Source organism: Flavobacterium lotistagni (assembly GCF_011392125.1).
Taxonomy (GTDB): domain Bacteria; phylum Bacteroidota; class Bacteroidia; order Flavobacteriales; family Flavobacteriaceae; genus Flavobacterium; species Flavobacterium lotistagni.
Map to the genome: position 1 here is coordinate 57,672 of NZ_JAAJBU010000009.1, position 57,671 is coordinate 115,342.

Genomic DNA, 57,671 nt, shown 5'->3' on the forward strand with positions numbered 1-57,671 from the left:
CATAAAGTCAGTAGCAGCAATATATTTTTCATGGTTTTTATTTTTGAATTCCACTACAAACGGTTTTGGTAGTCTATTTATTGGTATGCTATTGAAAAAAATCATAACAAAGCTTGAATAAAAGCGTTGATTGCTTTCTGAAGTGGAATTTACGGCTTGTGCAGTTGTCTGTTGTCAGTTCTCGGTTGTCGGTTTTGAATTCTGGAATTAACGGTGATAATGGCTGTAAGCTGTATGCTTTAAGCTGTTAGCTGGTATTGTGGAATTGACGGATATTACAGTTCTTGGTTGTCGGTTTTGAATTCTGGAATTAACGGTGATAATGGCTGTAAGCTGTATGCTTTAAGCTGTTAGCTGGTATTGTGGAATTGATGGATATTACAGTTCTCGGTTGTCGGTTTTGAATTCTGGAATTAACGTTAATAATGGCTGTAAGCTTTATGTTTTAAGCTGTTAGCGTGAATGGTTGAATTAACGGCCATCAAGTAATTCATTCTAAAAAAGTAAATTCAAAAACTATAGTTCAAATTTCCGTAAATGAACCGATAACCAAGAACCCACAACTCCAAATTCAACTTTCCGTAAGCAATCTTGCAGCGCCAGCGGTCTAGCACAAAGTGCATCTAAAAATTCAACTTTCCGTAAACCATCTTACAGCGAAGCGGTCTCAAATCTTGCAGCGCCAGCGGTCTAGCGAAGCCTCTAAAATTCAACTTTCCGTAAGCAATCTTAGAGCGAAGCGGTCTTGGCTCTAAAAGCGCAGCGGTCTATACTAAGAAGTGCATCTAAATTTAATATAAAGCCGGGTATTGCTTCGGGTTAGCTTCATTCATCATGGCGTAGACTTTCTCGAAGATATCTTCTACTGATGGTTTCGAGAAGTAATCGCCGTCGGTTCCATACGCCGGACGGTGTTCTTTGGCCGTAAGGGTTTGTGGTTTGCTGTCGAGGTAATCGTAAGCGTTCTGCACTTCAAGGATATTTTGCATGATGAAAGCCGAAGCGCCACCGGGAACATCTTCGTCAATAACCAACAAGCGATTGGTTTTCATGACACTTTTTACGATGTCGTGGCTCACGTCGAATGGAAGTAAAGACTGAACATCAATAATTTCGCAGTCGATGCCTTTCTCTAACAGTTCTTTCGCCGCTTGTTCTACCAACCGCAATGTGGAGCCGTAAGAAACTAAAGTGATATCATTTCCTTCTTTGAGGGTTTCCACTACGCCGATTGGAGTTTTGAATTCGCCTAAATTGTTGGGCATTTTTTCTTTGAGTCGGTAACCGTTCAGGCATTCAATCAACAAAGCCGGTTCGTCTGCTTCGAGTAAAGTATTATAGAAACCGGCCGCTTTGGTCATATTTCTCGGTACCAAAACGTGAATGCCGCGCAGTGCATTGAGAATCATTCCCATCGGTGAACCAGAATGCCAGATGCCTTCCAAACGATGGCCGCGTGTTCTAATAATTAGCGGTGCTTTTTGTTGGCCTAAGGTTCTGTATTGCAAAGTGGCCAAATCGTCGCTCATGATTTGAATGGCATAGAGCAAATAATCTAGGTATTGGATTTCGGCAATCGGGCGTAAACCACGCATAGCCATTCCAATGCCTTGCCCAAGAATGGTGGCTTCCCGGATTCCGGCATCGGCTACGCGAAGTTCTCCGTATTTTTCTTGTAAGCCGTCGAGTCCTTGGTTGACATCGCCAATGTTTCCAGCATCTTCACCAAAAACCAATGCTTCCGGATATTTAGCGAAAATGGCGTCGAAGTTATCGCGTAATACCATTCGTGCATCGGTTTCTTCGGCATTGTCGTCATATTGAGGCAATACTTCTTTAACCGAAAAAATATTTTTATCTGAACTAGAGTAGAGATGCGAGCTGAATTTGGGTTGAATCTTTTCTGTATAATTTTGAATCCAATTCGCAAGAGTGCTCTGGCTGCTTTCACCAGAAATCATCCGCAAAACCTTACGCATTGTAACCAGTATGTCTTTTCTACCGGGTTCTTTGATGGCTTTTAAATCGCCGATGAATTTCTCGATAAATATCTTGTTGTCGCTTGTTGCAGCTATCGATTCTAATAATGTACAAGCTTCGTTTTGTTCTTCTTTGATCGGATTTAGGTAAGCGTTCCAAGCGGCTTTCTTGCCTTCTAGGACTTCTTTTTTGGCTTCGGTATCGATTTGATCAAGTTCGGTTTCAGCAGCAATATTGTAGGTTACCATCCAAGATTTCATTTGTTTGATGCAGTCGAAGTCGCTTTCCCATTGCAGGCGTTCTGCGTTTTTGTAGCGTTCGTGCGAACCTGAAGTAGAGTGACCTTGCGGTTGTGTGAGTTCGGTAACGTGAATTAAAACCGGAACATGTTCTTGGCGTGCGATTTTGGAAGCTTTTTCATAGGTTGCTACTAAATCACCGTAATCCCAACCTTTGACCGTTAGAATTTCATAGCCCTTATTTTCCTCATCGCGTTGGAAGCCTTTAAGAATTTCTGAAATATTTTCTTTAGTAGTTTGGTGTCTGGCGTGCACCGAAATTCCGTATTGGTCGTCCCAAATACTGATCACCATCGGCACTTGCAATACGCCCGCAGCATTGATGGTTTCGAAGAACAAACCTTCAGAAGTACTTGCGTTTCCGATGGTTCCCCAAGCGACTTCGTTTCCGTTTACCGAAAATTTCTCGGTATTGATGCCGCTAACTTCGCGATAAATTTTAGAAGCTTGTGCCAACCCTAAAAGACGAGGCATTTGGCCTGCAGTGGGTGAAATATCGGCACTTGAATTTTTTTGCTCAGTCAGATTTCTCCACGAACCGTCAGCGTTTATGCTTTTTGTGGCAAAGTGCCCGCCCATTTGTCTTCCGGCAGACATCGGATCGAAATTGATATCGGTGTGACCGTATAAACCAGCAAAAAACTGCTCAATGTTGAGTGCGCCAATGGCCATCATGAAAGTTTGGTCGCGGTAGTAACCTGAACGGAAATCACCATTGCGGAAAGCTTTAGCCAAAGCCAATTGCGGAACTTCTTTGCCGTCTCCAAAAATCCCGAATTTGGCTTTTCCGGTGAGCACTTCGCGTCGGCCCAACAAACTACATTCGCGGCTGATGACTGCAATTTTATAATCGTTGAGTACTTCTTTTTTGAAATCTTCGAAAGACAATACCGGACTGGTTTCAACTTGTGTCATAAAGAGGTTTTATTGCTTTGGGAAACAAATTTAGTTAAAAATCGCTGCGGTTTTTAGTTTGCTGCGAAAAATAAATAAATCCGATATCGTCAGCAAGTAGCCAATTTTTGATGTGTGAAATGCGGAATGTTTAATATAAATCACAATCAGATATAAAATACCTAACAGATCAACATTAAAACCATTTTCGTGTAAACAAATTGACTAAAACTCTTGGATCTAAGGTCAAGACAATCCGGATTTTCTCGCTGTACTGCGGCTGTGCGATTTCCCAACCATTATTGGAATAGACCGGAAAATAAAATTCAAAATAGTCTGGAACCAAATTCAAACGAACGCCATTGTCATACACAAACTTTTCCTTGATATTGCCGTTTTTCACCAAACCCAAATCGCCATAAATTTCAATCCAATTCCAAACATTGAAACTCAGGTTGGTGGTAACAAGCCATTGGTTCACAAAAGCCGGTAGCACTTTCGATTTAAATCCACCTTCGCCCATGATGAACTGCTGGCTGAAAATACCACTTTTCTCAGAACGCCCGAGCAATTCCTGCTCAAACAAATAATCATTGATGCTGGTCAAACCGAAATCAAAAGTATTGTTGTTGCTTTCTTTGTTATACAGAAAAGCGCCTGCATAAAGCCTGACGTTGATCTGACGGTTGTTGGCAAAAAGTCGTCGGTATTGCATTTCGCCCGAGAGTTTTCCAAAAGTGGTCGAAAGCTGGGTATCGGTCAGGAAAGTCAAATAATTTACCAATTCTTGATGGCTGTTGATATACTTGAAACCAAAAACCGAATAGTTTTGCAATTTGTTGTCAGTAAGATATCGGGTTTCTTGTTTTTGAACCACATTGTATTTAAAAATCAAGGCTTGGCGGTCATTTTTTCGGATGTCGTTGTCTCGGAAATGAAAGGTAATATTCGGATTTACCTTAAAATACGACGCGTCAGGCGCATAGTTAAAATAGGAAGCACTAAGCCCGTAACGTGTGTAATACCAGCGGCTGTTGCGGTCAAATTGGTTGATGGCCAATGAAGTCAATCCGCGCAAAGCTCCGGTGTTGGGCGAATATACCGGGTTTACATCGTAATTGAACGGTTTGGTTAGCATGGTTTTGTTGTGCAAACGAAGTCCGGGCGCTAATCCGTCGTAATAATTGTAAGTCATCGAAGGCACAAAAACAATTTGGTTGTAATCGGGGTTCTCCAAATCCTTGAAGAAGTTGAATTTGTACGGACGATTGTTTCCCCAAAAGTTATCTATAGCTTTCCAGTTGTTGCGGCGGTTGAATTCAGGAACCTCGTTTTCGTAGTTGAGGGCAAGTTTGTTTGCGTTTTGCCGTGAAATCGTATAAGAACTGTCTTTGGCAATATTCTCGAACCATTGTTTGAAAACGACTTGTTTTCCATTGAGCCCGTAAACCGGAATAGGCACGTTGGTACCAGTTTTATTTTTTATTGTAAAAGTGATGCTGTCTTTGGTGGTTTTTGCTTTTCCAAAAGTGTAATCTACAAGGTCGCGTTTGTCGATAATGGATTTGAAAAACCAATCGATATTTTTCGGCGTTTGCGTTTTGAGAAGGTTTTCAAAATCTTGCCCTTTGCGCTGTTGTTGGGCATTCATTTCATAAAACATACGAATGCTTTTGGGCACAATTGAATCGTTCAAATAACGGTCGAGGTATTTCAAACTCAAACCGGCGCGGTATTTTGAAGCGATTTTTTCGTTGAAGCGAATCAGTTTGTCTTTGTCTTCACCTAAAGCTTGGTCCAGATTCTTGCGTGCCATCAACAAATAATAGTAACTGTATTGGTCGTTAAAATCGCGGTTGATGATGTGCCAGCTTTTGAGCAAACGCATTTTAGACAAACCGCCCATCATTTTCATTTCCGGACGAAACTCGTCGATGTATTTCATCATCATATACACTTGTATTCCGTCGTAAATCCATTGGTCTTTTCGCGGATCTAAGTGCAAAGCGTTCTTGAGGTAATTGTTCAGGTAGGTTTTCAGGAATTTCAATTCATACACAAATTCATCCTGAAACACATTAATAAACGAAGGCAACTGATTCAATCCGTAAAACGGGTTCCGCTCATAATCAACTTCGGAAACCAGTAATTTTTCATACGGATATTTGCCGATGTTTTCTTCTGTATAAGTCACGATTCGGTCAATTAGCAAGGCTTTTTGAATATCGTGTAAACCGTTGTCTTTTAGGTTGGTTACTACTTCAATCTGATCTTTTTTGTAATTGTAAAACTGCGACTTGGGTTCGATATACAAGCTAAAATCCGTACGCTGTTTTCCCGATAAAGTAACGGTAGCTTGCTCGCCATTTTTTGTCTGACTAATTTGATTTAAATCAGAATGCAATCGGTAGTTTGCGGGCATCGAAACCGAAAGCTCATAATCGGTCAAACCATTAGCGATATCGTCTAAATCGGCATTGCTGTAGCGCACAAATTGATGGTTTTCATAGCGCGCCGGAGCCAAGAACCATTGCTTGAGCACAAAGCCTTTTTGGTCATCATAACCATAACGTGTAAAGCGGTCACTCGGGATTTTAACGGTATAAGTGAGCTGTAAAGTTCTTTTTTCGTTGGGTAAAATCGGTTGCGCTAACCGGATTTCAATTAAATCAATTTGATTTTCAACTCGCTGCCAATCAATAACTTTGTTTTGATTATCAGCAATAGCGATATTGCTCGTGCTGCCCAGTTCTTTCGCGGTCGCAAAATGAAAACTGCGGATGAACTCATCGGAAAACCGCTGGCCCAAATAAGAGTTCTTGTCTGAATAGGAATGGTTCCAATCGTTGAGCACCAAAACGGCAATGGTGTCTTGCGTCTGATTGAAAAAAGTAAGTTGTTGCGTTACCTGAATGGCGTTGTTCTGAACATCTAGTTGGGCCTGAATCTTACACTGATGCTGCGCCAAAAGCCGGCCCGAAGCCAGCAATAGCATAAAAAACAATAAACTTTTAAAGTAAGATTTCAATTATAACGGTTCAGTTTTGTGAGGTTCATAACGAAATCTAACGAAAAATAGTACTAAAAATTCGGGCTCAAATCGTATTTTTTGTAGAATTTATCCAATACGTCGAGTACTTCGTCTTCGGTATCGACAATTTTGAACAAATCCAGGTCTTTCTCGCTGACGGTTTTCTCGCGCTCGATTAAGACGGTTTTGATCCACTCTACCAAGCCTGCCCAGAATTTAGTTCCTACGAGAATGATCGGGAATTTAGCTATTTTCTTGGTCTGAATTAACGTCAAAGCTTCGAACATTTCATCCAATGTTCCGAAACCGCCCGGCATCACGACGAAACCTTGCGAGTATTTTACGAACATTACCTTGCGCACGAAAAAGTAGTCGAACTGCAAGTTCTTATCGCGGTCGATGTAAGGATTATAATGTTGCTCAAAAGGCAATTCGATATTCAAACCCACCGAAGTACCACCGCCGAAATGCGCGCCTTTATTGCTCGCTTCCATAATTCCCGGGCCGCCGCCGGTAATCACGCCGTAGCCCGCTTTACTGATTTTGAACGCGATTTTCTCGGCCAGCAAATAAAACGGATCGTCAGGTTGGGTGCGCGCCGAACCAAAAATAGAAACACAAGGGCCAATTCTTCCCATGGTTTCATAACCGTTCACAAACTCCGACATGATTTTAAAAATCGCCCAGCTGTCGTTGGTGCGAATCTCATTCCAAGTTTTTTGCTTGAGCTTATCTTGAATTACTTTGTCTTCGTCGTTGTCAAAATCTTGCAATCTCATGTTTTTCAATTAATAATGAATAATTAATAGTTAATAATTATTCGGGGTTGTATATTTTTTAGGAGCTGTTTCCCGCTATCCGCTGTAGTCCTCACTGCGTTCCGGGCTGCCGCTCCTATCGGGGCTAGGGAATTTAGCTGTCAGCGGTTAGCGGTCAGCAGATAGCAGATACCTGATAGCTGATAGCTGATAGCTCAAAATCCGCGGGCTAAATTAACGTTTTTTTCAAAAAAGCCACTATGCCACTTCAGGAAGTTTAAGCTTGCTGCAAGTTCAGGATAAACTTTGCGGTTTCTTCGAGTACAATTTCGGGATTTTCTTTGTGCGGTGTGTGCCCGATTCCGGGAATGATCAGCGATTGGGCTTTTGGCGATTGAGAAATAATCCCATCCACTTGCGCCAGCGTTCCGAATTGATCCATTTCTCCTTGAATGATTAAAGCCGGGCATTGTATTTTGGGCAGAAAATGTTCAATATTCCAGCTACGGAAACTTTCCTTAATCCAGGTTTCAGTCCAAGCGCGGAACATCGTATCGGTTTTATCGCCGTGGTATTTGCTGAGTCTGGTTTTTAAATCGGTGGTTTCGTATTCCATCATTGCTGCCTTGATGCCGTCGAGGGTCAACTCTTCCACAAAAATATGGGCACCTTCGGTGATAATTCCTATAATATTTTCAGGATATTTCGCCGCTGCAATCAGTGCAATCGAACCACCGTCGCTGTGACCGAACAAAATGGCTTGTTCTATATTCCAATGTTGCAGCAAAGCGTTCAGAATGTCCGCTTCGTGTTCCACATAATCATTGTCGCGTTTTTCCGAGGTAAAACCACAAGATTTTCCGTAGCCTTGCCGGTCGTACAATAGCACGTTACAATTCGCAGCCTCGCCAAGTTGTTTCGGGAACTCGCGCCAGAGTTCGATGCAACCTAACGAATCGTGCAAGAATATAATCGTCGGTTTTTCCGCATCGATTTCATAACAAACAAACGCTATTTTATCTATAGGAAAATCGGGCGTCAACTTCATTATTTAGGTTGGTATTGCTGCTGGTTTTCTTTTACGCGGAACGTTACGATTTTTTCAATCAGCTCGTAAGGAATCGGCTCGCCAAATTGGAATTGCACCGAACCTTTTCCTTGTTTGAACGGAGAAAGTTCTTTGGCAAATTCTGCATGTCCGCTGGGTGTGGCGTACAATCCGAGATGGTTTTTGAACGCCGCGAAATACACTAAGGGTTTTCCGTAAGTTTTGTAAGCAGGCATTCCGTAAGCAATACTTTCGGTAGCTTCAGGCGCCACTTGGAGAATGATTTGGCGTACTTTATCCAAAACCTGTCGCACGTTGTCGGGAAAGGTTTGAATGTATTGGTTGACGTTAGCATAATCTATTTTCATGGATGCAGAATTTTAGAAGGGTTTTTTTGCGCAAACGTCTCAATCAGTTGCCTGATATACTGATTGCTTTTGTATGGCGTGACGTGTTCTTTGAGTTCAGAAATTTCAGTAAATCCGATTGAAGCATCTACGTAACCCATGCCGTAAAAATCACCATTTTCTACCCAAATGCAACTGCGTTCTTCGTGTGTTCGGCCTTTATCGACAATGGCAAAGCTTGGTTTGGCCTGATTGAGCGAATTCAGCGCACATTTAACTTGTAAGTTGTGGCGTTTGGCATCCGGAAGTTCGCTCGTGTTGGTAGCCCGCAATTCGCCTTCCGCAACTGATCCGTAGATGCAGAAACGATGGTCGATTTCGAATTCTTCGGCTAGATTTCTGAGCAAATGAACCCCTTCATGCTGGGAATCGAAAGTTAAAATGCACTGCTGGAATTTCGTCACTTTACCCACGGCCAAATATTGGTAACCGTTGCGCGCTTCGTATTGGTATAGCCCGAACTTGGGTTCAAAACGCTTAAGTGCGCGGTTATATGTGGGCCATAATTTTTTGATTTCAGAACATTCGAGCAATAGCGCCATGAGTTCCGTAGCACAAACTTCAAACGAAATCCCGTAGATGTCTCGCAGGAAGTTTTGTCTTTGCGAACTAGTGCTATGACCAGTAAAATGTGAAGCCACACGTTTTTTGATGTTAACCGCTTTCCCTACGTAAATCACTTTTTTTTGCTCATTATAGAAATAATAAACTCCGGGTTTTTCAGGCAATTTCGCAAAATCTTCAGGTGGTAGGTTCGGTGGAAGTCTTTGGTCTTGCGCGTTCTTTTTGATCATCTTGACGATTTCGCCGTTGTCATCCCATTCGATTAATTTTGAAAACAGGATAGCAGTGGCATCAGCGTCACCACCGGCTCTGTGGCGATTTTCTACTGGAATAGCAAGCGATGCACAAAGATTGCCTAAACTATAGGAACTCAATCCCGGCCTTATTTTTCGGGCAGCGCGAACCGTGCAAAGTTTTCTCGCGGTCCATTTGAAGCCGGATTTTTCGAGTTCATGACGCACGAAAGAATAATCAAAATTGACATTGTGCGCGACAAAAATGCGGTCGGTCAAAAGTTCCAAAACTTGTTCTGAAATGTCGTCGAAAGTAGGAGCGTGGCGCACCATTTCGTTGTTGATACCGGTTAAGGCAAAAATCGGAACGGGAATTTCCTGCTGCGGATTCACAAGCGTTTCCCAACGGTGGATGACTTTCTCGCCATCATGAATCAGGATCGCGATTTCGGTAATGCGGCTGCCACTGGCGTTTCCTCCGGTGGTTTCGATATCGACGATAGCGAATTCCTGACTTTTCATTTTAAAAGGTGCTAAGGTACTGAGGTTCTAAGGTGCTCGGGCGTTAATACTTTGGTGTTTGGGCTAACAGCTAATGGCTGAGCGCTGAGAGCTGAACTCCCGAAAGCCCTAGCCCTGATAATTTGATATTAAGAGGAGACCCGAGGCGAAGCCGAATTGTATGTAGCGTAGCGGAATAAATGTCCAGTGGACATTCGGCACACTAAACGTTATTAGAATTATACATTTAATTTTGAAAACGATACTTCGTCTTTCAGGAAAGCCCTAGCCCTGATGGTAGCGGCAGCCCGCAGCTTGCGAGGACTATAGCGAACAGCAGGTTCCCGGCTCCTAATTATTACTTATTACTTATTCATTATCAATTAAAAAAAGTTCCTTTTTTAGAAACTCGGCGGTATAACTTTTTTTGTTTTTCGCGACTTCCTCGGGCGTTCCTTCGGCTACGATCGTGCCACCACCTTTGCCGCCTTCCGGGCCGATGTCGATGATATAATCTGCCAGTTTGATTACGTCCATGTTGTGCTCGATGATCAAGATTGTGTTGCCTTTGTCGACAAGTTTGTTGATGACTTCCATGAGCACTCGGATGTCTTCGAAATGCAGACCGGTCGTGGGTTCGTCTAGGATGTAGAACGTGTTGCCGGTATCTTTTTTCGAGAGTTCGCCCGCGAGTTTAATGCGTTGTGCCTCGCCGCCGGAAAGTGTCGTGCTTTGTTGTCCGAGCGTGATGTAGCCCAAACCGACGTCTTGAATCGTCTTGATTTTCCGGTAAATTTTCGGAATGTTCTCGAAGAACGGCACGGCTTCATCGACGGTCATGTTCAAAACGTCTGAAATCGATTTGCCTTTGTAGCGGATTTCGAGCGTTTCGCGATTGAAGCGTTTGCCCTGGCAGGTTTCACATTCTACGTAAACATCCGGAAGGAAGTTCATTTCGATGGTTCGCACGCCTGATCCTTCGCAGGTTTCGCAGCGACCGCCTTTGACGTTGAAGCTAAATCTACCAGCTTTATAACCGCGGATCATGCTCTCTGAAGTCATGGTGAACAAGGTTCTGATTTCGGAAAATACTTCTGTGTAAGTCGCAGGATTGGATCGCGGCGTCCTACCGATCGGGCTTTGGTCGATGTCGATGACTTTGTCGATATGTTCGAGACCTTCGATTTTCTTGAACGGTTTCGGTTTTTTGACGCCGTTGAAATAATGTTCGTTTAGGATTGGATAGAGCGTTTCGTTGATTAATGTTGATTTCCCGCTACCAGAAACTCCGGTCACGCAGATCATTTTCCCAAGCGGCAAGTTAATCGTGACGTTTTTCAGGTTGTTGCCCGAAGCGCCGGAGAGTTTGAGGAATTTCCCATTGCCTTCACGACGTTTTTTCGGGACTTCGATCTTTTTCTCGCCGTTCAGGTATTGCGCGGTGAGCGTGTGGTGTTTCAGCGTTTCTGCCGGTGTGCCGAGGCTTATGATTTCGCCACCATATTTTCCCGCTCTTGGGCCGATATCCACTACATAATCTGCGCGCTCGATCATGTCTTTGTCGTGTTCGACGACAATCACCGAGTTGCCGATGTCGCGCAGTTGTTCGAGTGAACGGATTAGTTTTTCGTTGTCGCGTTGGTGCAAGCCGATGCTGGGTTCATCTAGAATGTAAAGCACGCCCACCAGTTGTGAACCGATTTGAGTAGCCAGACGAATGCGTTGTGCTTCGCCGCCCGAAAGCGATTTGGAACTGCGGTTGATTGACAAATAATCTAAGCCGACATTGACTAAAAAGTGCAGTCGGTCTTTGATTTCCTTGATGACTTCGCTGGCGATCTGCATTTGTTTTTCCGACAGCGATTTTTCAAGTTGGTCGAACCAATGGGTCAAATCGGAAATGTCCATCGCCGAAAGTTCGTTGATGTTTTTCTCGTTGATGCGGAAATACAGTGCTTCTTTCTTGAGGCGCGAACCATCGCAAACCGGGCAAGTGATTTCGTCCATGAATTCTTTTGCCCAGCGCTTGATGCTGTTGGAGCCGCTTTCGTCGTGCTGGTTCTTGATAAAATGCGAAATACCTTCAAACTCAATTTTGTATTCTTTGGTGATGCCCATCGTTTTAGACTCGACCGCAAATTTTTCTTTGCCGCCGTGCAGGATGATGTTCATAGCTTCCTCGGAAATTTTTTCGATTGGGTCAGTAATCTTAAAACCAAATTTTTCGCCGATGATTTCGAGTTGCTTGAAAATCCAGCTGTTTTTGTATTCGCCGAGCGGAACGAAACCACCGTTCTTAATAGACAATTTCGGATTAGGGATGATTTTCTTGAGGTTGATTTCGTGTACGATGCCCAAACCATTGCAATGATCGCATGCGCCTTTAGGTGAATTAAAGGAAAATAGGTTCGGTTCCGGATTCTGATAAGAAATTCCAGTGGAAGGGCACATTAAATTCCGGCTGAAAAAACGGATTTCTTGTGAATCCTGGTCGAGCACCATGAGAATATTTTCCCCGTGGTACATCGCGGTTTGGATGCTTTCGGACAGGCGTTTTTCGGCTTCGGGCGTTTCTTCGACAAAAATGCGGTCGATCACGATTTCGATGTCGTGAGTTTTGTAGCGGTCGAGTTTCATGCCGGGCGTGATGTCTTTGATCTCGCCGTTGATGCGCACTTTAAGGAAACCTTGCTTGGCAATCTGCTGGAACAATTCGCCGTAATGCCCTTTTCTGGCGCGAATAACCGGAGCCAGAATATTGATGCGTTTGCCGACGAAATTCTGAATGATCAGTTCTTTGATCTGCTCGTCTGAATACGAGACCATTTTCTCGTTGGTGTTATAACTGTAGGCATCGGCTGCACGCGCGTAAAGCAAACGAAGGAAATCGTAAATCTCGGTAATTGTGCCCACTGTGGAACGCGGGCTTTTGCTGGTGGTTTTCTGTTCGATGGAGATGACTGGTGACAAACCGTCGATTTTGTCTACATCAGGGCGTTCTAATCCGCCGAGGAATTGTCTGGCATAAGCAGAGAAAGTTTCTACGTAGCGGCGTTGCCCTTCAGCATAAATGGTATCGAAAGCGAGCGATGATTTTCCGGAGCCCGAAAGCCCGGTAATGACCACTAGTTTCTCGCGTGGAATGGTAAGGTCGATGTTCTTGAGATTGTGGACGCGCGCGCCTAAAACCTCAATTGTATTTTCTGTATCTAGCATGTTTTTTTACTTCGTCAGTTCGCTGTGCTCGGGTGGCAAAGAGCAAAGATAGATGATTCAATTAATAATGAATAGTTAATAATTAATAATGAAAGTGAACTTTGGCAGAAATCCCTAGCCCTGATAGTAGCGGCAGCCCGGAGCTTGCGAGGACTATAGCGGATAGCAGGTTCCCGGCTCCTAGAATCAATTAATAATGAATAATTAATAATGAACAATGGGAGCTCCCTCAATTATTAACTATTAATTATTCATTATTAATTACTCAAACGTCATCGCTTTCAGTTTCTCGCGGTACGCCTCGAGTGCGTTGGCTTTGGAAATGAACCCGTAGTACTTTCCGTTCTTGATGACCGGTAAATAATTCACGTTGGTTTTCTCGAATTTCTGCATCACGGTTTCCATGTTGTCGGTCGGGTACACAATGTCGATGGGCGGAATCATGACTTCTTCGACCGGTGTGTATTTGACTTTGAAATTGCTGAAAATAATCTCGCGGATATCGTTGAAATGGACGATGCCTAGCAGTTTTTTCTCCGAATCAATCACAGCAAAAATGACTTGGTTCGAATGGGAAATCAAATCGACTAGTTTCTCAAGGTTCGTGTCGAGCGTGATGGTCAGATAATCAGTTTGAATGATTTTCTCGGTTTCTAAAGTAGAAAGGATGTTGGTGTCTTTGTTGTGGGTAAAAGCATTTCCTTTGCGGGCGAGTTGCTTTACATCGAGTGAATGGCGTTCAAAACCTCTGGAAATGGCGTAACTGATAGAGGAAACCATCATCAGTGGAATCATCAAATCATAACCGCCTGTGATTTCGGCGATAAGGAAGATTGCCGTTAAAGGTGCATGGAAAATCCCGCTCAGGATTCCGGCCATTCCGACCATCGTGAAATTACTAACGGGCAAATGCGTCAATCCAATTGTATTTAATGTTTTTGAAAAAAAGAAACCCGCGTAAGAACCTAAAAACAAAGAAGGTGCAAAATTACCTCCGTTTCCGCCGCTGCCTAAAGTAATTGCGGTGGCAAACACTTTGAGCATCATGGCTAAGCCGATAAAAGCAATCAGCATCCAAGTGCTGTGGCGGTAATTGCTGAATAAGGTGTTTTCGAGCAATTGGCCCGGATCGCTTTCTGACAAAGTTCGGATACTTTCGTAACCTTCGCCAAACAGCGTCGGAAAAACGAAAATAATGCAAGCCAATAAACCCGCGCCGAGCAAGGCTTTTTTGTACTGATTTATTCTTAAACGCTGGAAGAAATGCTCCACACGCTGGAAATTTCGCGAATAATACACCGCAATAAAACCGGTGAATGTTCCGAGCAAAACATAGTACGGAATGTTGCGGTAATTGAAAGTTTGCTCCTGGCTGAAAGTAAGCAGCACCGTTTCGTCAAGCACGATAGCCGAAGTCAAAGCACCGGTAGCGGCAGCGATCATGATTGGCGTAAAGGCAGAAATGCTCACATCGACCAATAAAACCTCAATGGCAAACAGAACTCCGGCAATCGGAGCGTTAAACGCAGCAGCAACACCAGCGGCCACGCCACAGCCAATTAGTAGCGTTCGGTCTTTATAACTGAGTTTGTAGCGTTGCGCATAATTAGAACCGAAAGCCGCTCCGGTAATCACAATCGGGCTTTCTAGACCAGCCGAACCACCAAGGCCGACCGTTAACGAGCTCGTAGCGATTTGCGCATACATTTGTTTTCTGGGAATGATACTGGCTTTTTTGGCTACGGCATAAAGAATTTGCGACGTGCCTTTTTCAATGGAACCGCCGAGCAATTTTCGCACGACAATAACGGTAAGCAAAATCCCGATGATAGGCAAGATACTGTTGATGTAATTGAGTTTTAAAACGGCATTGACCGAAGTAGCAATCGAGAAAACTTTGTGTGCGAACGACTTCAGGATAATTACCGCAAAAGCCGCTGAAATTCCCACCAATACGCTCGACAAGAAAATAAATTGCTTACTGGTTAGCTTGGTTTGCGACCAGGCAACAATGCTTTCAATACGACGAATGGATTTTCTGAGCATGGTTCTTTTTTGGAATCGGCTAATTTACTACAATATATCGGCGCAGGCAAAAGCGAAAGGTTTAATGTTTTGTGAATTTTTCAGACTAGTTATTAGATCAATAGGTGGTACACTTGAGGTTCTGTTTTAGCTTGAGTTTATGAAGCCTTGATTTTTTGTTTCTTTTGTATCAAGACAAAAGAGAGAAGAAAGATATTTAATAACCCACCGCCTTGTCATCGCCGCGATAGTCGGCACCAGCTTCATAAGTTCCGTCGGGAAGTTTCAGAATCGCATCGACTTTACCGATTACCGGAAGGTTTTTGACATTGATGTTATACTGCTTTTTTCTAAGATTTTCGAGTAATTCAGTTGAAAAACTATTCGGCTCAAAAACCACTTCGTCGGGCAGCCATTGGTGGTGAAAACGCGGTGCATTGACAGCTTGTTGCATATCCATTTTGAATTCGGAAACATTCAAGATGGTTTGTAAAACAGAAGTGATAATGGCCGAACCGCCCGGAGAACCAAGTGCCATGAGAAACTTCCCGTTTTTTTCAACTACAGTCGGCGTCATTGAACTGAGCATTCTTTTTTGTGGCACGATACTGTTGGCTTCGGCGCCAATCAATCCGTAGAAATTAGGCGTTCCGGGTTTCGCGCTGAAATCGTCCATTTCATTGTTGAAGAAAAAACCAAGTTCGTCGCAATAGAGTTTTGAACCGTAAGCGCCGTTTAAAGTTGTTGTGACCGCGACGGAATTTCCTTCAGCGTCAACAATCGAGTAATGCGTGGTTTCGTTGCTTTCTGAAATTTCTATATTGCCGTGCGAAACTACTGCTGATGGTGTTGCCTTTTTCCAATCGAAATTTTTCATCCTTTGTTTGAGGTAGTTTTTATTAACCAATTGATTTTTAGGAATCGAAATAAAATCCGGATCGCCTAGAAAATAGTTTCGATCGGCGTAAGCGCGGCGTTCAGTTTCGGTAAGCAGTTGGATATATTTCTCGCTGTTATGGCCATATTTGTTGATTGGAAATCGCTCAATCATTTTCAAGATTTGCTGCAAAGTGATTCCACCGGAAGACGGCGGCGGCATCGAAATAATAGTCAAATCTTTGTATCGGAAACGAATTGGTTCGCGCCATTTGACTTCGTATTTTGCTAAATCTTCCATCGAAATGATTCCGCCTTTTTGCTCAAGGAAAGCCACCATTTTTTGCGCGGTTTCACCTTTGTAAAATTCGTCCGGGCCGTTTTTTAAAATGCGTTCCAAAGTGGCTGCAAAAGCCGCATATTTGATTGTGTCGCCTGTTTTGAAAGGTTGGGCGTACAGCGTTTGTGCTCCGCTAATGGCGATGATGTCTTGCTGGTTGTCGCGTATTTGTTTTTCCTGTTTGGCCGTGACGATGATTCCTTTTCTGGCTAAGCTGATGACCGGTTGGATGATTTCGGACATCGGTAATTTTCCGAATTTTTGGTGAACCGCATAAATCCCGGCGATGCTGCCCGGAACGCCAACGGCCAAAGCGCCATCAGTGCTCAGTTTCGGAATGACTTCTTTGTTTTGATCGAGGTACATTTCCTTATTCGATTTTAATGGTGCTTTCTCTCGGAAGTCAAGCGTGCCGGTTTCGCCATTGGCTTTCCGATAAACCATGAAACCGCCGCCGCCGATATTGCCCGCATAAGGATAAGCGACCGCCAAAGCCAATTGGGTCGCCACCATTGCATCGAACGCATTGCCGCCTTTTTTCAGGATTTCGACACCGATTGCTGAAGCTTCCTCGCGCGCAGACACGACCATTGCTTCGGACGCGATTAAGCCTTTTTGGGCCATCGAATTCGATTGAAAAACAAGAAAAAGAGTGACAATAAAAGCGAGTTTCAATTTCATAGCTCCAGCATTTTTTGGGCGATGTGTTGTCTTAAATCAACAAAGAAAGTCGTGAACTCAGACTCGAATTCGGTATAAAATTCTTCGAGTTCCGCCACTGAATATTGCATCTTGGAAACATTGTTCGTGCGGCGGTCCATTTGATAGAGAATCTTCGCGATGCCATCAACAGTTCTATAACTCACGAGCCAATTGCGCTCAATCATATATGGCATCAGGCCTTTGGTTTTTTCTGTGAGCAAATCGTAATGGGTGGCTAACGATTGGTAGAAGCGCGCCACAAAATCTTCGAGTTTCTCGTCTGAATAATCGGCCCAATTCTTTGCCAGAAAGTGATCGTAAAATACATCGACGATTACGCCGGCGTAATGATGGTATTTCGCATGGAGCCGTTGTGTGCTTTGCCTGAAAACCGGATGCGCATCGGTGTAAGTATCGATGGCGCGATGCAGAAAAATCCCATTGCGAATAGGCTCAGGCAAATGTTCATAGTGCTTTCCGCGAATACCGTCTGCCATGAAATTTCCGATCTTTACCAAATCGTCGTCGCCCGAAAGATAGATATGTGCTAGAAAGTTCATTTTTTTTGAGGTGCTAAGATGCTAAGGAGCAAAGGTTTTAAGTGGCTAAGTTGCCGAGGCTCTTCGGGTAAAAATAGGAATTATTTCTCAGCTGGGTGGAAAAACAAAGCCCGATTGCTGTTTTAAATTTTATATTTGCACGACATTTAACATTCAACATTCAACATACAACATACAACATTTAAAATAATCTTAGATGACTTTAATCAAATCTATATCAGGAATCCGCGGAACCATTGGCGGAAAAGTAGGCGATAACCTGACGCCGGTAGATGCCGTGAAATTTGCTTCGGCTTATGGCACGTTCATGAAACAAAATTCCAAAAAGGAAAAACTGACAGTAGTTATTGGTCGCGATGCCCGAATTTCAGGGCCAATGATTCACAATTTGGTGGTAAATACTTTGATCGGTTTGGGCATTGATGTGATTGATTTGGGTTTGTCCACAACACCAACAGTCGAAGTAGCCGTGCCGCTTGAGAAAGCCGATGGTGGAATTATCCTAACCGCTTCGCACAATCCGAAACAATGGAATGCCTTGAAATTACTCAACGAAAAAGGTGAATTTTTAAGCGGTGCCGATGGCGCTAAAATCCTTGAAATTGCTGAGGCCGAAGCGTTCGATTTCTCAGAAGTAGACGATTTAGGAACGGTTCATACCAACGACGCATACATGGATATTCACATCGATGAAGTTTTGAATTTACCTTTAGTGGATGCAGAAGCAGTGAAGCAAAGAAAGTTCAAAGTCGTGGTCGATGGCGTGAATTCTTCGGGCGGTATTATTATTCCGAACTTACTAGAGCAAATGGGCGTTGAAGTCGTGAAATTGTATTGCGATCCGAACGGGCATTTTCCGCACAATCCGGAGCCGTTGAAAGAACATTTGGGCGATATCTGCCAATTGGTCGTAAAAGAAAAAGCCGATTTCGGAATCGTTGTCGATCCAGACGTAGACCGTTTGGCGTTTATTTCCAACGACGGCGAAATGTTCGGCGAAGAGTATACTTTGGTAGCTGTAGCCGATTACGTGCTGAGCAAAACGCCAGGCAATACCGTGTCGAATATGTCGTCTTCGAGAGCTTTGCGCGACATTACCCAAAAGCACAACGGAAGTTATCAGGCCAGCGCTGTAGGCGAAGTCAACGTTGTAGAACTGATGAAGAAAACCAATGCTATTATTGGTGGCGAAGGCAACGGCGGAATTATCTACCCAGAATTGCATTACGGACGCGACAGCTTGGTCGGCGTGGCTTTATTCCTGACACATTTGGCCAATATGGATATGACTGTTGCACAATTAAGAGCCAGTTATCCACAATATTATATGAGCAAAAATAAAATCGAGCTTACGCCACAGATTGATGTAGATGCGATTCTAGAAGGCATGGCCGCGAAATACAAGAACGAAGATATTTCGACCATCGATGGAGTAAAGATTGATTTTGCGACCGAGTGGGTGCATTTGAGAAAATCCAACACCGAACCGATTATTAGAATTTATACTGAAGCGCCGACACAAGAAACCGCCGATGCTTTGGCAGTTAGAATTATAGATGAAATCAAAGCGGTTGCTGGGATTTAATTGTAAGTTCAATTTCTTTTAAAATAGAAAAAGCGGTTTCGTAATGGAAGCCGCTTTTTTTGATATGTCTGTCGTGTTTTATGTTTTAGAAAGCAGTTTTGTAGATAAGACCAGCAGTAAACGAACGCGTTAAACCATCAGGCCGAACTTCCCGGACCACAAATGGCGTCGCGATACTCAACTCGATACTGTTTTTTTTGTTGAAGTGATAAATACCAATGAGATTTCCGTTGAGCGTTAACCCATCAGAGCCGTCAATGTTTTCTCGTTTTCCGAAAATGGTTTCGTAGCTGTCTTCGCCCAAATGATAAATCAATAGAACGTTGGGTTTGAACGTCCATTTTTTATTCTGGGTTTGGTACGTGTAAGTGGTACGAAACAAAGCATCGGGCTTTCTTTCAAACAAATTCGTTGAAGGAAAATCATCCGTTCCCGAATATTCCTTGAAGTAAGAATTACGATTCAGATTATAAACCGGCAACTGTAAACCGGTATTGAAGTCCCAGCGTTTGTAATTCAAGTTCAAGCCTGTAATCAAATCGAAAGTTCCTAAGCTAGCTTGATAATCTAGAGGAAGCGAATAGCCATTGATTTTTAGATTCGACCTTGTGAAAGGAAATTTTCCACCTACAAGCAAGCTCCATTTTTTGGGTTTCTCGGTTTTGAAATGGTAGTTTCCAATTAAATAAGCGTCGCCAAATTGCCCGCGCTGGCCAAATTCTCCGCTCGCTTGAGAATAAGTGACTTTGACACTCATCGCAAATTGCGAATTGAATTGATAACTGTAAGTAAGATAGGGCGAAAAATACCGAACATCTGCTTCACCGGCGCCTAGAATGCTTCCGAACTCCAAGCCGTTTTTGTGTTCGTGCTCTTGGGTTTGAAAACTGTTTCCGGCCGAGCAAATTCCGGCATCGCTACAGCCTTGTGCTTGAATGGTGCTGTTCATCGAGAACAACAAAACGCATAAAAGAATTTTTTTCATAATTAGTTCGAGGTTAGTGGCGCAATTGCAAATAAGTGATTGTACTGTTGGCAATGGATTAGTATGTGGGAGTAGTCCATCGGGTTGACGCTTTGCGGAATATCGTAGATTGTTGCCGAAGTCAAGTTACCGAGATTGACGAATTCGCTAGGAGAAGCAGACTTTGAAAGATAAACTTTTAAATCTGGGCCGCTGGAAACACTAAAGCCTTCGAGTTGTACGCGGTATTTTGTGCCTTCGAGGTAAATTTTCGCTTGACCGCTAACATTGATTCCTGAAGTCGGTGAAAAATCTCCGGTGTAAACCAATACCGAGCTCGCTTCAATAGGTGCAATCACTTTGTCGTGAGTGAGTTCGCCTTCTTCCTGACAAGCGCTAACGGTTAGCCAAGCCGTTGTGATTAAAATGATTTTTTTCATGAGACTGATTTTTTATCAAATTTATCTTGGCTTTACGCTCAGTATTGTCGGCTAGTTGACATTTTAACAAAAGTTTTTTGAGATTAGTTTTTTCATCGGTAAAATTCAAACGTTTTCGCCGGTGAAAAAAACTAAAAAAATGTATCTTTGGCGCTTAATATTCAAGCTATGAATGCCAACGCAACAGTGACTTTGCCGACTGAATTAGAACAGTATTTCAAGCAATTCCGCCAGAATATCATCGGAATCGACCAAGAATTCGTTTCGCCTTTCGGAAGCAAGAAAATTGTTTATACCGACTGGACTGCCAGTGGTCGTTTGTACCGCCCGATTGAGGAGAAAATGATGAACCAATTCGGCTCGTTTGTAGCCAATACACATACAGAGACTACCGCGACCGGAACGGTAATGACCTTGGCTTATCACCATGCTAGGCATATTATTAAGCACCATGTGAACGCCAGTGCAGACGATATCTTGATTACCGACGGTACCGGAATGACCGGAGTGGTCAATAAGTTTCAGCGGATTTTGGGATTGAAAGTGCCGGAAAACCTCAAACCTCACACCAACGTTCCTGAAAAAGACAAACCGATTGTGTTTATCTCGCACATGGAGCACCATTCAAATCAGACTTCATGGTTGGAAACCATTGCCGACGTAGTTGTGATTCCTGCTTGTGAAAAAGGGTTGTTCAATCTGGAGACTTTTAAAAATTTGGTCCAGCAATACGAACATCGCCCCATTAAGATTGCGTCTATCACTTCTTGCTCGAATGTTACCGGAATCAAAACGCCTTATCATGAAGTGGCGAAAATTATGCATGACCACAACGGTTTGTGTTTTGTAGATTTCGCTTGTTCAGGGCCTTATGTGAAGATTGACATGCATCCGGCAGATCCTGAATCTTACCTCGATGCGATTTTCTTTTCTCCGCATAAATTCTTGGGCGGTCCGGGCACTACGGGTGTTTTGGTGTTCAATAAAAAGTTGTACCGCAATATGGTTCCTGACAATCCGGGCGGTGGTACGGTTTCTTGGACGAATCCTTGGGGCGAACACAAATTCGTCGACAACATCGAAGATCGTGAAGACGGTGGAACTCCGGGTTTTCTGCAAGCGATTAAAACAGCACTCGCCATCCAACTCAAGGAGGAAATGGGTGTGGAGAACATCCTTAAAAGAGAACACGAACTCGTGGATTATATCTTTTCGGAACTCGGCAGTATCTCGAACATTAAGATTTTAGCTGGGCAACACCACGACCGTTTGGGCGTGATTTCATTCTATATCGATGAGTTGCATTTTAATTTGGGCGTAAAAATACTCAACGACCGTTTTGGCATCCAAACCCGCGGTGGTTGTAGTTGTGCCGGAACTTATGGGCATTATCTTTTGAATGTCGATGTCGAGAAATCGCACCAACTGACTTGTCAGATTGATTCGGGCGAACTCATTGAAAAACCGGGTTGGATTAGAATGTCAATCCATCCGACAACAACCAATGAAGAAATTCGCTTCGTTTGTGAAAGCATTAAAGCACTCGCGGCAAATCATGAAGTTTGGGGCAAGGAATACCAATACAATAAAAACTCGAACGAATTTGTTCACCATAATGCGCAACCCAGAGAAAAAGAAATGGTAGCGCGTTGGTTTAGTGAATTATAAAAATCGAAAATAAACAGTAGAAAAAGTGTTTCAGCGGTGGAGCACTTTTTTTGTTGAATTAACTTCTGCGGTGTTTCCAACGTTTGTGTGTCCAGAGGTAATATTCAGGCGCTTCGTAAATTTGTTGTTCTACTAATTTCAGGAATTGGTCGGTGATTTCATAATTAGGAACCGATTTGGCGTCGAGAGACAAAACCTCAAAACTGGCTTCATAAAATCCACGTTTAACCTTTCGCGTTCGCATGAAAATCACATTCATGTCGTATTTTTTGGCCAGCATTTCGGCGCCCGTATGTACCGGAACTTCAACGCCCATAAATTTTGCCCAATGAAACGCAGAGTTGAGTTTCGGTGATTGGTCTGAAGCGAAACCGTAGATGCTGAGCACTTTGTTCCGGTAGTTATGGCTGATGGTCGGAATCGTTTCTTTGGTGGTAATCAAATAGGCTTTAAATCGCGAACGGATGTCGATTACCAATTTGTCAAAATACTTATTTCGAATGCGTTTGTAGATACCATAACTCTTGAAGTCTGTGTGAAAATTCATCGAGACGGCCCATTCGTAACTGGCGTAATGCGCACACATCAAAGCAATGCTTTTGTCTTTCTTTTCGAGTTCTTTATATACTTCCAAATTGCTAAAAGTGTAACGGCGCTCTATTTCTTTCTGTGAAATCGTCATCGTTTTGGCCATTTCGAGAAACAAGTCGCACATATGGTGGAAAAACTTCTTTTCGATGGCCAAGCGTTCTTTTTCAGACAAATGCGGCAAGGCAATCGCCAGATTTTCGCGAACGGTTTTTTTGCGGTAGCCAATCAGGTAATAAACCACTGCGTAAATACAGTCAGAGAAGAAATAAAGCAGCCGGAAAGGCAACATTGACACCGACCAAAGTATAGGATAAATCAGAATGTAAATTAAAAATTGCATCCGCTCAAATTTGGGCAAAGATACATTTTAAACGGTATTTTAAAAGTGTGCTTTAACATATGCTAGCAAAACTATTTCTATTTTTGCCGAAAATCTACGGTTTATGAGTTATGTGCTTCTCTTGATTATTGTTGTCAACCTACTAGTGAGTTTTAAGGGTTTTGGCGATGAGTTTTTTTTCAGAAAATATGAGTTTCACATAGGAAGTATCCGCGCAGGCGAACACCTTCGAATGATTACTTCAGCTTTCTTGCATGTTGATATCGGGCATTTGTTTTTCAATATGTTTACCTTATATATGTTTGCGCCGGTGGTGATGGGTTGTTTAAACAATCTGTCTTTTTTGGTAATTTATTTCGGCAGTTTGGTTTTTGGCAGTTTGCTTACGCTGATTTTTCACAAAGATGAATACAGTTACAGAGCCGTTGGGGCTTCTGGTGCAGTAACAGGTGTTTTGTATTCGGCGATTTTGCTGCAGCCTGATATGAGTTTGTATTTGTTTTTCATCCCAATCCCGATTCCCGCTTACCTTTTTGGTATTGGTTATTTGTTGTATTCGATTTACGGAATGAAAGCCAAGAACGACAACATCGGACATACGGCTCATTTTGGCGGAGCTATTGGCGGTTACCTGATTACTATTCTCAAAGAACCTAGCATGATTACCGATAATACTTTTATGGTCGTTTTGCTGGCCATTCCGATTGTGATTTTATTTATTTTAGCAAAAACTGGAAAATTATAGTGGCATGTGTTTTGGTAACCGAGCCACAAAATTTTAAAACCTAATAATCATGAGAAAATCAGCTTTAATTCTATTCGCCGCGTTTAGTGGCCTGATGCAAGCCCAAGAAATCAAGCAAATCCCTACCGTAAATGTGTCAGGTGAGGGCAAAATAAAAGTAGCACCGGACCAAGCGTCAATTTCAATTTCGGTTGAAACTAAAGGAGCAAAAGCTATCGATGTTAAAAAGGAAAACGACACCAAGATCGACGCAGTACTCAAATACATCAAGAAAATGAACATCGCTAAGGAGGATTTCCAAACCCAGCGCGTTTCGATGTATCCTAATTACGATTATGAGAAAAAGAAAACCAGTTATATCGCTACCCAAACCGTAATTGTATTGCTCAAAGACCTTAACAAATACGATGCATTGATGGACGGATTAGTAGATTTAGGCATCAACCGAATTGACAACGTGGAATTTAAATCGTCTAAAATAGACCAGTTGCAGTCCGATGCCCGAAAGCTCGCCATTAAAGATGCGAAAGCCAAAGCTGAAGATTTTGTTTCGGTGTTGAACCAAAAAGTAGGGAAGGCGCTCACAATTTCTGACAATTCCCAAATCAATTATCCGCCAAGGCCCATGTATGAAATGAAAACCATGGCTATGGCTGATGGCGGTGGTGGCGCACCGAGAGAAACTTTAGCTACCGGAGAAATTGAATTGGTGGTCAATGTAAGTGTGAGTTTTGTGCTCGAATAGCCCAAAGCAGTAAATAACAAGAACCGTTTCTAAATGAAGCGGTTTTTTTATGTCGATAAACGGCAGCATATTTCTTAAAAAATGCGCTTTAACGTTTTTATGGGTTAGTTGCAGAAGAAAAACGGTGGGTGATTCAGATGTGTATAATATTGTATCTGAATATCAAAGATCCCAAATCTAGATTTTTAAAATGCTTAACCTATGAAAACAAAATTATTTTTTGCCGCCTTTGGGCTTTTCCTATTTTCCCAATCTATTGCGGCCCAAGAGTATCATCCGATGCTTAACAATTCTTCGTGGATTTTACGCGACTATGTTTCTTGTTGCCGATTGCCTCAAACCTGGACTATACCAGCCGGTGAAGATGTTTTGGTCGGCGATCATACGTACAAAAAGTTTGTCAATAGCTCGTCTGCTTCTGGCAATGGTTCGTTTATTTACTTGAGAGAAGATGAAGATGCGAGAAAAGTTTATTCTTTGGTCAATAATACTGAAGTGGTGCTGTATGATTTTAGCTTATTGCCGGGCGATGTCTTTGAAGATTTTAATGTGTCTGTAGATTACGTCGAATTCAACGGACTTTCCCGCAAGAGAATTACCCTTACTCGTTACGATGAAAACTACAATATTAACCTGACACAAGTTTGGATTGAAGGCGTGGGCAGCCCAGCGCATCCTTTTAAACCTACTATTAATATGTACAACGCTTTATCTTCAAGTGGCGGAAGAAGTGTTAATTTAGTTTGCAGTTTCCAAGACGGACAGCATATTTATGGAGCTGACGATTGCGAAACTTTGCGGTTGGGAAACGATGAGTTTGACGTGATTGAAACTACAGAAATTCTCTTTGCACCAAATCCGGTGGAGAATGAACTAACGATCATCGCTTCAGTATCGTTGGAGAATGCTACCTTCAAGCTTTTTAACTCGCAAGGGCAGTTGGTTCGTGAGGTTCAACATATGGCTGGTTACCAAAACATCATATACAAAGACAAGCTCAGCAGCGGCTTTTATTTTGGGCAGTTGCTCGACAGCAGCGGAAATTTATTGAAAAGTGGAAAGATTCTTATAAAATAAGGCTTTGTAACCTTTTACCATAACAAAATATAAATGGTTCTTCTAAGAATTAACTCAATTATTAATTCTTGGAAAGGACCATTTTTTTAATCCGTTCATTACTAATGTAGGGGTATTTTTTCTTGTGTACCTCAATAAACTGACAAGGATAATCATCATCATAATCTGTAATGAATACGTTTATATTGTTGTAAAAAGAGTAACCTCTGTAACCTTCCGGAATTTCTTCAGCAGTTACCCACTGGCCATCTTCTTTAAAATAGTAAATACTTTTATAAGTGTCGAAATAAGCCTCAAGGTTCGGAAAATAATAGTACCGCACATGGCATTTCGTTACCGGGTCTATTAGTGGCGTGGATTTGTTCTCGTATTTTGATTTTTGCGCAAAACCCGAAAAGCCCAACCCCAACACTAATATGATAATCGATAGTTTCGTTTTCATGATACTCGAATTTTGAATCTGCCAATTAAATGCGCGTTTCAATATCTCGTTTTTCATAACTCATTGATGGTGTAAATGTAAAAAAATGTTTTTAAAAAATAGATTAAAGGTTAAAAAACATCGATAAAATGCATTTTTTTAGTTTAAAAGTAGTTTAAATATTACAATTATTTAGGTTTGTCAATACCGGTAATATTGGACTGCTTTGTTATGTTGGAAATTAAAATTGCAGTAGTTTTTGGTACACTTTGTCTATTGGCAATCCCATTACGTTTGGGTACGATCCTTCGATTTTCGACACGCCGATATATCCAATCCATTCTTGGATACCGTAACTTCCAGCTTTGTCGTAAGGATGGTATTGATTGAGATAGTATTTTATTTCATCATCTGATAAATGGTGCATAATCACTTGGGTTTGCTCTGAAATGACTTCAGTGTGCGCCAATGTTTTGAAGCAAACAGAAGTAATTACCGTATGGGTTTTTCCCGATAACGACCGAAGCATTCGAAACGCGTCTTCAAAGTCTTTTGGTTTCCCGAGCGCTTGATTCTCGTGCCAGACGATAGTGTCGCTAGTAATCAAAATTTCATTTTCAGCCAATTCGCCCTCGAAAGCAGTACTTTTTAAAACCGCCAAATAATTGGTAATTGCTTCTGCTTTGAGTTCGGGCGGGTAAATTTCTTCGACTTCCTTAAGCCTGATTTCAAAATCGACATTGAGGTCTTTCAGAAACTGCTGCCTGCGTGGCGAACCCGAAGCCAAAATCAGTTTATGGTTTTTAAGTTTTTCTTTAAGCATGGTGTTTTATATTGTAAGCCACTATTGCTATAGACAATATTCCAAATAGTAAAACCAATTTCAAAACATTGCTCAAATGTCCAAAATCTTTAGTGTTTTTCGCCGTCCATAACTTAATAGTGAAATAGAGTAGAGGGCCAACTACAAAGAGCAAAGTGTAGCCCATTGTAAGGTATAATTTACTCACAGCGAAATACTCATTAGTATAGTAAAGCAAAATGGCAATCGGAATGAAACTCAATGCAAATACGACTTTTGAAGTTCTGGCCACACCTAAAACTATTGGAAGTGTGCTCATGCCTTGGTTGTAATCGCCATTAACATCTTGTAAATCTTTTACAATTTCGCGAATGAAATTAACGATGAAAGCAAAAATCGCATAATCGAGCAAGATCGAAAACAGCACCGCCATTTCCTTCTGATTGCCTTCGTATGTGGCTGGGTATAAATCAAAAATCCCGATGATAATCACACTGAACGAAAGCAGCATGGCAACAATTACGTTTCCGACGAGTAAGGTTTGTTTCAGACTTGTCGCATACAAATAAAGTAGGGCTGCAATCAAAATGAAAATCGTTGCAAAACCAGGCTTCATAATTACATTCGACAAATAAAAACCAATACCTACTCCAACAATATTGAGCGCCACATAAATGTTATACGCGGTAGCTTCTGAAATCGATTGCCCGATCATTACGCGTTGCGGCTTGTTCTCGGCATCAGTCTGTTGGTCAAAAATGTCGTTAATTACATAACCACCTGCTGCAATGAGCACTGTCGAAAACACCAACAAAATATATTGCCAATCGGCCAATGACAAAGGCACATTTTGCCATTTCAGAAATCCGTAGCGGAAAATGAGTTGCATCAAAGCCAGCATTAATAAATTCTGGTAGCGAATCAGTTTAAAAAAGGAAATTATCAAAATCTAAAAATATTAATGAAAGTTACTAATCGTGTTTCCCGTTGTAGTACAAATGCCATTTCCCTTGTACTTTCATGACTTGCTCAATCACTTCGCGAACTGCGCCTCGGCCACCATTTTTGTGCGAAACATATTTAGAAATCGCTTTGATTTCCGGACTCGCATCTTGTGGACAAACCGGCAAACCAACCAATTGCATCACGTGATAATCCGGAATGTCATCGCCCATATACAAAACTTGTTCAGGTTGAATGTGATAGAGTTCAATATATTCCTTGAAGGTTTCTACTTTGTCGGGTGAAGCCAAATGAATGTCGGTCACGCCCAAATTCCTGAGCCTGATGCGCACGCCTTCGTTATTGCCACCCGAAATAATGCAAACATGATAACCACTTTCGAGCGCGGCTTTAATGGCAAAACCGTCGCGGATGTTCATAATGCGCAACATTTCTCCTGTTGGAGTAACATGAACCGAACTATCGGTAAGTACACCATCTACATCAAGGATGAAAGTCGTGATTTGGTTCAGGATTTCTTTATAATTTTTATTCATGCGTTTGAATGGATTTGGTCAGTAAGGAATAAATAGCCTTTTGCGATCCGTCGAGGATTTCTAAATGGCTGTCGATGGTTTGCTGGTCGTTGCGTTTGGCCGGCCCAGTTTGCGCTTGCGAAGGTGTAAGTACTTTAATCTTGGCTGCGGTTTCTTCAATTAACGGTTTTAAAATATCGAACGGTAATTGATGTTGCTCGCAAATATCTGCACCAATTTGATACAGATGGTTGGTAAAATTGCAAACAAAAACTGCCGCTACATGCAGTGCTTTTCGCTGCTCCGAATTGATTTCGAATACCTGATTAGATATGGCGCCAGCCACTTTCTTGACTATCGCAGCATCTTTTTGGCGCTGGGTTTCTACGCCGATAGGAACACTTTTAAAATCAACAGGTTTTCCTTTTGTGAAAGTCTGCAGCGGATAGAACACGGCTTTGCGATGTTTGTCAGCCAGTAGATTCATGGCCACGCTTCCCGATGTATGTGCTACAAGTTGTTCTTGTAAAGGAATTTGCGCAGCAACTTCTGCAATCGCTTGATCGGTTACAGCAATAATGAAAAGGTCAACGGCTTGTAGTTGGTGATAATCAGAGATGATTTGATTGTCAGCCAGTTCGCAAGACAATGATGCTTTACGGCGAACCAGCACCTGAACCAACTCAATATCAGCGGATTTTGTGAACGCCGAAACCAAGTGTTGTGCGACATTTCCCGAACCAATGATGCTCACTCTAATCATGCCGCAAAATTATTCAAAAAACCCAGCAATCAAAAGCAATTTGGTAATAAACTTTGAGGTTTGTCATCGGCTTCCATAATTCATAAAAATCACTTAAAATCTACAGTCTATCGAAAGTAAAAACCAACATTTTTGCCTACTTTTGGCCTGACTTTTTTTAAATGCAAATTCCCACTGATGGAAAAAAAAATACTTTCCTTTTTGTTCTCGACCCGATTGATGGCCGTTTTGTTTCTGTCTTATGCTGTGGCGATGGCTACCGGAACTTTTATCGAAAGCGAGTACAACACTGATACTGCGAGAATACTGATATACAACACCAAATGGTTTGAAGCCATTCACGTTTTTTTTCTGATTAATTTTTTCGGGAATATTAAAAAATACCAGCTTTACAAAAAAGAAAAATGGGCCACTTTGCTGCTGCATTTGTCTTTCATTTTTATCATTATCGGCGCGGCCATTACTCGTTATATCAGTTACGAAGGCATGATGCCCATTCGCGAAGGCGCTACCGAGAACAAATTTTATTCAGACCGTACTTATTTATCTGTTTTTGTTGATGGTGAATACAAAGGCGCAACCAAACGCCGCATTTTTGAAAACCCGCTTTTACTTTCACCGGTTACCGACAACCATTTCAGTCTTCGAAAAGATTTTGCCGACATACCGTTTGAAATCAGTTACAAAAATTATCTCATGGGCGCAACCGAAACCATTCAGCCCAATGAGAAAGGAAGGGTTCACTTGAAAATGGTCGAATCCGGTGGCGGACAAAGACACGAGCATTTTCTGGTGGAAGGCCAAATTGCGAACATCCACAACCTGCTTTTTAGCCTGAATAAATTTGTGAAAGGCGCGATTAATATTACCACGAGCGGTGATCAATATACCATTCAATCGCCCTTCGAAGGACAATTCATGCGCATGGCTGATAAAATGCAAGGCAAAGTAGCTAAAGATACTGCCCAACCGTTAATGTTGCGCTCATTGTATAATGTGGGCGGACAACAATTCGTTTTTCCAGAAGCGCCAATTAAAGGTTTTAAAGCCTACAAATCCAATAATGATTTCAAAGCCAAAAAACACGACGATGCTTTGATTGTTACAGTCAAATCGCAAGGCCAGGAGAAAGAAATTACGCTTTTAGGTTCGAAAGGTAAGTCTGGCGAACCACAAATATTTACCATCGGCAAACTTGATTTCACCTTGAGTTTCGGCAGCAAAGTATACGAATTGCCGTTCCAAATTAGGCTCAATGATTTTATCGCGTCTAAATATCCGGGTACTGATAAAAGTTATTCGGCCTTCGAAAGCCAAGTCACGGTTTTAGATAAGAACAAGCAAACCGACGCCCGAATCTACATGAATCACATCCTGGATTTTGAAGGTTATCGGTTTTTTCAATCTTCGTTCGATCCGGATGAAAGAGGCACAGTACTGTCGGTGAACCACGATTTCTGGGGAACCAATATTACTTATCTAGGTTACTTTTTGCTATTCTTTTCACTCATGGCGATTCTGTTTACCAAACATTCGCGTTTCGCCGATTTGAAGCGCAAACTCGAAGATGTGAAAACAAAGAAATCCCAATTTTTAACGGTATTGCTGTTGCTGTTGGGTGTGTCCGCTTTTTCTCAAGATCACGCTCGTCATGCACCAAGCATCCAGCAAATCGACTCGTTAATCTTTAGCCATAAAATTACTGAAGCGCACGCAGGCAAATTTGGCCGTTTGGTAGTGCAGGATGAAGGCGGACGAATGAAACCGGTCAATACGTTTTCGTCTGAATTGTTGCGTAAGGTCAGCAAGAGCGATACCTACAAAGGCATGAACTCGGATCAGGTGTTTTTGTCGATGGTACAATTTCCGCGCATTTGGTTCGAAGTGCCGTTGATTTACATCAAGAACGGAAACGACAGTATTCGCAAAATCATCGGTTTAGATCCGAAAGAAAAATATGCCCCTTTTATTAAATTCTTCGACAATCGCGGTAACTACAAACTTTCGCCTTATTTGGATGAAGCCTACAAAGCTGCCAATCCGGACCAATTTCAAAAAGACTTTATCGAAACCGACCGCAAAGTCAATTTGTTGAATTCAGCATTGACAGGAAGTATTTTAAGAATATTTCCCGTTCCGAACGATCCGAACAACAAATGGATTTCTTATCTCGAATTGGATCAGGCCAACATTCACGGCATCGATTCGACTTTTACCAAAAATATTTTACCGCTCTACATGAGTGTTTTAGATAGTGCTGCTCTCGGCAAGAATTATGTCAACGCCGATTTTTATTTGCAAAGCATAGAGAATTACCAGAAGAAGTTCGGAAAGACTGTGCGTCCGAGCGACGACAAAATCGATTCGGAAATCACTTATAACAAGTACGATATTTTCAAGAAGCTCTATTACTTATATATGCTTACTGGCGTGTTGATGCTGATTTTTACTATCGTCAATATCTTTTTTGAGAAAAAATTCATACGCTGGGTAATCAACGGTTTTCACATTCTAATTGGGCTTTTGTTTTTGTTGCATACGGCCGGACTTGCCGCGCGTTGGTATATTTCGGGTCATGCGCCGTGGAGTGATGCATACGAAAGTATGATTTATGTGGCTTGGGCAACGATGTTCTTTACGCTGGCTTTCGATATCAAATCGAAGTTGACTGTGGCTTCTGGTACTTTTGTGGCCTCGATGATTCTGATGATCGCGCACTGGAACTGGATGGATCCGTCGATTGCGAACCTACAACCGGTTTTGAATTCCTATTGGCTGATGATTCACGTGGCGGTTATCGTTGCGAGTTACGGTCCGTTTACGCTAGCAATGGTGCTTGGCGTAGTATCTTTGATTCTGATGTTGTTCACCAATGAGAAAAACAAAACCAAAATGGATTTGAACATCAAGGAAATCACTTACATCAACGAAATGGCTTTAACAATTGGTTTAGTGATGCTCACCATCGGGAACTTCTTGGGCGGGCAATGGGCCAACGAAAGCTGGGGCCGTTATTGGGGTTGGGATCCGAAAGAAACTTGGGCGCTGATTAGTATTATGATTTACGCGTTCGTCATTCACGCCCGATTTGTACCGAGTTTGCGCGGCAAATGGATTTTCAATTTGATGAGTATTGTTGCTTTCTATTCTATTTTAATGACTTATTTCGGAGTGAATTTTTACCTAACCGGAATGCATTCCTACGCTAGCGGCGATAAAGTAGTGACGCCGGCTTTTGTTTATTATTCCGTTGGATGCGTGGTGTTGTTAGGCTTGGCTTCGTATTTCAGTTACCGCAGGCATTGGAAGAAATAGTCGTTACAATTGTCGGTTCTGTCAATAGGTTTTATAACTAACTTTAAAAGATTTGTCATGAGAAATTTATTTTTAGTCTTGTTTGGTTCCTTGCTACTGAGTTGTCAAGGCCAATCGAAGAAAGTTGATCCAACCAACAACAATAGTAACACAACAAAAACTATGGAAAAGCAAAACATTTATCAATTCAAAGTCGAGACGCTTTCCGGCGATACATTTGACTTTAGCAGTTTGAAAGGCAAAAAGATTTTAGTAGTCAACACAGCATCAAAATGCGGATTGACGCCACAATATAAAGAACTCGAAGCTTTATATAAAAAGTACAAAGACCGCAATTTGGTAATCGTTGGTTTTCCGGCAAACAATTTCGGACAGCAAGAACCGGGTACGAATGCCGAAATCAGTACTTTCTGCGAACGCAACTACGGCGTAACTTTTCCTATGATGGCTAAAATTTCGGTCAAAGGAAACGACATGCATCCGCTGTATCAATTCCTGACGCAAAAGGCGAAAAACGGAGTACAGGATTCTGAAGTAGAATGGAATTTTCAGAAGTATTTAATCAATGAAAATGGCGAACTAGATCAAGTCATTTCCCCGCAAGTATTGCCCAATGACAGTTCAATCACGAGTTGGATTGAAAAATAAACCTATTTCAAAATCAGTTGCATCAACTGCAAGTCAAGCCATTTGCCGAACTTGAAACCGACTTCTTTTAAAATTCCGTTTTCAGTAAAGCCGAATTTTTTATGAAAGGCAATGCTCTCGTGGTTGGCTGCGTCTATTCCACCAATCATAACGTGATAACCTTCTGATTTGGCCAAAGCGATAAGCTCGGTGAGCAACAAACTGCCGATGCCTTTTCCGATACAATTTTCTGCTACATAAACCGAATGTTCCACCGTGAACTGATAGCCGATTTTTTCGCGAAAGGTACCGTAAGTACCAAAACCAACTACTTTTTGGTCCAAAATTGCTACAACAATCGGAAAATTTTTGGATTGTTTTTCTTCGAACCACTTTAGTTGTTCTTCTAAGGTAATGTCGTCGTATAAGTAATTAGCGGTGCTATTGCGAATCGCGTGGTTAACAATCGACAGAATTTCAGGTATATCAGCGGCTTTGGCTTTTCTAAGTTGGGCTTTCATCTCGATTTATTTTTGGCCGAGCGCCAATAAAATTTCATCTGCTTCCTTGGTTTTCCAGCCCATCGCGGCATTTCTGTTTTTGGCCTTGGTTGCCCATGCGATGGCTTCAGACTTGTTTTGGATTTTTTGGTACAACTTCGAAAGAAGGATTTGTGAGTCGTAAGTTTCGTTGAGTTTGGCCGATTGTAAAGCCCAATCAATGGCGTATTTCAAACTTTCGGTGTCGGCCACGTATTTCAAATAATTGCTGGCAATATCTTCTAACGCGCGCGCATTTTTACTCAGGAATTTATCGGTTGAAGCCAAAGTTACCGCTTTGTATTTCTTCCAGTTTTTAGTTTTCTCTGCCATCTTCATATCGAAATCGAAAAGTAAAGAATCGTTTTTGACCGTATTAATTTTTTGCGCGATTCGCCTTTTTTTCTCGTAAGTGATGGTGTCGCGCATTTCAAAGGCTGGTGTTAGCATTTCGGTAACGATGTTTTCCATTTTGCGCTGGATGCGTTTGGCCGATGCAACAGCTTCAAATTCCTTTTGATGTGCCATGACATACTGAAATTCTCGCGATTGGATATCGGTTACGCCGTTGGCAATAATCTTCCAGTTGATGCTCGATACGAGTTGTGCTTCAGTTTGCGTTGCCAAGTATTTGTGTGCAATAGGTGAGAGCAGGCTGCGGTCACGGCCTTTGTTGAGTGCGGAAAGATAAGCGAGGCATTTGTCGGGATTGCTTACGTCGGACAGAAATTCTTTTTCGAGATATGGAAGCTGCTTTTCTTTGGTCAGCGCGTTTTTGGCTTCGGCAATAAAATGCTCTGATTTGTATTCGCCGCTGATGTTATAAAGTTCGTTACCGTCTTGATCAATGAAAACAAAAGTCGGGAAGAATTTCACACCATATTTCTTTTTGAACATTTCGCCTTCTCCTTTTTCGATATCTTGGCCGGCAACGACAAAGTTCTTGTTCATGAAATGAATCACCAGCGTATCGGTAAAAACCTCTTTCTTCATTTTGTTGCAATGCGTACACCAAGTCGCATATAGCATATAAAAAATGGGTTTGTGCTCTTTTTTAGACCGTTGCAAGACCGATTGATAACCGCTTTCGTCTAATTCCAGATACGGTTGAGCGCTGAGTCGGGCCGAGAAATTCATGGCGAACAACGTCAAGAAAATAGCGAATTTTATTTTCATCCGAAACAAATTTTAAGCTACGGCAGCGGTTTGTTACGGGCAAATATATTCGGTTTTTTTAGAAATTAGCTCTTAAAGAAGTGCTAAATTAGCGGCCAAGTCGTAAATTTGCCTTTCACTTCCAACCAAATGAATTATCCGAAAATTCCTTTAGCGCAGAGCATCATCCAGATTTGTTTGGCCAAAGGCGTCACGCAAATTGTGATTTCTCCTGGCTCACGCAACGCACCGCTAACATTGGGTTTTGCGAGTCATCCGAAGTTTACTTGTTATAGTATTGCCGACGAACGTTGTGCCGGATTTTTCGCCTTGGGAATTGCCCAACAAACCAATAAACCGGTGGCACTCGTTTGTACTTCGGGTTCGGCCGTGCTGAATTATTATCCTGCGGTGGCAGAAGCTTTTTATAGTCAGATTCCGCTCGTGGTGATTTCTGCCGATCGTCCTTTGAATAAGATTGATATTGGTGATGGACAAACCATTCGCCAGATGAATGTGTTGCTGAATCACTCGTTGTATAATGCCAATTTGACCGAAGTAGCTTCAGCCGAAAACGACTTTAAAATCAACGAAGCAATCACAGTGGCACATACCAGAAAAGGCCCGACACACATCAACGCTCCGTTTGAGGAACCGTTGTATCAGATGGTCAAAAAACCTTCGGTCGACCCGACGATTTCTGCTTTTTTAAAGGTTTTTAGAAGTATTTCCATTGAAGACATTATCGCTTGCACCAACATCTGGAACTCAGCCAAAAAGAAATTGATTTTAGTAGGCGTCAATCCGCCGAATGATATTGAGCAGAAGATTATCAACATCGTGGCTGCCGATCCGTCGGTAGTAGTCATGACCGAATCGACTTCGAACTTACACCATCCGACTTTTGTTAATCATATCGATACACTTATTACACCTTTTAAAGAGAAAGATTTTTTGGCTTTCCAACCTGAAATCCTGATTACTTTTGGCGGTATGATTGTTTCTAAACGCATCAAAACGTTGCTTAGAACTTACCGACCGGAACACCATTGGCATATTGATCCGCTCAGGGCTTACAATACTTTTGGTGCTTTGGCCCATCATTTTGAAGTGCATCCGAATGATTTTTTTCATCAGATATTGCCGTTTACTAAAATTGTGAAAAGCGATTATGCCGAGAAAATTCAACGTATCAAAAAGGCGAGAGAACTCAAGCACCAGCAATATTTGTCGAAGATTCCTTTTTCCGATTTAAAGGTTTTCGATTTGATTTTGCCTTCATTGCCTAAAAATTCCCAACTGCAAATCAGCAATAGTGCAGCGATTCGCTATGCGTTATTGTTCGACATCGACTCCAGTATTTCGGTATTTTGCAATCGTGGTACCAGCGGCATTGACGGCAGTACATCAACCGCTATCGGTGCGGCCGTAGCAAGTTCGAAACCCACAACATTAATTACGGGCGACATTGGATTTTTATACGATAGCAATGCGCTTTGGAACCAATACATCCCGAAAAATTTTAAGATAATCATTATCAACAACGGCGGTGGCGGTATTTTCAGGATTCTGCCCGGGCATCAGGAAAATAAGCTGTTCAACACTTTTTTCGAAACCTCACATTGTCTAACAGCAGCGCATTTGGCTCAAATGTACGGCTTTGAATACCATATTGCCAGCGACGAAAGCAGTTTGAAATCGGGAATGGAGTCGCTTTACAGTCAGGATATGAAACCAGCCATTTTGGAGATTTTTACCCCAACCTTAGACAACGACAAGATTTTATTGCAGTACTTCAAGGAATTGGTTTAAAGGCTTCGTACTTTTGCCCAACAATCCAGCAACATGATCCAGATAGGAAGATACAATACCCTGACCATTTTACGCGATACTAAAATTGGGCTTTATTTAGGAAACCCGGAAGAAGATCCTGAAGGAAAACACGACATTTTATTGCCGAATAAATATGTTCCCGAGCAGTTTCAAATTGGGGAAGAAATGGCAGTTTTTGTGTATCTCGATCACGAAGAAAGACCGGTAGCTACCACTTTGGAGCCTTACATTCTTTTGCATGAATTTGCTTTACTTCGCGTGAATTACGTGAATCAAGTAGGTGCTTTTCTCGATTGGGGTTTGGAGAAAGACCTTTTCGTTCCTTTCAAAGAACAAGCTCGGCCGATGGAGAAAGGAAAACGCTATTTGGTGTTTTTGTATATTGACGAGAAAACCAATCGCCTTGTAGCTTCGAGTAAAACCAATCAATTTTTGTCAAACGAAAACCTCGTGATTAAGAAAGGTGATGAAGTAGACTTAATTGTTTCGCACATTACCGATGTCGGAATCAATGTTATTATCAATGAAGTGCATAAAGGTTTGGTCTATCGCGATGAAGTTTACGATGATTCGATTCGCACCGGCGACCGCATGATAGGTTATATCAAACAAATTCGCCCTGATCACAAAATTGACGTTTCCTTGCAAAAGCTCGGTTACGAAAATATAGAACCCAACGCTCAAAAGATTTTAGACGAACTAAAAGCCAGTCGAGGTTTCCTTCGTTTGAACGACAACAGCCATCCGGAGGACATCAAAACCGTTTTGCAGATGAGCAAGAAGACATTCAAAAAAGCCATTGGAGCGCTGTATAAAGACCGTTTGATTGAAATCAAAGAGGATGGTATTTACCTGATTCCAACCCAAAACTAATTTTTATTTCTTGATTGATGTAGTTGCGGTCTGAACTATAGTTTTATATTTGTATATACAAATGTTTTGATTTTGAAAAGGAAAGAATTTATAAAAACAATAGTAGGAGGAATGGCCATGGCATCATTACAACCGTTTTACAACTGGAGTCGGGATTTAAAAGAAACCGATATAAAGCTTCCCGTTTTGTTTATCGGTCATGGTTCTCCAATGAATGGAATTCAAGACAATGCGTTTTCGAGAACGTGGTCAAAATTCGGAAAGGAAATTCCCAGACCTAAAGCAGTTTTAGTCGTGTCGGCACATTGGCTTACCAATGGAACCCATATCACGGCAATGGCCCAACCGAAAACCATTCACGATTTTGGAGGATTCCCACAAGCGTTGTTCGACGTGCAATATCCGGCAAAAGGCCATCCGGAATTGGCAAAATTTACCACAAGTTTGATTACTTCAACAAAAGTAGGTTTGGATCATGATTGGGGTTTAGACCACGGCACTTGGACCATTGTGCGCCACATGTATCCCAATGCCGATATTCCCGTACTGCAGCTAAGTATCGATTACAATAAGCCGGCCCAGTATCATTTCGAACTCGCCAAAGAATTGTATTCACTACGAAGTAAAGGTGTGCTGATCATAGGTAGCGGCAATATGGTGCATAACCTTTCGATGGTGGCTTGGGATAAACTAAACGAACCCGAATACGGATATGATTGGGCTGTTGAAATGAACGAACTGTTTAAAGAAAAAATCAGCAACCGAGATTTTAAATCATTAATTGATTACGAAAAACTTAATTCAGCCGCTAAGCTGGCCATTCCGAGTCCAGACCATTATTATCCGCTATTGTATGCTTCAGCATTACAGGATTCAAAAGATGAGATTTCGTTTTTCAACGATAAAGCCGTCGGAGGTTCGCTAACAATGACTTCAGTAAAATGGGGCGTTTAATTAGAAACCTCGATATTCGGGTTAATTTTTAAAAGCTCTGATAGAAATACTTCACTTTTGGCAGGCGAAACGTAAACGTCTTCGAACTTGTTATAAGTAATGATAAAGCCCTTTGTGTCGAGCGCCGGTTTCATTGTTACCGGTACATACAAGCCCGAGAAGTACTTGATTTTTTGGATTTTATCGATGTCAATTCTGCCTCTAAAAGGGCCCGAACGATACAACAGGAAATGTTGTTTAATCACGTAGCGAGTGTCGAGTAAAGTCCAGACTACCAATGCAATGACTAATGATAAAATCACAATCGGCAAGGTAGCGAGATGTTCTTTTTTAAGCCCGATAGCTAATAGGGCAATCATACCGATGACAATAAACCAAAGAATAGCAACGGTATAACTGTTTTTGGTAGAAAGAAATCGATTCATTGGGCGAGGCTTCTTTAGGATGAACAATCAGTTTTGGGGCGACTTTTAAATTTTAATAATCAGGTTCAAATATAAAAATTCCTTTATTTTTACGCTAAATTAATACAAATACCAATATGATTCACTGGAAGACCGCAAAAGAATTCGAAGACATCACTTATAAAAAATGCAATGGCGTAGCGAGAATTGCCTTCAATAGGCCGAATGTTCGCAACGCTTTCCGCCCAAAAACTACTTCAGAACTTTATCAAGCTTTTTACGATGCGCAAGAAGATACCTCTATCGGTGTGGTGCTACTTTCTGCAGAAGGGCCATCTGCTAAAGATGGCGTTTATTCTTTTTGCAGCGGCGGCGATCAGAACACTCGTGGGCACCAAGGTTACGTTGGAGACGATGGCCAACACCGACTTAACATTCTCGAAGTACAGCGTTTAATCCGGTTCATGCCTAAAGTAGTAATTGCTGTTGTTCCTGGATGGGCTGTTGGTGGCGGACACAGCCTACATGTGGTTTGTGACATGACTTTAGCCAGTAAAGAACATGCGATTTTCAAGCAAACCGACGCCGATGTAACGAGTTTTGATGGTGGTTATGGGTCTGCCTATTTGGCGAAAATGGTGGGGCAGAAAAAAGCCCGTGAAATTTTCTTTTTAGGAAGGAATTATTCAGCCCAAGAAGCCTTTGAAATGGGTATGGTCAACGCCGTGATTCCGCATGACGAACTAGAAGATACCGCTTTTGAGTGGGCACAAGAGATTTTACAGAAATCTCCAACATCAATTAAGATGCTCAAATTCGCTATGAACCTCACTGATGACGGTATGGTCGGACAACAAGTTTTTGCCGGCGAAGCTACACGCTTGGCCTACATGACTGAAGAAGCCAAAGAAGGTCGCAATGCATTTTTAGAAAAGCGCAAACCCAATTTTGGAGAAAACAAATGGCTGCCATAAAATAAATTATTCTTGGTTGGATGAAGACGTAAATTTGTTTAAATTCGTCAGAAAGCCAGCTACTATTTTGATTTCTCGGTATGGAAAACTTCACCAACGAAACGATTGATATTACACAGCTTCCCAAGTTTGAAGCGGTTACTTTTACAAAACTCCATCCGTCATATTGGATGATTAACCTAATTCAAATCGGGATTGCATTTGCTTTGGTGAACTTGGGCTATGCGGTTATTGTTCTTAACTCAGCGGAAGTCGCATCACATCAAGTGCCTATTGGACTTGGAATTTTTGCGTTTTTTCTGCTGGTTGTTTTCTTTTCAAGAATTGCTTTTAAGAAAAAAGGATTTGCCTTTCGCCAGCATGACGTGTTGTTTCGTCATGGCATTATTGCTACCAACACTTTAGTAATTCCTTATAACAGAATCCAGCACGTAGCCCTGCACGAAGGCGTTTTTTCGAGAATTTATTCGTTGGCTAAAATCGAGATTTTTACCGCCGGAGGTAGCGCCAGTGACATTGAAATTCCGGGAATCGAAAAACAGCAGGCCGAAAACATCAAACAACTATTGATGGGAAAAATCCAAAAAGAACTTTAGATGGAGCAGTTTCGTTCGCCACAAAGACAATCTTCCATCGGGATTTTAGTACTGTTTTTTGACACTTTAAGACAGTACTTTCGCGCCTTGTGGCCCATTTTGGTGGTTTGGTTTTTTAAATACAATCATGGCGAATTCCTTTATGTTGTTTTAGGAATTGTATTGATTGTTGTATTGGTTGGCGTGGTGGCTTATCTGAAATACATCAATTTTACTTTTTATCTCGATCCGGATAAAGAAGAGTTTATTATTCACGAAGGCATTTGGAACAAAACCCGAACAACCATACAACTTCACAAAATTCAGCAGGTGAACATTACCCAATCGCTTGTTCAACGGCTCATAGGCGTTTATGCGCTCAATGTAGATACTGCCGGAAGTTCAGACAAAGAAGGCCATATCAAAGCGATATCTCATGAACTAGCACTGGAACTAAAGTCAAAGTTGTTGCACAATGAACGAAAGAAGTTGGCAATCACCCCAGATTCAAACGAGCATACAAGCAATCAAGCTGAACCGAATCACCCTTTTATCAGTATCAGTTTTTTGAGTCTGGTCAAGATGGGAATCACTTCGAATTACGTCAGAAGTTTTTCTTTGTTGCTGCTTTTTTTCTTTACAATCATTGACTACGCAGACAAATTGCTCAATGTTAATCTTTGGGAAAATGAAGGTATTGAAAATTACGTCGATACCCAACGCCTCGTCCGAAGTATTTTTGTCATTGTCTTAATTCTCTTCGGTATTGTCATCGCGTTGAATTTGTCTCGAATGATTATCAAGTATTTTGATTACAAAATCACGCGACAGAAAGGTTCGTTGCTACTTTCTTTCGGGTTGCTCAACACAAAAAGCACCATTATCAAACCTGAGAAAGTACAGATTACTTCAGTTTCGCAGAATTACTTCCAGAAAAAAATGGACATTCTGCAACTCAAAATCAAGCAAGCCGCCCACAACGAAAAAGAAGAACGAAAGACCGGTATCGAAATTCCGGGTTGCAACCAGCAGGAAAAAGAGGCTATTTTTAACTTGCTTTTTCAAAAAATACCACAGAAAGGATTCAGGCTCAAACCCAATTATAGAAAGCTCGGATTCGCCGTTTTTCTTACGATAGTACTGCCTTTGCTTGGCTATTTCTTTTTTCGAAACAATATTCCAACCTTTAATAAACAATACGACTACATCGCCGGGATTTATGTTATTTTTGTTGGGCTGGTTCAGTATTTCAAATTCCGTAACAGTCGTTTGTTCATTCACGATGATTTTATCATTTTGCAAAGCGGCGCTTGGGACATCAGTCACGAAATTATTGAGCCCAGTAAAATACAAGCCATTACAACTTCGCAATTGTTTTGGCACAAAAGCATTGACGTTGGTTCGCTGATTTTGCATACCGCCGGAGGAAATATTGCTTTTCAATTGGGCAATTTCACTACGATTAAGAGTTATGTTAACCTTTGGTTGTATGAACTTGAAAGGTCCGACAGTAATTGGATGTGATTCAATTAATAATGAATAATTAATAATGAATAATTATGAAGCATTGGATTGAGGCTGCTCGCGTGAGAACATTACCACTTTCAGTATCGGGAATAATTTTAGGTTGCTTTTATGCCATGTCACAGGCGCGTCCGAATTGGAAGATTTTCACTTTCGCTATGACCACGACATTGTTATTGCAGATTTTGTCCAACTTTGCCAATGATTATGGCGATGGTATTAAAGGCACCGACAACGAAGATCGAGTAGGGCCAAAACGCGCCATTCAAAGCGGCAGTATTTCGGCAGAAGCGATGAAACGCGCAATGATTATTACTAGTTTACTGACTTTACTTTCAGCAATAACCTTGATTTATTTTTCTTTCAAAGGTGCCCATTTGTGGTTTTCACTGTTTTTTCTTGTACTCGGGATATTGGCGATTGCTTCGGCAATTCGTTACACGGTAGGAAATACGGCTTATGGTTACCGCGGTTACGGCGACTTGTTCGTTTTTATCTTTTTTGGATGGGTGAGTACGTTGGGCGTGAGTTTTATGTATTTAAAAGAGATAGACCCATTATTGATTTTGCCCGCATCGGCGATTGGTTTGCTCAGTGTGGGCGTGCTGAATCTCAATAACATGCGCGACGAAGTTTCGGATAAAAAAGCCGGAAAGAATACTATAGTGGTAAAAATTGGCGGAGCGAAAGCCAAAACCTACCATTACTTTTTAGTGGTTTCCGCGATGGTTTTAATGCTTGTTTTTGCGCTGTTGTTCGACTGGTACAAAGACAGCGACCCAGAAGAGTTCAACTTCAACACCTATTTATTTCTCATCGCTTATATTCCGCTGGTCAAACATTTGAAAACTGTTTACAATAACAAAGAACCGCGCTTGCTCGATCCAGAACTTAAAAAGCTTGCCATCAGCACTTTTTTGGTTTCCATACTGATTTCGCAATCCTTGATTTATTTCTTGAGTGATCTCGTCGTTCAGATTGTCAACGCAACTATTATCCATTTTAAATAAGAGTTATGAAAATTACCTTTTACGGCCATGCATCGCTCAAAATTGAGGTTAGTGGCAAAACCATATTGGTCGATCCGTTTATTTCTGCGAACCCCAAGGCAGCGCATATCAATATTAACGAATTGCGTTTTGATTACTTGTTTTTAACGCACGCGCACCAAGACCATACACTCGATGTAGAGCATCTGATGCAGTTCAACCCTGAAGCAGTGATTGTTTCCAACGCAGAAATCGTTACTTACTATATGCAAAAAGGTTTCAAAGCACACATGATGAACCACGGCGGCAGTTGGCAGTTCGATTTCGGAAAAGTTAAATACGTCAACGCAGTTCATTCCAGTTCGTTTGCAGACGGTTCCTACGGCGGTAATCCGGGCGGTTTCGTGATCGAAGGCGAGCACAAGAACATTTACATTGCCGGCGATACGGCGCTTACTTATGACATGAAACTGATTCCGATGCGCACCAGATTAGATTTGGCGATTTTGCCCATCGGTAGCAACTTCACGATGGATGTTGAAGATGCCATCATTGCTTCAGATTTTCTAGAGTGCGACAAAGTGCTCGGTTACCATTACGATACTTTCGGTTATATTGAAATCAACCATGAGCAGGCCATTCGCAAGTTCTTCAACAAAGGCAAAGACTTGATGTTGCTCGATATCGGCGCAAGTATTGAGTTGTAATTTCAGAAGCTGATCCGGCTGTCCGCTCTATCTTTTCCTGCTTAAAGAAAGCAGCAAAAGGATGCCGCTGCTATCCGGGCTAGGGCTGTTGGTTGTGTTAGCGACACCGTTTTTAATATTACTATTTACCCAACAAATCATTTTATGCCTTTACTCAAAAATAGGTTGCGATATTCAATTGTCTCTTTCTTATTGGTTTTCCAATGCGTTTTCGCCCAAACCGACGGCTACTGGGACAAAGACCGCGCAACTTCACGTCAAGTAACCGTCAGCGCCGGCGAACGGATAGTAATTCCTGTAGAAACTTTGCCCGAAGGCACCACAGAAATAGTTTACAGAATCACATTGCTCGACGAGAACCAGCAACTTTCAAATAGTTTGGTTTCCATCTTAAAAGCGATTCCCGATCCAACAGGTATTAGTCAAGGTTCGGCCGGAGCGGTTTTTCTGCTTTCTAAAATCTCCGGCGACGACAAATGCAAATATGCCATCTTCAACAACAAAGAACTAGCACTCGATTATAAAAAAGAAGGTAACGTCGAAAAGGCTTGTTTGTACCAAAACAATCCAATAAATAAAGATGCCAAACGACTTTCGGTAAAAACTTCTACTTGTCTAAAAAACAGTCAAATGTGGTTTGGTTTTGAAAGTAAAAACTGGATCATGAACCAACGCATAGTGCTTGAAGTCGTTCCTTGGATTGATGTCAAACTAAGTCGTGGTTGGAGCGTTGAGAATCGCAAAGAAATTCTTCGCATCTGCAAATCGACTGATTTGGCAAAAAAACTTCCCGAAGCCCAAAGTGATGATTATTGCGTTTGCGTGCTCGATAAAATCCAAAACCAATACAAATTCAACGAATACCAGAGCCTGCTCGCGGCAGAAAAAACCAAGGCTTTTAAAGATGGCGGCTTGGCTTGTTATAACGAAACCCATGCGTCAGCAACGATTTACGATAACCATCGCGCTGCTGCTGTAGCGTTTTTCGCAGACGGAAAGTATGGTCAGGCTATTGGTAAATTGCTTCCGATTGTTGAAGAAAAAAAAGCCAAAGTTTCAGATTACGACCTGCTCGGTTTGAATTATCTCTACACCAAGCAATACGATAAAGCTTTGAAATACCTTGAAATCGGGCAACAGCTTGATGCTACAGAGTTGTCTTTGCAATTGCATTTGGCACACGCTCATTTACTCAAAGGGAATTTCGGTGCCGCCAAATCCATTTATAAAAAATACCAAAACCAGAATATCTCTGATTCGATGAGTTGGAAAGATCAGGTAAAAACCGATTTTACTTCGTTTGAAAAAGCCGGTTTACCAAACACAAACTTCGACCGCATTTTGAATCTTCTCAAATGAAAGCGCGCTATTTTCCCTATTATCTTCAGTTTAAGCAGCCGGCAGGAACGTCTCGCGGTGTTCTGACTCGAAAGGAAACCTGGTTTTTGGTGCTTGAAGAAAACGGCAAAAAGGGAATAGGCGAGTGTGGTTTACTCCGAGGGCTCAGTGCAGACGACCGGCCTGATTACGAAGAAAAACTCAGTTGGGTTTGTGCTAATATTCATCTTGGGAAAGATGCGCTTTGGAAAAACTTAATGGAATTTCCGTCAATCCAGTTCGGTATCGAAATGGCTTTTGCTTCCTTAGAGGCTGAAAATCCGTTTGAGTTGTTTCCGTCTGAGTTTACAAAAGGTTTGAAAAGTATTCCAATTAACGGCTTGGTTTGGATGGGCGATGAAGCTTTTATGAAGCAACAAATCGAAGAAAAACTCGCCTCCGGATTTCATTGCATCAAACTCAAAATTGGTGCTATAGATTTCAATCGAGAACTGCAATTATTGGAGTTTATTCGCGGCAACTACAACGAACAACAAATCGAAATTCGAGTCGATGCAAACGGCGCTTTTTTATCAAAAGAAGCTTTATTTAAAATAAACCAATTAACTGGTTTTAAAATACATAGCATCGAACAGCCTATTGCAAAAAATCAGCATGACAGGATGGCAGAACTGTGCAAAACCACACCAATTCCTATTGCGCTCGATGAAGAGCTTATCGGGGTTTTTACGTTGGAAGACAAAGAAGCTTTATTGCAAAAAATCAAGCCGCAATACCTGATTTTCAAGCCGAGTTTTATTGGTGGTTTTCGCGGCACCCAAGAATGGATTTCACTCGCTCAAAAGTATAACATCGGTTGGTGGATTACCTCGGCACTCGAAAGTAACATCGGTCTGAATGCTATTGCACAGTTCACTTATTTGCAAAATAACAAAATACCTCAAGGTTTGGGAACTGGCGCATTGTATACCAACAATTTTGAATCGCCATTGACCGTACAAAATGGACAACTTTGGTATAGCAAAAATAAGTGGGATTTCAATTTGTGGTAAACGTTTTCAAATCCGCAAAATAAATTTTACATTAGCCCGTCAATTCCAATCCTATGATTTCTGAAGCGCAGTTTCAAAACGAGTTAAAACGCATTATCGAGAACGGTATTCGCGAAGACATCGGTCCGGGCGACTATAGTTCGTTGGCCTGTATTCCCGATGCTGCCCAAGGCAAAGCTAAGTTGTTAGTGAAAGACCAAGGAATTATTGCCGGCGTTGCATTCGCTCGTATGATTTTTCAGCATGTCGACCCGAACTTGCAAGTAGAAACTTTTATCGAGGATGGCGCTGAAGTTAAATACGGCGATGTGGTTTTTCATGTTTCTGGCAGCTCACAATCTATTTTAAAAGCTGAACGTTTGGTTTTGAATTCGATGCAGCGAATGTCGGCAATTGCCACGAAAACCAACAGTTATGTCAGGTTGCTCGACGGAACCAAAACCAAAGTGCTCGACACGCGCAAAACTACGCCGGGTTTCCGTGCTGCAGAAAAATGGGCGGTCAAAATCGGTGGCGGTGAAAACCATCGTTTTGCGCTATACGACATGATTATGCTCAAAGACAACCATAACGACTTCGCCGGCGGAATTACCAAAGCCATTGAAAAAACCAAATTGTATTTAGCCGAAAATAAGCTCGACCTTCAAATTGTTGTGGAAGCGAGAACCCTAGATGAAATTCACGAAATTCTTAAAAACGAAGGGGTGTATCGCATCTTGATTGACAATTTTAATTACCAAGACACTAAAGAAGCAGTGCGGCTTATCGGTAATCAATGCCTCACAGAATCATCGGGCAACATTAATGAAAAAACCATCCGAAATTATGCTGAATGTGGCGTAGATTATATTTCTTCGGGAGCGCTTACGCACTCAGTTTACAACATGGATTTAAGCCTTAAAGCGTTTTAATATGAGCAAGGAAATTGAAGCTTACATTGCTAAAATACCGCTGGTTCGCAGTGTGGTGATTGCCTTGAAACGAGTGAAATTGCCTTGGTTACATGGTTTTTCACTTTACGATTTATTGGAGTTGTATATCATCGGTGTTACAGAAGGTGCTGTTTCTTATCGTGCCGGAGCGATTGCTTTCAGTTTCTTTATGGCTTTGTTTCCTTTTGCGCTATTTATACTGAACCTGATTCCGTATATTCCAATTGAAGGTTTTCAAGATGATTTTATGCAGTTTCTTTCTGAAGGTGTTCCGCCAAAAACCTTTGAAGCCATTGCGTCGATTCTCAATGATATTCTGCACAACAGTCACTCCGGGCTGCTTTCCACGGGGATTATTATGGCTATCATTCTGATGGCCAACGGCATGAACGCCATTATGGGCGGTTTTGAGACTTCGAATCATATTATCATCAAGCGGGGTTTTTTTAGGCAATATGCGGTGGCAATTGGCATCTCATTAATTCTTTCCATTTTGCTTTTGGTAACTGTAGCTATGATTGTTGTTTTTGAGGTGTTTATCCAAAAAACCATTATTCAAGATGTGCTCAGCGATCGTATTCCACTGATTATTCTTGGCCGCTATGCATTTGTAATTTTGATGATATTGCTTACCACGTCGATTTTGTTTAAATTCGGAATCAAATCAGACAAACACAGAAAATTCATTTCAATTGGTTCGGTTTTCACCACAATTTTGATTATCCTTTCGTCATACGGTTTCGGCATTTGGGTCGTTCGGTTCTCAAAATACAATCAGTTGTACGGTTCAATAGGAACGTTGCTGATTATGATGTTTTACATCTGGATCAATTGCATGATTTTACTGCTCGGGTTCGAACTCGACGCACTAATCAACAAGATAAAAAGGGAAAAACAAAAGGAACAATTGGGTTCTTGATTTTTGTTTTTTTAGAAGCTGTTTCCCGCTATCCGCTATATCTTTTGCTCCGCTGTGCTGCACAAAAGGATGTCGCTGCTATCGGGGCTAAGGCTAAAGGTCAAACCATGAAAAATATACTGAGTTTCGTATTTGTCTTCGTCTTCAGCACTGTGCTTTCAGCGCAAAATCCGGTTATTGTAGGTAAATGGAAAACCATCGATGACGAAACCGGAAAACCTTTGTCGGTCATAGAAATTTTCGAGAAGCACAACAAAATCTACGGCAAAGTCATAGAAATCTTCAATCCGAAAAACAAAAAAATCCCCAAATGCGAGAAATGCGAAGGCGAAGACCGCAACAAGCCCATCCTCGGATTGATTGTAATTAAAGGCTTAAGCTGGGAAAAGAACGAATATACCAACGGCAAAATTCTCGATCCGAAACACGGCAAACTATACAAGTGTTCTATTTCGTTTGAAAACAAAGACAAACTCAAAGTTCGCGGCTACATAGGCGTCGAATTGCTCGGTCGCACACAATACTGGGAAAGATTAAAATAAAGCCCAAAATTTCCAATTCAAAAATCAAATCTGACAATGTTTTTCGCCGAAGTCATTTTGCCACTTTCGCTTTCTAAGACTTTTACCTACAGCGTTTCTGAGGCAGAGTTTCATTACCTTAAAAAAGGAATGCGCGTGACGGTGCCTTTTGGGAAAAGCAAGATTTACACGGCTTTAGTAATCGACTTGCACCAAAATACACCGCAATTGTACCAAGCCAAAGAAATTCATCAGATTTTAGATGAACAGCCACTGGTCAATGAAATTCAAATCGAGCATTGGCAATGGATAGCGCAATATTATATGTGTGCTATTGGTGATGTTTATCGAGGTGCTATGCCCAGTGCTTTTTTGCTCGAAAGTGAAACTGTCATTGTAAAAAAGGCCGATGTTTACATCAATCAGCATGAGCTTTCAGACGATGAATATTTGGTTTATCAGGCATTGCAACACCAATCTTCTTTAAAGGTTCATGATATTATTTCCATACTGAACAAGAAAAATGTTTTTCCGACTTTGCATAAGCTCATCGACCGGAACGTTTTGGTTTTGCAAGAAGAAGTTGCCGAAGTCTATAAGCCAAAGTTGGTGCGCTACATCAGGTTGCATCCGGACTATCAAACAAATGAAAAGCTGAACGACTTACTCACTACCTTAAAAGGTGCCAAGCAAACAGAAATCATACTGCAATATTTTCAACTCAATGCTTCAGAGAAAAAGCCAATTTCAGTCAAACATCTTGCTCAAGCCGCGAATGGTGCTTCATCATCGATTAAAACATTAATTGAGAAAAACATTTTTGAAGAATACTACCTGCAGCATGACCGAGTTGATTTTCACGGCCAGGCCAACGAGAACGATTTAATGCTCAGCAATGCGCAACAACTGGCGCTGAATCAAATTCAAGAGCAATTTTCCTCAAAAGAAGTTTGTTTGTTGCACGGCGTAACATCGAGCGGGAAAACAGAAATTTACATTCGTCTCATTGAAGACTATTTGAAACGGGAAAAGCAAGTCCTTTATTTATTGCCTGAAATTGCGCTGACCACACAATTGGTCGAAAGATTAAGAAGTCATTTTGGCAATAAGGTGGCTGTTTACCATTCTAAATACAGCAACAATGAACGGGTAGAAGTTTGGAGACAAGTTTTGGCTCAATCCGAAAAAGCGCAAATAGTCATTGGAGCGCGATCGGCTTTGTTTCTGCCTTTTTCAAATCTGGGTTTAATGATTGTCGACGAAGAGCATGAGCAAACGTTCAAGCAGCAAGATCCTTCGCCACGTTATCATGCGCGTGATGCAGCTATCGTTTTGGCCGGAAAGCATCAATCAAAAGTGCTTTTAGGTTCTGCTACGCCGAGTATAGAAACTTATTTTAATGCCCAAAGTGGGAAATTCGGTTGGGCGGAAATTACCGAACGCTATCAAAAAGTGCCGCTGCCCGAAATTGTGCTGGTCGACTTGAAAGACAAATACTTTCGCAAGCAGATGACCGGACATTTCAGCGACACGTTGACTGAAGAAATCGCTTCAGCAATCTCTTTAGGAGAACAAGTAATTTTATTTCAGAATCGACGCGGTTATTCGCCGGTTGTAGAATGTTTGACTTGTGGTCATGTGCCGCAATGCCCTCAATGCGATGTGAGCTTGACCTTTCATAAATTAAAAAGTCAGTTGCGTTGCCATTATTGCGGCTATTCTATGGCGAATCCCACACATTGCCACAGTTGTTCGAGTGTTCATTTAACGACGAAAGGTTTTGGAACTGAGCAAATCCAGCAAGAGTTAGAACAGCTTTTCCCAAAGGCTAAAGTTGGCCGTATGGATCAAGACACTACGCGCGGGAAATTCGCTTTTGAAAAAATTATCGACAGTTTCAAGAATAGGGAAATTGATATTTTAGTAGGTACTCAAATGTTGGCTAAAGGTTTAGATTTCGACAACGTTAGTTTGGTAGGTATTATGAATGCCGATAATATGTTGTATCATCCGGATTTCCGGGCTTTTGAAAGAAGTTATCAAATGATGACGCAAGTCGCCGGTCGTTCGGGTCGTTCTGAAAAAAGAGGTAAGGTAATTATCCAAACTTACAACCCGAATCACAATATTATACAGCAAGTTACCCATAATGATTATGCAGGAATGTATGCTGAACAATTGTACGAGCGAAAAATTTACCAATATCCACCTTATTTCAGGTTGATTAGGCTGACGCTCAAACATCGCGATTTTGAAAAAGTCAAAGAAGGGTCGCAATGGTTGTTTCAGGTGTTGCAACAAAACTTGAAAGTTCCGGTGCTAGGTCCTGAAGAACCACCAATCGGGCGAATTCGCAACGAATACATCAGAACCATTCTTATCAAAATCCCGCACGACCAGCCGTTACAAAGCACAAAAAAAACTATCCAGAAAATACTAGATAGTTTTGATGCGGTTTCGCAATATCGGGCTATCAAAGTAGCCGTCAATGTCGATTTTTATTAAGCAATTGCTAGCGCCCTGACAAGATCTTCTTTCTTGTTGCGGCTTAAAGGTATTTTTGTTATTCCGATCTCGGCAAATTTACTGTTGAATCGCTCTACTTTGTCAATATTAATGATGTAAGACTTGTGTACTCTGATGAATTTGTCTTTAGAAAGATCTTTCTCAAAAGACTTCATCGTTGAAAGTACCAAGTTGCTATCTTCTTCGGTGACTACTTTTACATAGTCGCCAAAAGCTTCAATCCATTTGATTTTTGAAGTGAACACTTTGAGTTTTTTCAGATTACTCTTAATAAAGATATGTTCTCCGTCTTCTTCTTGGTTTTCCTTTTTCAATAGATGGAAATCCATCGCGCGTTTCACTGATGCATTGAAGCGATCTAGTGCGATTGGCTTCTGTAAGTAATCTGTCGCATCATAATCGAAAGCTTTCATAGCATATTCTGCTTTCGAAGTGATGAAAATAATCTGAGGCTTGGTCTTTAAACCATCAAGAAAATCAAAACCACTGATGACCGGCATCTCGATATCCAAGAAGATGAGATCAACGGTGTGAACCGACATGCAATTTTTTGCTTCGATTGCATTTGAAAAATCACCAATTAAGTGTAAGTTTGGATGATTATTCACTAACTTTGCGATGATCATCCTTTGGATTGACGAGTCATCTACAACAACACAATTTAGTTTCATAATATTTATTTATTATAGATTTGGTAGGACGAAAGTAAAATGTTTTTTCTTACCAACCTAATCTTTATCGGCTTTTTTTGCTTTTTAACGATAAAAAATTCATTTTTCTTGTTTATTTAAATTAAATGATTACTTTTGCAAAAATTTACAAATTTTAAAAAATTTATTTATGAATCATTATGAAACTGTTTTCATTTTAAATCCCGTTTTATCTGATGTTCAGGTAAAGGAAACAGTGAGCAAGTTCGAAGAATTTCTTACGTCCAGAGGAGCAGAAATGATATCAAAAGAGGATTGGGGCCTGAAAAAAATGGCTTACGAAATCCAAAACAAGAAAAGTGGTTTTTACCATTTATTTGAATTTAAGGTAGCGCCAGAGGTTTTGCTAGCTTTCGAAACCGAATTCAGACGTGACGAAAGAGTGATGCGTTTTCTAACAGTAAGCTTAGACAAACACGCTATTGCTTGGGCAGAAAGAAGAAGAACTAAATTAAAAGCAGCTAAAGCGAACTAATCATGGCAAATCTACAACAATCCGCTTCAGGAAAGAAAGATGGTGATATCAGATATCTTACACCTTTAAATATAGAAACGAATAAAACCAAAAAATACTGCCGTTTCAAAAAGTCAGGTATTAAGTACGTAGACTACAAAGACGCAGATTTCCTTTTGAAATTCGTAAACGAGCAAGGTAAAATTTTACCACGTCGTTTGACTGGAACTTCTTTAAAGTACCAGAGAAAAGTGTCTGTAGCTGTAAAAAGAGCAAGACATTTAGCGTTAATGCCATATGTGGCTGATTTACTAAAATAATAAGGAGGCAGAAATTATGGAAATTATATTAAAGAAAGACGTACAGAATTTAGGCTTCAAAGATGATGTAGTATCAGTAAAGCCGGGTTACGGCCGCAACTACTTGATTCCACAAGGTTATGCTCAAATGGCTACACCTTCTGCAAAAAAAGTACTTGCTGAGAACCTAAAGCAAAAAGCACATAAAGAAGCTAAAATCGTAAGCGATGCTAAAGCATTGGCTGAAACCTTAAAAGCTATCGAAATCAAAATCGCTGCAAAAGCAGGTGGTGAGAAACTTTTCGGATCAATCACCAACATTGATATCGCAGAAGCTTTAGAGAAAGCGGGTCAAAACATCGACAGAAAATTCATCACTAGCGGTATCGTAAAAAGAACTGGTAAATATACTGCCAGCGTTCGTTTGCACCGCGATGTAATCGTTGAATTGCCTTACGAAATTGTAGCTGAAAAAGCTTAATCAACAAAAGCAATATCCAGAATCCCGATGAAAGTCGGGATTTTTTTTTCTTTGTTCAGAAGCTGATCCGGCTATCCATTGCAATCTTTTGCGCCGAACCCCGGCACAAAAGGATTTCCATTACTATCCGGGCTAGGGCATACGTATATGTTGCACTTTTATCTCAGTCAGTATTATACAAACTCAATAAATGAGTTCCGGATGTCTCGATTGCTCAGGCACTCAGGCACTCAGGCACTCAAAAATGAAATACACACGTCTCACCAAAGAACAATTTGAAGAACTCCACCCGGAATTCATCAACTTCCTCGCGACCCAATCCATCGACAAAGCCGAATGGGATAAAATCAAAACCGAAAACCCCGAAATCGCCGAACAAGAACTCGACGTATTCTCAGACCTAATTTGGGAAGGCGTTCTATCTCGCACTTTGTATCTAGAGCATTTTTCCACGAATCATATTTTCCTATTTCATTGTTTCGAGCAGCACATCGAGTCCATTATTCTCAAGTCGCTTGTTCCCGAAACCGACTTTCTTACCAAAGAAGGCTTGCAATGGCTCAGCGACAATATGTTCACCGAAAATATCGAAATGAAAGTCGGTAATCGTGAATATGCGGAGGAACGTAACCAAGCCATTTTCAGTCTGATTCAACAAGGCGCTTTCCTTAGCGATGGTCAACTGTACCAACAAATCGATACAATTATTAAGTCTTAAATCGGTAGGTTTCATATAGAAATTGGTTATTTTAGTACACAAAACTAAAGCAGCCCGATTTATGGATATTTTGCAAACCATCCAAAACCTTCGCGAAGAGCTCAACCTTCACAACCACAACTATTACGTACTCGATGCGCCTACCATATCTGATTTTGAATTCGATCAGAAACTCAAACAACTCCAGGAGTTAGAAAATCAACATCCTGAATATTTCGATGAGAATTCGCCGACGCAACGAGTAGGAGGAGCAGTGACTAAAAATTTCCAGACGGTCGTGCATGATTTCCGTATGTATTCGCTCGATAATTCCTATTCCAAAGAAGATTTGACCGATTGGGAAAACCGTATTCAGAAAGTACTCGGCAACGTTGCGATTACTTACACCTGCGAATTAAAATACGACGGCGCTTCCATCAGTATTACCTACGAGAATGGAAAACTCAAACGCGCGGTGACCAGAGGCGATGGATTCCAAGGCGACGATGTAACAACCAACATCAAAACCATTCGTTCGATTCCGTTGCATCTGAAAGGAAATAATTATCCAAAAAAATTCGACATCCGCGGTGAAATCATTTTGCCTTTGGTAGGTTTTGAGAAGATGAACCAAGATTTGATTGAAATAGGCGAAACACCATACGCCAATCCACGAAACACTGCATCAGGAAGTTTGAAATTGCAAGACAGTTCGGAAGTAGCCAAACGTCCGCTAGATTGTTTGTTGTATTCAATTGTAGGCAACAACCTTCCGTTTCAAACGCAATTTGAAGGGCTGCAAAGTGCTCGGGATTGGGGTTTCAAAGCGCCACCACAAGCACAACTGGCTCAGAACCTACATGAAGTTTTTGAATTCATCGACTATTGGGACACGCACCGCCACGACTTACCTTACGAAACTGACGGCGTGGTCATCAAAGTAAATTCCATCCAATATCAGGAAGAATTAGGTTACACTGCCAAATCTCCGCGTTGGGCGATTGCTTATAAGTTTAAGTCGGAACAAGTCTCTACAATTTTAAACTCTATTTCCTATCAAGTCGGGCGCACCGGAGCGATTACGCCTGTAGCCAATTTGAAACCTGTACAATTGGCCGGAACAGTAGTCAAGCGCGCGTCTTTGCACAATGCCGACCAGATCGAGAAACTGGACATTCGCATTGGCGATACTGTTTTTGTAGAAAAAGGCGGGGAAATCATCCCGAAAATTATTGCTGTCGATTTCTCACAACGCCCAGAAAGTACTAAGCCTACGCAATACATCACGCATTGTCCGGAATGTCAAACCGAATTGGTGCGCAACGAAGGTGAGGCGAACCACTATTGCCCGAACTTCTATGGTTGTCCGCCGCAGATTATTGGCCGGATCCAGCATTATATTTCACGGAAAGCTATGGATATAGAAGGTTTGGGCGGCGAAACTGTTGGCTTGCTTTACAACAACGGCTTGGTTCACAACTACGCGGATCTTTACGAGTTGACCGTGGAGCAAGTTCTGCCATTGGAAAGAATGGCCCAGAAATCGGCTGAAAATCTCGTCAATGGCATTGAAAAATCTAAAGAGATTCCATTTGAAAATGTGCTTTACGCTTTGGGAATCCGTTATGTTGGAGAAACGGTGGCCAAAAAACTAGCGCGCCATTACAAAAATATTGATGCCCTGCAAAATGCCAGTTTGATGGATTTGATTCTAGTAGATGAAATCGGGGATAGGATTGCCAACTCCGTGATAGAATTCTTCGAGAATACAGAAAATCAAATCATCGTCAATCGATTAAAACAATACGGTGTACAGTTTGAAATCGTCGAAAAAGTCAACCCGAATGCTACTCAGAAACTTGCAGGAAAAACCTTTGTGGTTTCAGGTGTTTTTACGGTTTTTTCTCGCGATGGGTTAAAAGAAGCCATAGAAGACAACGGCGGAAAAGTAGGCAGTTCGATTTCTGCCAAAACCGATTATGTGATTGCCGGCGATAATATGGGCCCGGCCAAACTTGAAAAAGCCAACCAACTCAAGATTCCGATCATTACCGAGAACGATTTCATCTCCATGCTCAATGAAACTCAAAACTAGACAAATCGCACTTGGGCTTTATGTTTTTTGCAGTTTACTAGCCGTAATCGCAACCATTATCGACAATGATTTGATGATTTTGCTTGTGAAGCCTGCAGTGATTCCAGCAATCCTTTATTATTATCTTTCTACCAAAACTGCTAAGATAAATTGGCTGTTTGTGTCGGTTTTATTGTTGAACTTTATAGGCGATTCAATTGTGCTGCTCGATTTCCCCAATCAAACGTTGATTATCATGATTCCGTATTTTATTTCGTACTTAATCATGCTAGGTTTTGTGGGGCAAGATTTACAAAGAATCAAGTTTAATGCTTCAGGTTTGTTGATTGTATCGCTTATTTTCGGTTTTTTGATGTATGTGTTGTATGAGCTAGTTCAGATGTTCTCCGATACCAATCCGGAACTTATAATTCCAGTCATTGTTTATGGTATTGCCTTAGGATTGCTCGGAACAATTGGGGCTTACAACTATTATTGTAAAGCAGCCACTTTTACGTTTTATCTCTTGATGTATCTTATTTCGAGTATCGTTTCAGATGTTTTTTACATGTTGTTTCACTTTCTATTTGAAATTCAGTTCTTAAATTATTTTGAGTTTGCGTTACAATTGACATCGTACTTTTTTGTCGTAAAATACTTTGTTTCAAGGAAAATTAGCGGCCCTTAGGCTCATATTAATAGGATTATTCAAATTTTAGTTTAAATTTAGGCGTCCTTAAGCTGCATCGAATTAAATTATGAAGAACAAGTACTTGAGTTTTAAGTCTAATAAATTGCTAAAACCCCTCGTCGCTTTCTATTTTTTTATCGGATTTGTAGAAGTTATTGCAGAACTTTTCAAAGACAACTTTTTTATAATGGTTTCCAAACCTTTGCTCATGCCGATTCTAATAGGTATTTATTGGTTGTCATCTAAAAGCAGAAATAAGGTTTTTATCTTGAGCCTGCTATTTGTCTGGATTGCCAATATTTTATTTATTTCCAACTCAGTTTTGTGCTTTACCATCGGTACGCTTTTCTTTCTAGTGTATCGAAGTCTGATCATTTATTTGGTGCTCAAAACCATTAAGTTTCCGGGGTATATTCCCATGGTTATCGGAGCTTTACCTTTTTTGTTCATTTACCTTTTTGTGGCCAATCTTTCTTATAACGAATTGGGCTATCGCTTTTTTTTGTTTATCGTTCAAGGTTTGTTCATGATCTTTTTTGGAAGTTTGTGTCTGGGAAATTATATCATCAAATCGAATACATCAAATACTTATCTGCTAATTAGTACCATGCTTTTCACGGTCATTCAATTTGTATTGGTTTTAAAAATGTTTTACACAGATTATAATATTTTCCGACCTATTGCGATGTTGCTTTATATCTTTGCACAATATTTATTGTATCTTTTCGTACTCATTGAGGAAAAAAAGAAAAGACGCTATCAGATTATCAACAAAATCGAAAGCTAGGCTTTGCCAATTCTATAACTCTTATGTCAGCAACCAAAAGCGAGAACCGAGCTAAAATTTCTAGTGCACTGAATATTGCTTATTTCGGATTGGCTTTTGTGCAGATTCTAACTGAGCTTTTTGATTTTTTTACAGCCACAACTGCCCTCAGGATTGTATCGCCAATTTTGCTCTTGTTTCTTTATTTGAATCATGAATCGAAAAAGGAAATACTGTTTTATTTGACAATGATTTTACTGCTGTTAAGCAATTTATTTTGTTATTGTGACGGCAGATTGTTCTTTCTTTGGTGGATTGTTGTTTTTATATTGCTGCGAATGGTCACTTTAGCTTTGATCTTAAAGTTAACAGTCAATAAAAATTATTTGCACATCATAGTGGCTTCGTTCCCGTTTTTGGTCATTTTCTTCTACCTAATATCTGCCACAACCGAAATTCCAGAATACGAGTTCAATCTATTGATACTTATCACCATTCTGATTTCATTGCTCGGCGGCGTTTCTGCGGTGAATTATTTTAAAAACGACAACCGCAAGCATTCTTGGCTGCTCATTAGCACTTTGCTTTTTGTAGGCTATTATTTTATTATACTCATCGAGCATTATTTCACTTCGAACCTTGATTTAATGATCTACAAACCGATTGAAATTGTGCTTAATATATTCGCA

52 protein-coding genes (2 of these 52 cut by a window edge) are annotated in these 57,671 nt (G+C 41.3%); 29 read left to right on the top strand and 23 right to left on the bottom strand.

The genetic code is table 11. From position 1 onward, the window contains the following. From G4D82_RS10735 to G4D82_RS10785, 11 genes are all read right to left on the bottom strand, one after another. Positions 1-32, bottom strand: the start of a protein-coding gene (locus G4D82_RS10735; protein ID WP_166337287.1) for a hypothetical protein. It extends 487 nt beyond the left edge of the window; 32 of the gene's 519 nt are visible here — the first part of the coding sequence; its start codon is at positions 30-32; its stop codon lies off the left edge, out of view. A 759-nt stretch (positions 33-791) separates the two neighbouring features. Beyond that, positions 792-3,194, bottom strand: coding sequence for an alpha-ketoacid dehydrogenase subunit alpha/beta (locus G4D82_RS10740; RefSeq protein WP_166337288.1), 2,403 nt, complete (start codon positions 3,192-3,194; stop codon positions 792-794). 175 nt (positions 3,195-3,369) lie between these two features. After that, positions 3,370-6,168, bottom strand: a complete 2,799-nt coding sequence (locus G4D82_RS10745; RefSeq protein ID WP_207788158.1) for a gluzincin family metallopeptidase — start codon at positions 6,166-6,168, stop codon at positions 3,370-3,372. Positions 6,169-6,254: 86 nt separating this feature from the next. Beyond that, positions 6,255-6,983, bottom strand: coding sequence for an LOG family protein (locus G4D82_RS10750; protein ID WP_166337289.1), 729 nt, complete (start codon positions 6,981-6,983; stop codon positions 6,255-6,257). 256 nt (positions 6,984-7,239) lie between these two features. Next, positions 7,240-8,010, bottom strand: a complete 771-nt coding sequence (locus G4D82_RS10755) for an alpha/beta fold hydrolase (protein ID WP_166337290.1) — start codon at positions 8,008-8,010, stop codon at positions 7,240-7,242. After that, on the bottom strand, positions 8,010-8,378 hold the full coding sequence (locus G4D82_RS10760; protein WP_166337291.1) for an iron chaperone: 369 nt from the start codon (positions 8,376-8,378) through the stop codon (positions 8,010-8,012). The genes G4D82_RS10755 and G4D82_RS10760 overlap by 1 nt, the downstream gene beginning before the upstream one ends. After that, positions 8,375-9,736, bottom strand: a complete 1,362-nt coding sequence (locus G4D82_RS10765; protein WP_166337292.1) for an exonuclease domain-containing protein — start codon at positions 9,734-9,736, stop codon at positions 8,375-8,377. Before G4D82_RS10765 ends, G4D82_RS10760 begins: the two co-directional genes overlap by 4 nt. Positions 9,737-10,084: 348 nt before the next feature. After that, on the bottom strand, positions 10,085-12,931 hold the full coding sequence (uvrA, locus tag G4D82_RS10770; protein WP_166337293.1) for an excinuclease ABC subunit UvrA: 2,847 nt from the start codon (positions 12,929-12,931) through the stop codon (positions 10,085-10,087). Positions 12,932-13,192: 261 nt separating this feature from the next. Then, a complete protein-coding gene (locus G4D82_RS10775; protein ID WP_166337294.1) occupies positions 13,193-14,977 on the bottom strand; it encodes a chloride channel protein in 1,785 nt (594 codons plus the stop codon). Between the two features lie 196 nt (positions 14,978-15,173). Further along, entirely contained in the window at positions 15,174-16,853 is a 1,680-nt protein-coding gene (gene ggt / locus G4D82_RS10780) for a gamma-glutamyltransferase (protein ID WP_166337295.1), read from the bottom strand. Next, positions 16,850-17,434: an acyl carrier protein phosphodiesterase gene (locus tag G4D82_RS10785; RefSeq protein WP_166337296.1), complete on the bottom strand. Its 585-nt coding sequence runs from the start codon at positions 17,432-17,434 to the stop codon at positions 16,850-16,852. Before G4D82_RS10785 ends, ggt begins: the two co-directional genes overlap by 4 nt. 196 nt (positions 17,435-17,630) lie before the next feature. Here G4D82_RS10785 and glmM point away from each other — a divergent pair, with 196 nt between their 5' ends. After that, a complete protein-coding gene (glmM, locus tag G4D82_RS10790) occupies positions 17,631-19,019 on the top strand; it encodes a phosphoglucosamine mutase (protein ID WP_166337297.1) in 1,389 nt (462 codons plus the stop codon). An 85-nt stretch (positions 19,020-19,104) separates the two neighbouring features. Here glmM and G4D82_RS10795 read toward each other — a convergent pair whose 3' ends face one another. After that, positions 19,105-20,004, bottom strand: coding sequence for a hypothetical protein (locus tag G4D82_RS10795; RefSeq protein WP_166337298.1), 900 nt, complete (start codon positions 20,002-20,004; stop codon positions 19,105-19,107). Between the two features lie 2 nt (positions 20,005-20,006). Next, complete coding sequence (locus G4D82_RS10800; RefSeq protein ID WP_166337299.1) at positions 20,007-20,423, bottom strand: DM13 domain-containing protein; 417 nt, start codon at positions 20,421-20,423, stop codon at positions 20,007-20,009. A gap of 168 nt (positions 20,424-20,591) precedes the next feature. Between G4D82_RS10800 and G4D82_RS10805 the strand changes: the two genes are divergently transcribed. Further along, complete coding sequence (locus G4D82_RS10805) at positions 20,592-22,091, top strand: aminotransferase class V-fold PLP-dependent enzyme (RefSeq protein WP_166337300.1); 1,500 nt, start codon at positions 20,592-20,594, stop codon at positions 22,089-22,091. 58 nt (positions 22,092-22,149) lie between these two features. Here the strand turns inward: G4D82_RS10805 and G4D82_RS10810 are convergent, their stop codons facing one another. After that, entirely contained in the window at positions 22,150-23,022 is an 873-nt protein-coding gene (locus G4D82_RS10810; RefSeq protein WP_166337301.1) for a lysophospholipid acyltransferase family protein, read from the bottom strand. Between the two features lie 103 nt (positions 23,023-23,125). On the opposite strand from G4D82_RS10810, the gene G4D82_RS10815 reads away from it, so the two are divergent. From G4D82_RS10815 to G4D82_RS10825, 3 genes are all read left to right on the top strand, one after another. Continuing rightward, entirely contained in the window at positions 23,126-23,767 is a 642-nt protein-coding gene (locus tag G4D82_RS10815; protein ID WP_166337302.1) for a rhomboid family intramembrane serine protease, read from the top strand. A gap of 49 nt (positions 23,768-23,816) precedes the next feature. Beyond that, a complete protein-coding gene (locus tag G4D82_RS10820; RefSeq protein WP_166337303.1) occupies positions 23,817-24,512 on the top strand; it encodes an SIMPL domain-containing protein in 696 nt (231 codons plus the stop codon). A 201-nt stretch (positions 24,513-24,713) separates the two neighbouring features. Beyond that, positions 24,714-25,589: a T9SS type A sorting domain-containing protein gene (locus G4D82_RS10825; RefSeq protein ID WP_166337304.1), complete on the top strand. Its 876-nt coding sequence runs from the start codon at positions 24,714-24,716 to the stop codon at positions 25,587-25,589. A 61-nt stretch (positions 25,590-25,650) separates the two neighbouring features. On the opposite strand, the gene G4D82_RS10830 is transcribed toward G4D82_RS10825, so the two are convergent. The 5 genes from G4D82_RS10830 to G4D82_RS10850 form a co-directional block, all read right to left on the bottom strand. Then, entirely contained in the window at positions 25,651-26,031 is a 381-nt protein-coding gene (locus G4D82_RS10830; protein ID WP_166337305.1) for a hypothetical protein, read from the bottom strand. Between the two features lie 220 nt (positions 26,032-26,251). Continuing rightward, a complete protein-coding gene (locus G4D82_RS10835; RefSeq protein WP_166337306.1) occupies positions 26,252-26,833 on the bottom strand; it encodes a Maf-like protein in 582 nt (193 codons plus the stop codon). After that, on the bottom strand, positions 26,826-27,752 hold the full coding sequence (locus G4D82_RS10840; RefSeq protein WP_166337366.1) for a geranylgeranylglycerol-phosphate geranylgeranyltransferase: 927 nt from the start codon (positions 27,750-27,752) through the stop codon (positions 26,826-26,828). Before G4D82_RS10840 ends, G4D82_RS10835 begins: the two co-directional genes overlap by 8 nt. 31 nt (positions 27,753-27,783) lie before the next feature. Next, on the bottom strand, positions 27,784-28,311 hold the full coding sequence (locus G4D82_RS10845; RefSeq protein ID WP_166337307.1) for a KdsC family phosphatase: 528 nt from the start codon (positions 28,309-28,311) through the stop codon (positions 27,784-27,786). Then, positions 28,304-29,053, bottom strand: a complete 750-nt coding sequence (locus tag G4D82_RS10850) for a Rossmann-like and DUF2520 domain-containing protein (RefSeq protein ID WP_166337308.1) — start codon at positions 29,051-29,053, stop codon at positions 28,304-28,306. Before G4D82_RS10850 ends, G4D82_RS10845 begins: the two co-directional genes overlap by 8 nt. A gap of 177 nt (positions 29,054-29,230) precedes the next feature. Between G4D82_RS10850 and ccsA the strand changes: the two genes are divergently transcribed. Both ccsA and G4D82_RS10860 read left to right on the top strand, forming a co-directional pair. Beyond that, the gene (gene ccsA / locus G4D82_RS10855) at positions 29,231-32,368 is read left to right on the top strand and encodes a cytochrome c biogenesis protein CcsA (RefSeq protein WP_166337309.1); all 3,138 of its coding nucleotides are present in this window, start codon (positions 29,231-29,233) and stop codon (positions 32,366-32,368) included. Between the two features lie 57 nt (positions 32,369-32,425). Beyond that, positions 32,426-33,016, top strand: a complete 591-nt coding sequence (locus tag G4D82_RS10860; RefSeq protein WP_166337310.1) for a glutathione peroxidase — start codon at positions 32,426-32,428, stop codon at positions 33,014-33,016. A 2-nt stretch (positions 33,017-33,018) separates the two neighbouring features. On the opposite strand, the gene G4D82_RS10865 is transcribed toward G4D82_RS10860, so the two are convergent. Both G4D82_RS10865 and G4D82_RS10870 read right to left on the bottom strand, forming a co-directional pair. Further along, complete coding sequence (locus G4D82_RS10865) at positions 33,019-33,516, bottom strand: GNAT family N-acetyltransferase (protein ID WP_166337311.1); 498 nt, start codon at positions 33,514-33,516, stop codon at positions 33,019-33,021. 6 nt (positions 33,517-33,522) lie between these two features. After that, positions 33,523-34,710: a thioredoxin family protein gene (locus G4D82_RS10870; protein ID WP_166337312.1), complete on the bottom strand. Its 1,188-nt coding sequence runs from the start codon at positions 34,708-34,710 to the stop codon at positions 33,523-33,525. 129 nt (positions 34,711-34,839) lie between these two features. Between G4D82_RS10870 and menD the strand changes: the two genes are divergently transcribed. The 3 genes from menD (at position 34,840) to ygiD (ending at position 38,349) form a co-directional block, all read left to right on the top strand. Beyond that, positions 34,840-36,501 (top strand): 2-succinyl-5-enolpyruvyl-6-hydroxy-3-cyclohexene-1-carboxylic-acid synthase, encoded by a 1,662-nt coding sequence (gene menD, locus G4D82_RS10875; protein ID WP_166337313.1) that lies wholly within the window; start codon positions 34,840-34,842, stop codon positions 36,499-36,501. Between the two features lie 33 nt (positions 36,502-36,534). Next, positions 36,535-37,395 (top strand): CvfB family protein, encoded by an 861-nt coding sequence (locus G4D82_RS10880; protein ID WP_166337314.1) that lies wholly within the window; start codon positions 36,535-36,537, stop codon positions 37,393-37,395. Positions 37,396-37,512: 117 nt separating this feature from the next. Beyond that, a complete protein-coding gene (gene ygiD / locus G4D82_RS10885) occupies positions 37,513-38,349 on the top strand; it encodes a 4,5-DOPA-extradiol-dioxygenase (RefSeq protein WP_166337367.1) in 837 nt (278 codons plus the stop codon). Here the strand turns inward: ygiD and G4D82_RS10890 are convergent. Continuing rightward, on the bottom strand, positions 38,346-38,774 hold the full coding sequence (locus G4D82_RS10890; protein ID WP_166337315.1) for a PH domain-containing protein: 429 nt from the start codon (positions 38,772-38,774) through the stop codon (positions 38,346-38,348). The two genes, ygiD and G4D82_RS10890, sit on opposite strands and share 4 nt — an antisense overlap. 119 nt (positions 38,775-38,893) lie before the next feature. Between G4D82_RS10890 and G4D82_RS10895 the strand changes: the two genes are divergently transcribed. From G4D82_RS10895 to priA, 11 genes are all read left to right on the top strand, one after another. Next, positions 38,894-39,727 (top strand): 1,4-dihydroxy-2-naphthoyl-CoA synthase, encoded by an 834-nt coding sequence (locus G4D82_RS10895; RefSeq protein ID WP_166337368.1) that lies wholly within the window; start codon positions 38,894-38,896, stop codon positions 39,725-39,727. A gap of 80 nt (positions 39,728-39,807) precedes the next feature. After that, on the top strand, positions 39,808-40,323 hold the full coding sequence (locus tag G4D82_RS10900; protein ID WP_166337316.1) for a PH domain-containing protein: 516 nt from the start codon (positions 39,808-39,810) through the stop codon (positions 40,321-40,323). Further along, positions 40,324-41,826 (top strand): PH domain-containing protein, encoded by a 1,503-nt coding sequence (locus G4D82_RS10905; protein ID WP_166337317.1) that lies wholly within the window; start codon positions 40,324-40,326, stop codon positions 41,824-41,826. Between the two features lie 35 nt (positions 41,827-41,861). Next, positions 41,862-42,836, top strand: a complete 975-nt coding sequence (gene menA / locus G4D82_RS10910; RefSeq protein WP_166337318.1) for a 1,4-dihydroxy-2-naphthoate octaprenyltransferase — start codon at positions 41,862-41,864, stop codon at positions 42,834-42,836. Between the two features lie 5 nt (positions 42,837-42,841). Next, the gene (locus G4D82_RS10915) at positions 42,842-43,522 is read left to right on the top strand and encodes a metal-dependent hydrolase (protein WP_166337319.1); all 681 of its coding nucleotides are present in this window, start codon (positions 42,842-42,844) and stop codon (positions 43,520-43,522) included. A gap of 144 nt (positions 43,523-43,666) precedes the next feature. Then, on the top strand, positions 43,667-44,881 hold the full coding sequence (locus G4D82_RS10920) for a tetratricopeptide repeat protein (protein WP_166337320.1): 1,215 nt from the start codon (positions 43,667-43,669) through the stop codon (positions 44,879-44,881). Beyond that, complete coding sequence (locus G4D82_RS10925) at positions 44,878-45,912, top strand: o-succinylbenzoate synthase (RefSeq protein WP_166337321.1); 1,035 nt, start codon at positions 44,878-44,880, stop codon at positions 45,910-45,912. Before G4D82_RS10920 ends, G4D82_RS10925 begins: the two co-directional genes overlap by 4 nt. 53 nt (positions 45,913-45,965) lie before the next feature. Beyond that, positions 45,966-46,823: a carboxylating nicotinate-nucleotide diphosphorylase gene (gene nadC / locus G4D82_RS10930; RefSeq protein ID WP_166337322.1), complete on the top strand. Its 858-nt coding sequence runs from the start codon at positions 45,966-45,968 to the stop codon at positions 46,821-46,823. A 1-nt stretch (position 46,824) separates the two neighbouring features. Next, a complete protein-coding gene (locus G4D82_RS10935; RefSeq protein ID WP_166337323.1) occupies positions 46,825-47,763 on the top strand; it encodes a YihY/virulence factor BrkB family protein in 939 nt (312 codons plus the stop codon). A gap of 107 nt (positions 47,764-47,870) precedes the next feature. Beyond that, complete coding sequence (locus G4D82_RS10940; RefSeq protein ID WP_166337324.1) at positions 47,871-48,305, top strand: DUF2147 domain-containing protein; 435 nt, start codon at positions 47,871-47,873, stop codon at positions 48,303-48,305. A 36-nt stretch (positions 48,306-48,341) separates the two neighbouring features. Further along, on the top strand, positions 48,342-50,789 hold the full coding sequence (gene priA / locus G4D82_RS10945) for a replication restart helicase PriA (protein ID WP_166337325.1): 2,448 nt from the start codon (positions 48,342-48,344) through the stop codon (positions 50,787-50,789). Here the strand turns inward: priA and G4D82_RS10950 are convergent. Then, entirely contained in the window at positions 50,786-51,481 is a 696-nt protein-coding gene (locus G4D82_RS10950; RefSeq protein ID WP_166337326.1) for a LytR/AlgR family response regulator transcription factor, read from the bottom strand. The genes priA and G4D82_RS10950 overlap by 4 nt on opposite strands. 169 nt (positions 51,482-51,650) lie before the next feature. On the opposite strand from G4D82_RS10950, the gene rpsF reads away from it, so the two are divergent. The 8 genes from rpsF to G4D82_RS10990 form a co-directional block, all read left to right on the top strand. Further along, a complete protein-coding gene (gene rpsF / locus G4D82_RS10955; protein WP_166337327.1) occupies positions 51,651-51,995 on the top strand; it encodes a 30S ribosomal protein S6 in 345 nt (114 codons plus the stop codon). Between the two features lie 2 nt (positions 51,996-51,997). Next, the gene (gene rpsR / locus G4D82_RS10960) at positions 51,998-52,294 is read left to right on the top strand and encodes a 30S ribosomal protein S18 (RefSeq protein ID WP_166337328.1); all 297 of its coding nucleotides are present in this window, start codon (positions 51,998-52,000) and stop codon (positions 52,292-52,294) included. A gap of 16 nt (positions 52,295-52,310) precedes the next feature. Beyond that, positions 52,311-52,754 (top strand): 50S ribosomal protein L9, encoded by a 444-nt coding sequence (gene rplI, locus G4D82_RS10965; protein ID WP_166337329.1) that lies wholly within the window; start codon positions 52,311-52,313, stop codon positions 52,752-52,754. Between the two features lie 244 nt (positions 52,755-52,998). After that, entirely contained in the window at positions 52,999-53,472 is a 474-nt protein-coding gene (locus G4D82_RS10970; protein ID WP_166337330.1) for a DUF6495 family protein, read from the top strand. A gap of 61 nt (positions 53,473-53,533) precedes the next feature. Then, positions 53,534-55,546, top strand: a complete 2,013-nt coding sequence (gene ligA / locus G4D82_RS10975) for an NAD-dependent DNA ligase LigA (protein ID WP_166337331.1) — start codon at positions 53,534-53,536, stop codon at positions 55,544-55,546. Continuing rightward, positions 55,530-56,213, top strand: a complete 684-nt coding sequence (locus G4D82_RS10980) for a hypothetical protein (RefSeq protein ID WP_166337332.1) — start codon at positions 55,530-55,532, stop codon at positions 56,211-56,213. The genes ligA and G4D82_RS10980 overlap by 17 nt, the downstream gene beginning before the upstream one ends. 70 nt (positions 56,214-56,283) lie before the next feature. Beyond that, entirely contained in the window at positions 56,284-57,003 is a 720-nt protein-coding gene (locus tag G4D82_RS10985) for a lysoplasmalogenase family protein (protein WP_166337333.1), read from the top strand. 23 nt (positions 57,004-57,026) lie between these two features. Continuing rightward, positions 57,027-57,671, top strand: the 5' portion of a protein-coding gene (locus G4D82_RS10990; protein ID WP_166337334.1) for a hypothetical protein. 51 nt of this gene lie beyond the right edge of the window; the window shows 645 of its 696 coding nt (coding positions 1-645); the start codon lies at positions 57,027-57,029; the stop codon falls past the right edge of the window.

Bases quoted from the DNA above. Each gene is read 5' to 3' on its own strand.
- G4D82_RS10740 (WP_166337288.1), bottom strand. From the start codon at position 3,194: ATGACACAAGTTGAAACCAGTCCGGTATTGTCTTTCGAAGATTTCAAA.
- G4D82_RS10745 (WP_207788158.1), bottom strand. From the start codon at position 6,168: ATGCTATTGCTGGCTTCGGGCCGGCTTTTGGCGCAGCATCAGTGTAAG.
- G4D82_RS10750 (WP_166337289.1), bottom strand. From the start codon at position 6,983: ATGAGATTGCAAGATTTTGACAACGACGAAGACAAAGTAATTCAAGAT.
- G4D82_RS10755 (WP_166337290.1), bottom strand. From the start codon at position 8,010: ATGAAGTTGACGCCCGATTTTCCTATAGATAAAATAGCGTTTGTTTGT.
- G4D82_RS10760 (WP_166337291.1), bottom strand. From the start codon at position 8,378: ATGAAAATAGATTATGCTAACGTCAACCAATACATTCAAACCTTTCCC.
- G4D82_RS10765 (WP_166337292.1), bottom strand. From the start codon at position 9,736: ATGAAAAGTCAGGAATTCGCTATCGTCGATATCGAAACCACCGGAGGA.
- uvrA (WP_166337293.1), bottom strand. From the start codon at position 12,931: ATGCTAGATACAGAAAATACAATTGAGGTTTTAGGCGCGCGCGTCCAC.
- G4D82_RS10775 (WP_166337294.1), bottom strand. From the start codon at position 14,977: ATGCTCAGAAAATCCATTCGTCGTATTGAAAGCATTGTTGCCTGGTCG.
- ggt (WP_166337295.1), bottom strand. From the start codon at position 16,853: ATGAAATTGAAACTCGCTTTTATTGTCACTCTTTTTCTTGTTTTTCAA.
- G4D82_RS10785 (WP_166337296.1), bottom strand. From the start codon at position 17,434: ATGAACTTTCTAGCACATATCTATCTTTCGGGCGACGACGATTTGGTA.
- glmM (WP_166337297.1), top strand. From the start codon at position 17,631: ATGACTTTAATCAAATCTATATCAGGAATCCGCGGAACCATTGGCGGA.
- G4D82_RS10795 (WP_166337298.1), bottom strand. From the start codon at position 20,004: ATGAAAAAAATTCTTTTATGCGTTTTGTTGTTCTCGATGAACAGCACC.
- G4D82_RS10800 (WP_166337299.1), bottom strand. From the start codon at position 20,423: ATGAAAAAAATCATTTTAATCACAACGGCTTGGCTAACCGTTAGCGCT.
- G4D82_RS10805 (WP_166337300.1), top strand. From the start codon at position 20,592: ATGAATGCCAACGCAACAGTGACTTTGCCGACTGAATTAGAACAGTAT.
- G4D82_RS10810 (WP_166337301.1), bottom strand. From the start codon at position 23,022: ATGCAATTTTTAATTTACATTCTGATTTATCCTATACTTTGGTCGGTG.
- G4D82_RS10815 (WP_166337302.1), top strand. From the start codon at position 23,126: ATGAGTTATGTGCTTCTCTTGATTATTGTTGTCAACCTACTAGTGAGT.
- G4D82_RS10820 (WP_166337303.1), top strand. From the start codon at position 23,817: ATGAGAAAATCAGCTTTAATTCTATTCGCCGCGTTTAGTGGCCTGATG.
- G4D82_RS10825 (WP_166337304.1), top strand. From the start codon at position 24,714: ATGAAAACAAAATTATTTTTTGCCGCCTTTGGGCTTTTCCTATTTTCC.
- G4D82_RS10830 (WP_166337305.1), bottom strand. From the start codon at position 26,031: ATGAAAACGAAACTATCGATTATCATATTAGTGTTGGGGTTGGGCTTT.
- G4D82_RS10835 (WP_166337306.1), bottom strand. From the start codon at position 26,833: ATGCTTAAAGAAAAACTTAAAAACCATAAACTGATTTTGGCTTCGGGT.
- G4D82_RS10845 (WP_166337307.1), bottom strand. From the start codon at position 28,311: ATGAATAAAAATTATAAAGAAATCCTGAACCAAATCACGACTTTCATC.
- G4D82_RS10850 (WP_166337308.1), bottom strand. From the start codon at position 29,053: ATGATTAGAGTGAGCATCATTGGTTCGGGAAATGTCGCACAACACTTG.
- ccsA (WP_166337309.1), top strand. From the start codon at position 29,231: ATGGAAAAAAAAATACTTTCCTTTTTGTTCTCGACCCGATTGATGGCC.
- G4D82_RS10860 (WP_166337310.1), top strand. From the start codon at position 32,426: ATGAGAAATTTATTTTTAGTCTTGTTTGGTTCCTTGCTACTGAGTTGT.
- G4D82_RS10865 (WP_166337311.1), bottom strand. From the start codon at position 33,516: ATGAAAGCCCAACTTAGAAAAGCCAAAGCCGCTGATATACCTGAAATT.
- G4D82_RS10870 (WP_166337312.1), bottom strand. From the start codon at position 34,710: ATGAAAATAAAATTCGCTATTTTCTTGACGTTGTTCGCCATGAATTTC.
- menD (WP_166337313.1), top strand. From the start codon at position 34,840: ATGAATTATCCGAAAATTCCTTTAGCGCAGAGCATCATCCAGATTTGT.
- G4D82_RS10880 (WP_166337314.1), top strand. From the start codon at position 36,535: ATGATCCAGATAGGAAGATACAATACCCTGACCATTTTACGCGATACT.
- ygiD (WP_166337367.1), top strand. From the start codon at position 37,513: ATGGCATCATTACAACCGTTTTACAACTGGAGTCGGGATTTAAAAGAA.
- G4D82_RS10890 (WP_166337315.1), bottom strand. From the start codon at position 38,774: ATGAATCGATTTCTTTCTACCAAAAACAGTTATACCGTTGCTATTCTT.
- G4D82_RS10900 (WP_166337316.1), top strand. From the start codon at position 39,808: ATGGAAAACTTCACCAACGAAACGATTGATATTACACAGCTTCCCAAG.
- G4D82_RS10905 (WP_166337317.1), top strand. From the start codon at position 40,324: ATGGAGCAGTTTCGTTCGCCACAAAGACAATCTTCCATCGGGATTTTA.
- menA (WP_166337318.1), top strand. From the start codon at position 41,862: ATGAAGCATTGGATTGAGGCTGCTCGCGTGAGAACATTACCACTTTCA.
- G4D82_RS10915 (WP_166337319.1), top strand. From the start codon at position 42,842: ATGAAAATTACCTTTTACGGCCATGCATCGCTCAAAATTGAGGTTAGT.
- G4D82_RS10920 (WP_166337320.1), top strand. From the start codon at position 43,667: ATGCCTTTACTCAAAAATAGGTTGCGATATTCAATTGTCTCTTTCTTA.
- G4D82_RS10925 (WP_166337321.1), top strand. From the start codon at position 44,878: ATGAAAGCGCGCTATTTTCCCTATTATCTTCAGTTTAAGCAGCCGGCA.
- nadC (WP_166337322.1), top strand. From the start codon at position 45,966: ATGATTTCTGAAGCGCAGTTTCAAAACGAGTTAAAACGCATTATCGAG.
- G4D82_RS10935 (WP_166337323.1), top strand. From the start codon at position 46,825: ATGAGCAAGGAAATTGAAGCTTACATTGCTAAAATACCGCTGGTTCGC.
- G4D82_RS10940 (WP_166337324.1), top strand. From the start codon at position 47,871: ATGAAAAATATACTGAGTTTCGTATTTGTCTTCGTCTTCAGCACTGTG.
- priA (WP_166337325.1), top strand. From the start codon at position 48,342: ATGTTTTTCGCCGAAGTCATTTTGCCACTTTCGCTTTCTAAGACTTTT.
- G4D82_RS10950 (WP_166337326.1), bottom strand. From the start codon at position 51,481: ATGAAACTAAATTGTGTTGTTGTAGATGACTCGTCAATCCAAAGGATG.
- rpsF (WP_166337327.1), top strand. From the start codon at position 51,651: ATGAATCATTATGAAACTGTTTTCATTTTAAATCCCGTTTTATCTGAT.
- rpsR (WP_166337328.1), top strand. From the start codon at position 51,998: ATGGCAAATCTACAACAATCCGCTTCAGGAAAGAAAGATGGTGATATC.
- rplI (WP_166337329.1), top strand. From the start codon at position 52,311: ATGGAAATTATATTAAAGAAAGACGTACAGAATTTAGGCTTCAAAGAT.
- G4D82_RS10970 (WP_166337330.1), top strand. From the start codon at position 52,999: ATGAAATACACACGTCTCACCAAAGAACAATTTGAAGAACTCCACCCG.
- ligA (WP_166337331.1), top strand. From the start codon at position 53,534: ATGGATATTTTGCAAACCATCCAAAACCTTCGCGAAGAGCTCAACCTT.
- G4D82_RS10980 (WP_166337332.1), top strand. From the start codon at position 55,530: ATGAAACTCAAAACTAGACAAATCGCACTTGGGCTTTATGTTTTTTGC.
- G4D82_RS10985 (WP_166337333.1), top strand. From the start codon at position 56,284: ATGAAGAACAAGTACTTGAGTTTTAAGTCTAATAAATTGCTAAAACCC.